The 57,671-nt window shown below is 63.0% G+C and carries 46 protein-coding genes (2 of these 46 only partly in view); 27 read left to right on the forward strand and 19 right to left on the reverse strand.

The annotated features are described in order from the left end of the window. The 5 genes from FS777_RS13130 to FS777_RS13150 form a co-directional block, all read left to right on the forward strand. A protein-coding gene (locus tag FS777_RS13130) for a carboxymuconolactone decarboxylase family protein (protein ID WP_023535132.1) crosses the window boundary here: on the forward strand, positions 1–528 show its 3' portion. Its footprint begins 36 nt before the window's first position; only the last 528 of its 564 coding nucleotides appear in the window; its start codon lies beyond the left edge, outside the window; the stop codon is at positions 526–528. Positions 529–627: 99 nt separating this feature from the next. Continuing rightward, on the forward strand, positions 628–1,692 hold the full coding sequence (locus FS777_RS13135) for an acyl-CoA dehydrogenase family protein (RefSeq protein ID WP_058638356.1): 1,065 nt from the start codon (positions 628–630) through the stop codon (positions 1,690–1,692). Then, positions 1,689–2,510 carry an ABC transporter ATP-binding protein gene (locus FS777_RS13140; protein ID WP_145255898.1) on the forward strand — a complete coding sequence of 274 codons (822 nt, stop codon included), beginning with the start codon at positions 1,689–1,691 and terminating at the stop codon, positions 2,508–2,510. The genes FS777_RS13135 and FS777_RS13140 overlap by 4 nt, the downstream gene beginning before the upstream one ends. Continuing rightward, positions 2,497–3,702, forward strand: coding sequence for an ABC transporter substrate-binding protein (locus FS777_RS13145; protein ID WP_058605889.1), 1,206 nt, complete (start codon positions 2,497–2,499; stop codon positions 3,700–3,702). The genes FS777_RS13140 and FS777_RS13145 overlap by 14 nt, the downstream gene beginning before the upstream one ends. Beyond that, positions 3,702–4,457 carry an ABC transporter permease gene (locus tag FS777_RS13150; protein WP_058638355.1) on the forward strand — a complete coding sequence of 252 codons (756 nt, stop codon included), beginning with the start codon at positions 3,702–3,704 and terminating at the stop codon, positions 4,455–4,457. The genes FS777_RS13145 and FS777_RS13150 overlap by 1 nt, the downstream gene beginning before the upstream one ends. A gap of 44 nt (positions 4,458–4,501) precedes the next feature. Here the strand turns inward: FS777_RS13150 and FS777_RS13155 are convergent, their stop codons facing one another. After that, positions 4,502–5,188, reverse strand: a complete 687-nt coding sequence (locus FS777_RS13155; protein WP_145255901.1) for a GNAT family N-acetyltransferase — start codon at positions 5,186–5,188, stop codon at positions 4,502–4,504. 61 nt (positions 5,189–5,249) lie between these two features. Next, the gene (argC, locus tag FS777_RS13160; RefSeq protein ID WP_145255904.1) at positions 5,250–6,209 is read right to left on the reverse strand and encodes an N-acetyl-gamma-glutamyl-phosphate reductase; all 960 of its coding nucleotides are present in this window, start codon (positions 6,207–6,209) and stop codon (positions 5,250–5,252) included. Between the two features lie 133 nt (positions 6,210–6,342). On the opposite strand from argC, the gene FS777_RS13165 reads away from it, so the two are divergent. Next, positions 6,343–7,224 (forward strand): LysR family transcriptional regulator, encoded by an 882-nt coding sequence (locus FS777_RS13165; protein WP_145255907.1) that lies wholly within the window; start codon positions 6,343–6,345, stop codon positions 7,222–7,224. Between the two features lie 179 nt (positions 7,225–7,403). Here the strand turns inward: FS777_RS13165 and FS777_RS13170 are convergent, their stop codons facing one another. Then, entirely contained in the window at positions 7,404–8,054 is a 651-nt protein-coding gene (locus FS777_RS13170; protein WP_058638351.1) for a TIGR04211 family SH3 domain-containing protein, read from the reverse strand. Between the two features lie 551 nt (positions 8,055–8,605). Further along, the gene (locus tag FS777_RS13175; protein ID WP_145255910.1) at positions 8,606–10,351 is read right to left on the reverse strand and encodes a BCCT family transporter; all 1,746 of its coding nucleotides are present in this window, start codon (positions 10,349–10,351) and stop codon (positions 8,606–8,608) included. Between the two features lie 311 nt (positions 10,352–10,662). Between FS777_RS13175 and FS777_RS13180 the strand changes: the two genes are divergently transcribed. Further along, the gene (locus tag FS777_RS13180; protein ID WP_058605375.1) at positions 10,663–10,980 is read left to right on the forward strand and encodes a hypothetical protein; all 318 of its coding nucleotides are present in this window, start codon (positions 10,663–10,665) and stop codon (positions 10,978–10,980) included. 68 nt (positions 10,981–11,048) lie between these two features. Then, the gene (locus tag FS777_RS13185) at positions 11,049–11,825 is read left to right on the forward strand and encodes an ABC transporter substrate-binding protein (RefSeq protein WP_145255913.1); all 777 of its coding nucleotides are present in this window, start codon (positions 11,049–11,051) and stop codon (positions 11,823–11,825) included. Positions 11,826–11,856: 31 nt separating this feature from the next. On the opposite strand, the gene FS777_RS13190 is transcribed toward FS777_RS13185, so the two are convergent. The 3 genes from FS777_RS13190 to FS777_RS13200 are packed head-to-tail and all read right to left on the reverse strand — an operon-like array spanning position 11,857 to position 15,916. Further along, positions 11,857–13,203, reverse strand: coding sequence for a cytochrome c (locus FS777_RS13190; protein ID WP_145255916.1), 1,347 nt, complete (start codon positions 13,201–13,203; stop codon positions 11,857–11,859). Positions 13,204–13,220: 17 nt separating this feature from the next. Beyond that, positions 13,221–15,461 carry a molybdopterin cofactor-binding domain-containing protein gene (locus tag FS777_RS13195; protein ID WP_145255920.1) on the reverse strand — a complete coding sequence of 747 codons (2,241 nt, stop codon included), beginning with the start codon at positions 15,459–15,461 and terminating at the stop codon, positions 13,221–13,223. Further along, a complete protein-coding gene (locus tag FS777_RS13200; protein ID WP_058638345.1) occupies positions 15,461–15,916 on the reverse strand; it encodes a (2Fe-2S)-binding protein in 456 nt (151 codons plus the stop codon). The genes FS777_RS13195 and FS777_RS13200 overlap by 1 nt, the downstream gene beginning before the upstream one ends. Before the next feature lie 261 nt (positions 15,917–16,177). Here FS777_RS13200 and FS777_RS13205 point away from each other — a divergent pair, with 261 nt between their 5' ends. From FS777_RS13205 to FS777_RS13220, 4 genes are all read left to right on the forward strand, one after another. Next, positions 16,178–18,364 (forward strand): OsmC domain/YcaO domain-containing protein, encoded by a 2,187-nt coding sequence (locus FS777_RS13205; RefSeq protein ID WP_145255924.1) that lies wholly within the window; start codon positions 16,178–16,180, stop codon positions 18,362–18,364. 194 nt (positions 18,365–18,558) lie between these two features. Continuing rightward, a complete protein-coding gene (locus FS777_RS13210; protein ID WP_058638343.1) occupies positions 18,559–18,987 on the forward strand; it encodes a DUF2231 domain-containing protein in 429 nt (142 codons plus the stop codon). Further along, complete coding sequence (locus FS777_RS13215) at positions 18,984–20,273, forward strand: sorbosone dehydrogenase family protein (RefSeq protein ID WP_078478523.1); 1,290 nt, start codon at positions 18,984–18,986, stop codon at positions 20,271–20,273. Before FS777_RS13210 ends, FS777_RS13215 begins: the two co-directional genes overlap by 4 nt. A gap of 189 nt (positions 20,274–20,462) precedes the next feature. Beyond that, on the forward strand, positions 20,463–20,996 hold the full coding sequence (locus FS777_RS13220; RefSeq protein ID WP_145255928.1) for a DMT family transporter: 534 nt from the start codon (positions 20,463–20,465) through the stop codon (positions 20,994–20,996). Here FS777_RS13220 and FS777_RS13225 read toward each other — a convergent pair. Further along, positions 20,981–21,889, reverse strand: coding sequence for a LysR family transcriptional regulator (locus FS777_RS13225; protein ID WP_145255931.1), 909 nt, complete (start codon positions 21,887–21,889; stop codon positions 20,981–20,983). The two genes, FS777_RS13220 and FS777_RS13225, sit on opposite strands and share 16 nt — an antisense overlap. A gap of 136 nt (positions 21,890–22,025) precedes the next feature. Here FS777_RS13225 and FS777_RS13230 point away from each other — a divergent pair, with 136 nt between their 5' ends. After that, positions 22,026–23,240 (forward strand): YeeE/YedE family protein, encoded by a 1,215-nt coding sequence (locus FS777_RS13230; protein ID WP_078478525.1) that lies wholly within the window; start codon positions 22,026–22,028, stop codon positions 23,238–23,240. A gap of 135 nt (positions 23,241–23,375) precedes the next feature. On the opposite strand, the gene FS777_RS13235 is transcribed toward FS777_RS13230, so the two are convergent. Then, entirely contained in the window at positions 23,376–23,705 is a 330-nt protein-coding gene (locus FS777_RS13235; protein WP_145255934.1) for a hypothetical protein, read from the reverse strand. A 74-nt stretch (positions 23,706–23,779) separates the two neighbouring features. Next, entirely contained in the window at positions 23,780–24,430 is a 651-nt protein-coding gene (locus FS777_RS13240) for a DUF998 domain-containing protein (RefSeq protein WP_058638338.1), read from the reverse strand. A 140-nt stretch (positions 24,431–24,570) separates the two neighbouring features. Between FS777_RS13240 and FS777_RS13245 the strand changes: the two genes are divergently transcribed. Continuing rightward, positions 24,571–25,320: a FadR/GntR family transcriptional regulator gene (locus FS777_RS13245; protein WP_058638384.1), complete on the forward strand. Its 750-nt coding sequence runs from the start codon at positions 24,571–24,573 to the stop codon at positions 25,318–25,320. Positions 25,321–25,365: 45 nt separating this feature from the next. Here the strand turns inward: FS777_RS13245 and FS777_RS13250 are convergent, their stop codons facing one another. The 5 genes from FS777_RS13250 to FS777_RS13270 form a co-directional block, all read right to left on the reverse strand. After that, the gene (locus tag FS777_RS13250) at positions 25,366–26,958 is read right to left on the reverse strand and encodes an aldehyde dehydrogenase (NADP(+)) (protein ID WP_078478528.1); all 1,593 of its coding nucleotides are present in this window, start codon (positions 26,956–26,958) and stop codon (positions 25,366–25,368) included. Between the two features lie 24 nt (positions 26,959–26,982). Further along, on the reverse strand, positions 26,983–28,536 hold the full coding sequence (gene garD / locus FS777_RS13255) for a galactarate dehydratase (protein WP_145255937.1): 1,554 nt from the start codon (positions 28,534–28,536) through the stop codon (positions 26,983–26,985). 76 nt (positions 28,537–28,612) lie between these two features. Beyond that, on the reverse strand, positions 28,613–29,977 hold the full coding sequence (locus FS777_RS13260) for an MFS transporter (RefSeq protein ID WP_058638335.1): 1,365 nt from the start codon (positions 29,975–29,977) through the stop codon (positions 28,613–28,615). 102 nt (positions 29,978–30,079) lie between these two features. Next, positions 30,080–30,991 (reverse strand): 5-dehydro-4-deoxyglucarate dehydratase, encoded by a 912-nt coding sequence (kdgD, locus tag FS777_RS13265; RefSeq protein WP_078478530.1) that lies wholly within the window; start codon positions 30,989–30,991, stop codon positions 30,080–30,082. A gap of 287 nt (positions 30,992–31,278) precedes the next feature. Continuing rightward, a complete protein-coding gene (locus FS777_RS13270) occupies positions 31,279–32,088 on the reverse strand; it encodes a gamma-glutamyl-gamma-aminobutyrate hydrolase family protein (RefSeq protein WP_058605392.1) in 810 nt (269 codons plus the stop codon). Between the two features lie 428 nt (positions 32,089–32,516). On the opposite strand from FS777_RS13270, the gene FS777_RS13275 reads away from it, so the two are divergent. From FS777_RS13275 to FS777_RS13315, 9 genes are all read left to right on the forward strand, one after another. Further along, complete coding sequence (locus FS777_RS13275) at positions 32,517–33,542, forward strand: Ldh family oxidoreductase (protein WP_078478531.1); 1,026 nt, start codon at positions 32,517–32,519, stop codon at positions 33,540–33,542. A 148-nt stretch (positions 33,543–33,690) separates the two neighbouring features. Continuing rightward, complete coding sequence (locus FS777_RS13280; RefSeq protein ID WP_078478532.1) at positions 33,691–34,887, forward strand: amino acid aminotransferase; 1,197 nt, start codon at positions 33,691–33,693, stop codon at positions 34,885–34,887. A gap of 313 nt (positions 34,888–35,200) precedes the next feature. Beyond that, positions 35,201–36,481 (forward strand): serine/threonine transporter, encoded by a 1,281-nt coding sequence (locus FS777_RS13285; RefSeq protein ID WP_078478533.1) that lies wholly within the window; start codon positions 35,201–35,203, stop codon positions 36,479–36,481. A gap of 153 nt (positions 36,482–36,634) precedes the next feature. Then, positions 36,635–37,135 carry a thiol peroxidase gene (gene tpx, locus FS777_RS13290; RefSeq protein WP_058638331.1) on the forward strand — a complete coding sequence of 167 codons (501 nt, stop codon included), beginning with the start codon at positions 36,635–36,637 and terminating at the stop codon, positions 37,133–37,135. 218 nt (positions 37,136–37,353) lie between these two features. Then, complete coding sequence (locus FS777_RS13295; protein ID WP_058638330.1) at positions 37,354–38,628, forward strand: MdtA/MuxA family multidrug efflux RND transporter periplasmic adaptor subunit; 1,275 nt, start codon at positions 37,354–37,356, stop codon at positions 38,626–38,628. Continuing rightward, entirely contained in the window at positions 38,625–41,720 is a 3,096-nt protein-coding gene (locus FS777_RS13300; RefSeq protein ID WP_145255940.1) for an MdtB/MuxB family multidrug efflux RND transporter permease subunit, read from the forward strand. Before FS777_RS13295 ends, FS777_RS13300 begins: the two co-directional genes overlap by 4 nt. A 31-nt stretch (positions 41,721–41,751) precedes the next feature. After that, positions 41,752–44,859, forward strand: a complete 3,108-nt coding sequence (locus FS777_RS13305; RefSeq protein WP_058605399.1) for an efflux RND transporter permease subunit — start codon at positions 41,752–41,754, stop codon at positions 44,857–44,859. Further along, positions 44,856–46,343: an efflux transporter outer membrane subunit gene (locus FS777_RS13310; protein ID WP_144964976.1), complete on the forward strand. Its 1,488-nt coding sequence runs from the start codon at positions 44,856–44,858 to the stop codon at positions 46,341–46,343. The genes FS777_RS13305 and FS777_RS13310 overlap by 4 nt, the downstream gene beginning before the upstream one ends. A gap of 145 nt (positions 46,344–46,488) precedes the next feature. Further along, positions 46,489–48,561, forward strand: a complete 2,073-nt coding sequence (locus FS777_RS13315; RefSeq protein WP_145255943.1) for a bifunctional diguanylate cyclase/phosphodiesterase — start codon at positions 46,489–46,491, stop codon at positions 48,559–48,561. Here the strand turns inward: FS777_RS13315 and FS777_RS13320 are convergent. Together FS777_RS13320 and FS777_RS13325 are read right to left on the reverse strand one after the other, a co-directional pair. After that, positions 48,558–48,818 carry a DUF1652 domain-containing protein gene (locus FS777_RS13320; protein ID WP_058638326.1) on the reverse strand — a complete coding sequence of 87 codons (261 nt, stop codon included), beginning with the start codon at positions 48,816–48,818 and terminating at the stop codon, positions 48,558–48,560. The two genes, FS777_RS13315 and FS777_RS13320, sit on opposite strands and share 4 nt — an antisense overlap. 306 nt (positions 48,819–49,124) lie before the next feature. Then, on the reverse strand, positions 49,125–49,772 hold the full coding sequence (locus tag FS777_RS13325) for a DUF1345 domain-containing protein (RefSeq protein WP_145255946.1): 648 nt from the start codon (positions 49,770–49,772) through the stop codon (positions 49,125–49,127). Between the two features lie 230 nt (positions 49,773–50,002). Between FS777_RS13325 and pgm the strand changes: the two genes are divergently transcribed. The 4 genes from pgm to FS777_RS13345 all read left to right on the forward strand — a co-directional run bounded on the left by pgm (position 50,003) and on the right by FS777_RS13345 (position 55,707). Further along, positions 50,003–51,640, forward strand: a complete 1,638-nt coding sequence (gene pgm, locus FS777_RS13330; RefSeq protein WP_145255949.1) for a phosphoglucomutase (alpha-D-glucose-1,6-bisphosphate-dependent) — start codon at positions 50,003–50,005, stop codon at positions 51,638–51,640. Positions 51,641–51,718: 78 nt separating this feature from the next. Next, positions 51,719–52,231, forward strand: a complete 513-nt coding sequence (locus tag FS777_RS13335; RefSeq protein ID WP_145255952.1) for a sigma-70 family RNA polymerase sigma factor — start codon at positions 51,719–51,721, stop codon at positions 52,229–52,231. Then, entirely contained in the window at positions 52,228–53,184 is a 957-nt protein-coding gene (locus FS777_RS13340) for a FecR domain-containing protein (protein ID WP_145255955.1), read from the forward strand. The genes FS777_RS13335 and FS777_RS13340 overlap by 4 nt, the downstream gene beginning before the upstream one ends. Positions 53,185–53,301: 117 nt before the next feature. Beyond that, positions 53,302–55,707, forward strand: a complete 2,406-nt coding sequence (locus FS777_RS13345) for a TonB-dependent receptor (RefSeq protein ID WP_145255958.1) — start codon at positions 53,302–53,304, stop codon at positions 55,705–55,707. A 64-nt stretch (positions 55,708–55,771) separates the two neighbouring features. On the opposite strand, the gene FS777_RS13350 is transcribed toward FS777_RS13345, so the two are convergent. Both FS777_RS13350 and FS777_RS13355 read right to left on the reverse strand, forming a co-directional pair. Further along, positions 55,772–56,623: a CAP domain-containing protein gene (locus tag FS777_RS13350; RefSeq protein WP_145255961.1), complete on the reverse strand. Its 852-nt coding sequence runs from the start codon at positions 56,621–56,623 to the stop codon at positions 55,772–55,774. 248 nt (positions 56,624–56,871) lie between these two features. Beyond that, positions 56,872–57,671: the 3' portion of an AEC family transporter gene (locus FS777_RS13355; protein ID WP_058638321.1), read on the reverse strand. It continues 118 nt past the right edge of the window; only the last 800 of its 918 coding nucleotides appear in the window; its start codon lies off the right edge, out of view; its stop codon occupies positions 56,872–56,874.

A 57,671-nucleotide genomic window follows, 5' to 3' on the forward strand; every position in this document is an offset into this window, starting at 1 on the left:
GCACCAGAGGCGGCCAAGCCGTTCCTCGAAAACGCCCAGAAGAACTCGGGCTTCATCCCCAACCTGCTGCGTGTCCTGGCCAACGCCCCAGCCGCGCTGGAAACCTATGTCACCGTTTCGGCGTTGAACGGCAAGTCGGAGCTGACCTTGGCCGAGCGCGAAGTGGTGCAGTTGATCGCCGCCACCCAGCACGGTTGCGACTTCTGCGTGGCGGGCCATACGGCAGTGGCCCTGAACAAAGCCAAGCTGCCCCACGAAGTGGTCGACGCCCTGCGCGCGCGCGGCGAGCTTCCCGACGCGCGATACGAAACCCTGGCGGCGTTTGCCCGCGAAGTCATCGCCACCCGCGGCGATGTGAGCCCGGCGACTTACCAGGCTTTTCGCGACGCTGGCTTCACCGAGGGCAATGCGCTGGAAGTGATTCTGGGGGTCAGCCTCGCAACCCTGTGCAACTTTGCTAATGTGTTCGCCCAGACGCCGCTCAACGATGAGCTGGGTAAGTATCGCTGGCAACAGCCGTCTGCTTAGGACGCAGGCAACCCGCCGCACTGCGGTCGGTACTGGAACGGCCATTGGCCGTGAACGGGTCGCCAGGCGCCCGCGGCGTTTCAAAAGGAGCAAGAAAACATGCAAGAGTGCGCATTTCGACAGTGGCTGGATGCCAATGCCGAAGCCATCGACCGTGGCCAGTGCGAGCCACAACAGGTGCTGTCCCAGATAGCGCAGTCGCAATTGTTGCGCGTTGGCATCGACCCTGCCCTGGGCGGTTCAGGTGGCCAGATCACCGACGCGGTGGAGGCCATCGCAACCATTGCCAGCCGTTCACTGGCCACGGCCTTCGTGTGCTGGGGGCAGCGGGCCTTCATCGAATACCTGCTGCAGAGCCCCAATACCGGGCTGCGCGAACGGCTGCTGCCTGCGCTGTTGAGCGGTGAGCTGGCCGGCGCCACGGGCTTGTCCAACGCCATGAAGTTTCTTTCGGGTATCGAGACGCTACAGGTGCGCGGTCGGCCCCAGGAGGATGGCTGGGATTTGGAAGGGCGGTTGCACTGGGTGACCAACCTGCGCAAGAGCGGCTTCGTTGTAGCCGCTGCCATCGAGGATGACGCCGGTGGCGCCCCCTTCGTGCTGGCCATTCCGTCCGATGCACAAGGTCTTGAGCGCTCTGACGACCTGCAACTGATGGGCTTGCAGTCGAGTAACACCGCTGCGCTGGCCTTCCACCAGGTGCAATTGTCGCGTGACTGGTTGCTGCACGACAACGCCCGCCAATTCCTGCCCCGTGTCCGGCCGGCTTTCCTGGGGCTGCAGTGCGGCATGGCCATCGGCCTGGCGCGCAGGGCGCTGGAAGAAGTCCAGGGTCACCTGCACGGGCGCGCTTCGTTCCTGGATGAAGCCAGGCAGGTACTCAGTGCTCGCCTGGAGAACACCGTGAGTGAGCTCAAGCAAGGGCTGCTCGATGAGCGCTTCAGGGAGCAGCCGGCAGCGCTGTTCAAATTGCGCATCACCCTGGCCGAGTGCGCCGCCGATGCCGTGCAGCTTGAGCTACAGGCCAGCGGCGGCAAAGCTTACCTGTGCGAATATGGCGAAGGCTTCGCGCGGCGCTGGCGTGAGTCAGCCTTCGTGCCCATCGTCACGCCCAGCCTGGTGCAACTGCGCGCTGAACTTCATCGCCAGGCAGCATCGGCATGACCCACGTTGTGCTACAAGCCAAGGACATCAGCCTGGGCTACCCCCGTGCCGAGGGCTGGCAGCAGGTACTGGCCCGGTTCGACCTGCAACTGGCCCCAGGCGAGGTGGTGAGCATCCTGGGCCCCAGCGGTGTCGGCAAGTCCAGCCTGCTGCGCGTGCTTGCGGGCCTTCAGCAACCCCAAGGCGGGCACGTAATGTTGCACGGCCAGCCGCTGCAGGGCCCGCATCCGCGCCTGGCGGTGGCCTTTCAGGACCCAAGCCTGCTGCCTTGGCTGAGCCTGGAGAAGAATGTCGCCTTCGGCCTGGACTTCGCCCGCCAGCCAACGCTTGCCGCAGACGAGCGTCGGGCACGCGTCGACCATGCCATTGCTGCCGTAGGCCTGGACCATGCACGCAACCAGTATCCGGCCCAGCTCTCCGGCGGCATGGCCCAGCGCACGGCATTGGCCCGTTGCCTGGCGCGCCAGCCAGAAGTGCTGCTGCTCGACGAGCCGTTCGGCGCGCTGGACGAGGTGACCCGCGCCGACATGCAGCAACTGCTGCTGCAATTGATCGCCACGCACAACACCGCGGCGGTCCTGATTACACATGACATCGACGAAGCCCTGCTGTTGTCCGACCGCGTATTGCTACTGGGCGACCACCCAGCGCACACGCTCGGGCAATGGCTCGTCGACCTGCCGCAACCCCGGACGCAGCAGGTCGAGGCATTGGGCGCCTTGCGCATCGAGATTCTCAAAACCCTTCGGCGGGCAAGCCGCACAGTCGAACCCCAACCCACCCCCTTGTCCTCGGAGGCTGTCCATGTGCATGGATGACTGCTGCGCCGCTTCTTCGCGTCGCGATTTTCTCAAGATGAGCGCACTGCTGACCGCAGCGGGCGCATTGCCGCTGCTGTCCAGCTTACAGGCACGCGCCGCCGCCGAACCCGATGCGCCTGTGCGCATCGGTTATCTCCCCATCACCGATGCCACCCCGCTGCTGGTGGCGCACAACAATGGCCTGTTCGAGGCCGAAGGCATCAAAGCCGAACGGCCGGTCTTGCTGCGCAGTTGGGCACAGGTGATCGAAGCGTTCATTTCCGGGCAGGTCAACGTCATCCATCTGTTGTCCCCGATGACGGTATGGGCGCGTTACGCAAGCAAGGTGCCGGCCAAAGTGGTGGCCTGGAACCATGTGGGCGGCTCGGGGCTGACGGTGGCGCCAGATATTACCGACATGAAACAGCTCGGTGGCAAGACCGTGGCCATTCCGTTCTGGTATTCGATTCATAACGTTGTGCTGCAACAGATGCTCGCGGACAGTGGCCTGACCGCCGTGTCCAAACCCGCCACAGCAGCGCTTGCCGCCAACGAAGTGAACCTGCTGGTGCTGCCTCCCTCGGACATGCCCCCGGCCCTGGCCAGCAAGCGCATCGCCGGCTACATCGTCGCCGAACCGTTCAACGCCTTGGCCGAAAACCTCAAGGTCGGGCGCGTGCAGCGCTTCACCGGGGACGTCTGGCGCAACCACGCCTGCTGCGTGGTGTTCATGCATGAACACGACCTGAACAACCGGCCGGACTGGTCGCAGAAGGTGGTCAACGCCATCGTCAAGGCCCAGCAATGGACCCGCGAGCACCGGGCCGAGGCGGCTGCTTTGCTGTCCAAGGCAGGCCCTAACAAGTACACCCCACACGACCCCGCGGTGTTGACCAAGGTGCTGGCACCTGCTGCCAGCGACCGTGCCGACTACATCGCCACCGGTGCCATACAACACCAGCAGTGGGATGAGAAACGCATCGACTTCCAGCCTTATCCGTACCCCAGCTACACCCAGGAGCTCGTCACGCGGCTCAAGCGCACCTTGATCGAAGGCAACAACGCGTTTCTCGCCGACCTGGACCCGGCACACGTGGCCGGTGACCTGGTAGACGACCGTTTTGTGCGCAATGCCATCGCCAGCGTCGGGGGGCCTTCGGTCTTCGGTATTGCCGACACCTTCGAGCGCAGCGAGGAGTTCGCGGTCTGATGCGCAAGCATGTGGTGCATGCCAGCCTGGGGCTGGCCGGGTTGCTGGGGTTGCTGCTGGTCTGGTGGGCAGGGGTGGCAGCCTTCGGCCAGCCCGATGGCCTGTCGGCACGCTTCTCGCCCTCGGCCACCTTTACCAGCCTGATCGAGCTGCTTGGGCAAGGCGAGGTGTACGGACATATCTGGGTCAGCCTCAAACGCATCCTGATCGGTTTGCTGCTGGCGCTGCTGATCGGTGTGCCCCTTGGGCTGCTGGTGGGCAGCTACCGGCACCTGGAGGCGGCGACTACCCCTGCGTTCCAGTTCCTGCGCATGATCTCGCCGCTGTCGTGGATGCCGGTCGTGGTGATGCTGATGGGGGTGGGCGATCAGCCCATCTACTTCCTGCTGGCGTTCGCTGCGCTGTGGCCGATCCTGCTCAATACCGCTGCCGGGGTGCGGCAACTGGACCCGCGCTGGCTGCAGCTCAGCCGAAGCCTGAGCGCCACCCGTTGGGAAACCCTGTGCAAGGTGATTGTCCCCGGCGTGATCGGGCACGTGCTCACAGGGGTACGGCTGGCCATTGGCATTTTGTGGATCGTGCTGGTGCCCTGCGAGATGCTCGGGGTGAGCGCAGGCTTGGGATACTTCATTCTCGATACACGCGACCGCCTGGCCTATTCCGAGCTGATGGCCATGGTGCTGCTGATCGGGGTGCTGGGCTTTGCCCTGGATGCGCTGGCCCGCGGCCTGCATCGCCGTTGGGTGCATGCCTGAGTGCGGACGAACTGCGCCTTGTCACGGGTGCAGGAGCAGGGGAGTCAATGTACCGTCAGCCGTTGCTGCACGCAGGCCTGGGCCTGAAGGGCTAGCTCATCCAGATGCTCGTCCCGACGCTGTTCGGCCTCAATCATGGCGTTTTCGCCGTGCTGGTTCAGCAGATAGGTGTGGATTTGCATGACTTCGGTCGTCTGGTAGATAGGCGCGATGTCCAAGCGCCCGATCAGGGCATCACCGCCTTGACCGGTACTGCTCATCAGTACCTGTGGGCCGTTGGCCGAGACCGCTTGCATGCCCATGACTTCGAACCACGGCACCTGGTGGGCAAAGGCATTCAGTTCAATGTAGCGGTACTGAGCCTGCAGGTCGGCCAGCAAGGCGCGCGCGATCCCCTGGCGGCGGTGCGTGGGCGCTACAGCGAGAAATGCCAGGGCACAGGCCTGGTCGTCGTTGTCGGCTGGCAATGCCAGAGCAAAGCCCAGTAACTGGTCCGGGGCATCGGCATCGAGTGCCAGAGTCAGGGCAACGCGCAGCCCGCGGGTACCATCGAGTGCTTGCAGATACTGGTGCACCTCCATGCCTACACCGTACTGGTACAAGGGGTACAACGGGTTATCAGGCGTAATGGCGACACTGCTCAGCTCACCCACTTCGTGGATGACCAGTTCACGGATCTGGTTCTGGAACGACTCGGGTGGCACGCTGGACAGGCGGCTCAGGATGTACATCGGCAAACAGGCTCCGGCGAATGGAATACAGCCCGCAACATGAGTGCGCGGGCTGTACAGTCTACCCGTTTTTGCCGTTATCGCCGTGGGCGCGCATGGCGTCGATCATCAAGTCCAGGTTCTGCACGGCAGCCCCGGCAGCCCCTTTGCCCAGGTTATCGAAGACGGCGGTCAACAGCACTTGGCCTTGCGAGGGGTTGGCGTACAGGCCCAGGCGCAGATCATCGGTCCCGTTGAGCGCCTGCGGATCGAGGCGCTCGGCTGTGCCCTGGGTTTGCAGCGGCATCACCTTCACGTGGCGGGCGCCTTGGTAGTGCTGCTCCAGACACGCCTGCAACTGCTGCGCGCTGACCTGGCTGGGCAGCAAGCGCAGGTGCAGGGCGATGCTGAGGACGATGCCCTGGCGGTAGGCGCCGTAGGCGGGCATGAACATGGGGCGGGCAGATAGACCGGCGTGGGCCTGAATCTCGGGCACATGCTTGTGCGCCAGGTCCAGCCCGTACATGAGCAAGGCCGAGGCGGCGCTACCGTCCTGCTGCTCGTGCCGCTGCACCGCTGCGCGCCCGCCGCCGGAATAGCCCGAGATGGCATGGATGGCCAGCGGGTAGTCGGCAGGTATCAAGCCTGCCGCGATCAGGGGGCCGAGCAATGCGATCGCGCCCGTCGGGTAGCAGCCAGGGTTACTGACCCGGGTACTTTGGCCGATATGCGCAGCCTGGTCCCGATTCAATTCGGCGAAACCGTAGGTCCAACCTGGCGCGGTGCGGTGGGCGGAGCTGGCATCGATCACCCGTACACCGGGGTTGTGGATCGCGCTCACCGCTTCGCGTGCAGCGTCATCGGGCAGGCAAAGTATGGCGATGTCGGCACGGTTGATGGCCTCGCTGCGGTACCTGAGGTCCTTGCGCTGCGCGTCGGCAAGTGTCAGCAGGCGCAGGTCCGTGCGAGCGTGCAGGCGGGCATGGATTTGCAGCCCGGTAGTGCCTTGATCGCCATCGATGAAAACAAGAGGTAGATGCATGTTCACGTGTCCAGGCGGGTAGGTCGGACACCAGAGTCGCTCAAGCTGGGCATAAAGAAAATTTACATTTCATGACGGGCACGTTCAGTTATTCTGAATCTTCCGACGTTTACCTCAAGGAAGCCGTAGCCCTGTGCGTGAAATCAGCCTTGACCGCCTGCGTACGCTGGTGGTGATCAGCCAGCTTGGGTCTTTTGCGGCGGCAGCCCGTCAGCTCAATCTGGCACCCCCCACCATTAGCCTGCACGTGGCCGAGCTGGAGTCGCGGGTGGGCGCCACGCTGCTGACCCGCACACGCGGCCAAGTTCGGCCGACAGCCATCGGCGAAACTCTGCTGGTGCGCGCCAGACGCCTGCTTGCCGATGCCGAAATGGCTCTGGATGAGGTGCGCAATCAAGTGCAAGGCCTGACAGGCCGCGTGCGGCTGGGCGCATCGACCGGGGCCATCGCGCACCTGCTGCCCGAGGCGCTGAAGCACCTTCGCAGTGAACACCCTGGCATCGACGTGCAGGTGCAAGTGCTCACTTCACAAGCGTCCCTGGTGCAGCTGCGTGAAGGGCTGCTGGACATTGGCCTGGTGGCGCTACCACAAGTGGCGGGCAAGGGCCTGGCGGTCACCGCTTGGCGCCGAGACCCCATCCTGGCCTACATGCCGGCTGACTGGCAGCCGCCGGCAGCTGTCACCCCCCAGTGGCTGGCCGAGCGGCCTTTGATTCTCAATGACAGCAGCACGCAGTTGTCGCGGGTCTGCACCGAATGGTTCGCAGCGGCCGGGCTGCACCCACAGCCGCGCATCGAGTTGAACTACAACGACGCGGTCAAGCGCCTGGTTGGCGCCGGGTACGGTGCTACGTTGCTGCCGCAGGAAGGTGAAGCGATGGAGGCGGACCCGCGTCTGGTCTGTCGACCCTTGCGGCCTGGGTTGTGGCGGCAGTTGGGGATCGCCTGCCGGGACGCCAGGCAGGAGAGGGCTACTACCTTTGTGCTCCAGGCACTAGAGCGGCTTGGTCAGTAGTATGGGAAGGCGCAGTAGCGGTGAATGCTGGGGATGACGGGTTGAGCATCTACCGGAGCAGGGCTGCGCAGCAGCCCCGGATCTATAGCTCGCCCCGGCCAGGCCGACGAGCCGGCAAGTCCGTTTCGAAACTTAAGAATCTGCCGGTCTGTGCAAGACAGGCAATCCTCAACACAGTCCTAGAACCAGCGATCGTTCTTTTTCCGCCCACGGGTCAAGGCCGGCAGGATGAGACCCACCAACAAACCGGCCCCTGCGATGCTGCCGCCATACACCATGTAGCGCATCATCACCTGCTTGTTCTCGTCACCCAGGCGCGCCTGAGCGTCGCGAAGGTTCGATTGGCTCTGGTCCAGCTGCTCGTTCAAGTCCTTGTTGCGCGCCTGGAGTTCATCGACCAGTTGCTTGCGCGAATCCAGGGTTTCCTGCATACCCTGCACCCGGTTTTTCCAGCTGTCATCGATGGTCTTCAATTGCCCTGTCAGCTCGGCCACCTGAGCATCGAGCTGAGGCAGGCGCTCATTCTGACCGGGCACTGATTGCAGGTCACTGGAAAGGATCCACACCACATCACCGTTTTGTCCACGAACCTGACTGTAGTTGCCCTGTGTACCGATTAGCGTCAGTGGCTGCCCGGACTTTAGCGTACCGACGATACGGTGGCCGTCGGTCGGGCCACTGCGTACGTAGGTGCTGAGGCTGTCACTGACCCAGCGTGCATCGCTGGCTGGCGCCTCGGCGTGCGCGGGCGTGACAAGCGCCAGCGCGCTGGCAAGCAGACCGCCGCGCAGGGCAGTGAGGGCAAAGGCAGTTGGGCGGGAGTCGGGCATTTTGGGGTCTTCGCTGAAACTGGACAAATGTAGGCCGGTGGATGGGCCGCGAACCGGTCGGGTAGTGAACCGTCAGCGAAAGACCGTTTTTTTGTAAGCTGGTTCACCGCTAGCATCGCGAAAAGTCTTCAACATGTTGCGCAAATGGATGAGCTGCGCAGCAGTGTGCATCAGGTCAATCTGGATGATCGTCCGACACGCCGACCGTCAATTCGTCAGGCAGGGGCAGTAAGGGCGAGGCCTGCAGGGCCCACCAGGCATTTTTTCTGTACACCGGTGCGAATTGGTAAACCTGCCCGCGGCAGGGCGGTGTACCAGGGTCTAGCAGGTGCCGCCCCTGAAGTAGAAAGCTGACGCCGTTGGCTCCCACAATGCAGCCAAACGCCTGGTCGCTATCGAACCAGGCGACTCTACCTTGCAGAAGGCCATTCATGGGCGCTGCGCTCATTCGGCTGGGAGGCGCTGACGATATTGCGTCGGTGGCTGGCAATACGAAACTGGCACTTTTACCAGTTTCGCGGGTAGGTATCAGAGCGACCGAACTGCTGACCTCATGATTCGGTCAGCTCCTTGGTTGCAACCGCTTTCACCGAGGCTTTCTTCTCCTGAACGACGATGTAGAACTCTTCGCCATGCTTGACGGCGCCATACAACACGGCCTTTTCGATCAGCTCGGTACCGCGAAGATGGCGCAGCATCATGGGGTCCTTGCGCAGGTCGCGATAAAGCGCCAGGCATAGCAGCACCATGACCAGTACGAAGGGCAGGGCCACTACGATGGTCAGGTTCTGCAGCCCGGTCAGGGCTTTGTCTGGCGCGCTGGGGTCACCGATGGCCAGCATGATGGCTGCGACCGTGCCGGTGAGCGCTCCCCAGAAAATCACCGTGCGCCGCGAAGGGGAAGTGGTGCCATGTTCGGTCAGCGTCCCCATGACCAGTGACGCCGCGTCGGCACCGGAGACGAAGAAGATACCGACCAGGATCATCACCAGGACCGACGTGGCAGAGGCCAACGGGTAACTGGCGAGCAATTGGTACAGCGCATGGTTGCTGTTGACCGCACCATCCGCCAGTACGAAGGCGCCTTCGCGCAAGGCATCGATGGCCGCCCCGCCGAAGATGGTGAACCACACCAGGCTGACCAGGCTCGGCACCAGCAACACCCCGGTGACGAACTGGCGAATGGTGCGCCCCCGGCTGATACGGGCGATGAACATGCCAACGAAAGGCGTCCAGGAAATCCACCACGCCCAATAGAACACCGTCCAGCCAGCCAGCCAGGCGTTCATGGGTTCGCCGCCGCTTGCATTGGTCCGCGCCATCATTTCCGGCAGCATCTTGATGTAGATGCCGATCGATGTCGGCAGCAGGTTCAGCATCAGCAAGGTAGGTCCGACCAGGAACACGAACACGGCGAGCATCAGTGCGAGCACCATGTTGGTATTGGACAGCCACTGGATACCCTTGCCGATGCCCGACACGGCCGAGGTGACGAAGGCAATGGTCAGCACGGTGATCAGTGCGATGTAGAACAGCTTGCCGGGGTGCTCGATCCAGCCGTTGTATTCGAGGCCGCCTGCAATTTGCAGCGCACCAAGCCCCAGCGAGGCGGCCGAGCCGAACAGCGTGGCAAAGATTGCCATCATGTCGATCAGACGGCCGAGCGGGCCATTGGCATGCTTGCCGATTAAGGGCCTGAAGGCTGCGGATATCAGTTGGGAGCGGCCGCGCCTGAAGGTGCCGTAAGCGATGGCGAGCCCGACGATGGCATACATCGCCCAAGGGTGCAGCGTCCAGTGAAACAGGGTGGTGGCCATGGCCACCTGCATCGCTTCGCTCGACTGGCCAGTGGTCGAGCCCGGCGGCGGGGAAACGTAGTGCGACAACGGCTCGGCCACGCCGAAGAACATCAGGCCGATGCCCATGCCGGCACTGAACATCATCGCCACCCACGACACCGTTCGAAACTCAGGTAGTTCTCCATCCCGGCCCAGCGGTACGCGACCATATCGACTGGCAGCCAGCCACAGCACGAACACGACGAACACAGTGGAGGTCAGTACGAAGAACCAGCCGAAGTTGAGAATGACCCACGACTGCGCACTGGACGCGCTACTGGCCAAATTGACTTGGTTGAGGAAACCCCACAGCACGAACGCGATGGCCAACAGGCTGGTCAAGCCGAATACGACCCAGTCGAGCTTGCCCTCCAGGCGCCGGTCCTGTCGGGCTTCGTCGGTTTTGGAGGGGTCGGTAACGCCAAGATCGGGTGTCTCTGCGGAGTGTTCCTTTGCCATGAAGTGGGAGCCCTGTGTGGCGTGCCTGCTGAAACAGGCTTGTTGTTGTAGAAGCGAGCGCGTGGTGGCGTTCTCGGCAGGGTGGTTTGCCGGGCGATTATCCTGCGCGTCAAATCCCGCTGCCTGTCCCGGTTGCGCCGTGGGGCTTCCATTGCGCGACCTGCTGGTCACTTTTAGTTCTTGGGCGGATGACCCTTTCTGTGCCGTGTTCTGTTAACCTGATCGACATCACCCGGGCCTGCTTGTCCGAGTAGCGTGGACACGCTGCTGCTCGTGGCCTGCGCCGCATCAGGAAACGGAGATTCGTCAACATGGCCACTGATCGTGTGAGCCTGATTCATTTCGATAAATTGAGCATGAGCCCCGCTGCGGCCGATCGCTTCCAGCAGGCCCTCGACGCCCTGGAAACGCTGAAACTGCAGGATCGTTATGTCTACCTCATCGCGCCTTATCTGGGTGATATCGCCGACGCCTCCGATGCTGAACAATTGGCCACTGCCGTCGAGCAAGGCCTGCGCGTGGTCGACGAGCTGCTGAGCGGCAAGTCGGTCACCAAGGCCAAGGCCGACGAGGTGCGCGAGGTTTTCCAGCGGGCAGGGGCGCGCGCGCGGCTGGAACTGACCGCCTGAAGCAGCTTATTGTCTAGGGCCCAGCACAGGGATCGAGGTATCACAGCGTCGTCTGCCGGAGGTCTCGCATGATCAAGGGTTGGGTTGGCCTGTTGTGCCTTGGGCTATTGCCACTGCTGGCAATGGCTGCCGAGCCGTGTAAACGGCTTACCGCCACTGGAAACCCGGAATATCCCCCCTACCTTTGGCGTGACCCCCTGGACCCGCACCATCTGATTGGGGCCAGTGCGGATCTGATCACGCGCCTGGCCAACAGCCTTGGCCTGGAAATCGACGTCCTCTATGTAGGCCCTTGGTCCAGGGCCCAGGAAGAGGTTCGTACCGGCAGGGTCGACCTGATGGCCGGCTACTTCATCACCGACGCCCGCCAGCAGCAGATGGACTTCATCCTGCCGGCATTCCTCTACACACCGAGCGTGATCTGGGCCCGTCAGGGGCATGGCTTCGTCTACGGGCAATGGTCGGACCTGCAGGGGCTCAAGGGTGGAACGCTGGTCAATAACAGTCACGGCCAGCCGTTCGATGCTTACGCCAAGCAGCACCTGACGCTCGAAGCGGTGCCCAGCGCCAGGCAAGCTTTCGAAAAGCTGATGCACGGGCGCAGTGACTATGTGATCTATGAGCAGTACCCAGGCCTAGCCCTGGCGCGCACCTTGGGCATCGACCAGCAGGTGCTGGTGCTGCAGCCGCCTGTCTCCAGCGAAGGCCTGTACCTGGCCCTGTCCAAGGCTTCGCCGTGCAATCAGCCGGCGCTGCGCGAAGCCCTGAGCCGGGCGATGCAGCAGCTCAACGCGCAGGAGGTACCGCAGCAGCTGCTCAAACTCAACCTGGAGCGCAGCCGCTAAGGCCTTCCGGTACTCGAATGCGCGGCATGGGTCAGCGCATCTGCAGGATGATCGGACTAGGGCTGGCAGGATCGGTATCTTTGCGCAGCTTGGCCACTGCCGCGGCTTCGACGGCGTTGCCGTGGTTACCCCAGGCACTTCGGATATAGCTCAGCACCTCTGCTGTTTCCTGATCGCTCAGTTGTGCACGCATGGCGGGCATGCGGTAGGCATCGGGCCTGCCATCGGCCACGGCCCGCTGCGACCCGTTCAGGGTGATGTTGATGGCTGAAGCAGCCTCCTTTGCAAGCAACGAAGTGGCGCCGGCCAAGGGCGGCATCCACTCACCCTGGCCCTTGCCGTCCATGCCGTGGCAGGTAGCACAGCGCGCCATGTACGTGCGTACGCCTGGGCGCGCCAGCTGGGCGAGCGTCGGCTCAGGCTGGTACTGCCAGGGTTTGCCATCTCGGGATGGATCGCCGGGCAGTGCCTTGAGGTAGTGGGCGATGGCCTGTAGATCGCCATCGGTCATGAACTGCGTGGAGTTGTTGAATGCCTCGGTCATCGAGCCGAAGACCACGGCATGTCGATTGCGACCGGTCTTGAGAAACTGCACCACCTCAGCTTCGTTCCAGCGGCCAAGGCCGGTGTTAGGGTCATTGCGCAAACTGGGCGCGTACCAGCCGTCGAGCAAGGCGCCTGCGAGATACGGGGCGCCTGACTCGTCGAAGGCTTTTTCATTGAAAGCCAGGCCTCGGGGGGTATGGCAGCTGCCGCAGTGCCCAGGCCCCTGCACGATGTAGGCGCCGCGATTCCACAGTGCATTCTGGTCGTCCTTCGCCACGTAAGGGCTCGCAGGTGCGAACGCGCCGTTCCACAGGGCGATGGGCCAGCGTAGGTTCAATGGCCAAGGTATGTCGCCAGGCGTGTTCGGCTGTCGTGCAGGCTGAACACTGCGCATGAAGAAGGCGTAAAGCGCACGTATGTCGTCGTCGCTGAGCTTGGCGTAGGAGGGGTACGGCATGGCGGGATAGAGGCGGCGCCCGCCAGGCGCCACACCGTGGCGCACGGCCCGGTCGAAGTCGGCCAGCGAGTAGGCGCCGATGCCTGTCTCCGGGTCGGGTGTGATGTTGGTGGCGTGGATCGTGCCAAGCGGGGTAGCCATCTCGAGCCCCCCGGCCATCGGCGGTTCGCCAGGCAGGCTGTGGCAGGCGACGCAATCGCCCAGCCTTGCGACGTATTCCCCGCGACTGATCAATGCCGGGTCGTCGGTGGCGCGTGCCTGCTCATCAGAGAACGGCGAGGCAGGTTCACGGGTGACGTACCAACCGGCCAGGCCGGCGGCGACCGCGCAGGGCAGCAACAGCCAGCCAAGGGTTCTAGCAGTACGAGGGTGCATGGCGGCGTCCTTGTCGGTCAGTTGAAGGTATGACGGCTCATGGGCAGGCTGCGAACCCGTTGTCCGGTCAGTTGGGCCACGGCATTGGCCACCGCCGGTGCTACCGCGGGCAACGGTGGCTCGCCGATACCGCCCATCTTCGCGCCACTCTCAACGATGCGTACATGTACCCGAGCCATGCGCGCAGGCGGCAGGATCGGGTACAGGTCATAGTTGCGCGCACGCGGCATGCCATCGACGTACACCGCTTCCTCGACCAGCGTCTGCGACAACCCCAAGGCCACCGCGCCATTGACCTGGTGCTCGATAATGGCCGGATTGACGATGCTACCCGGATCGATCGCCTGCCAGATGTCGTGGACCTTCACTTGGCCGTCTTCGATGGAGACCTCGGCGATCACGGCCGCTTCGGACCCGAAAGGGGACGCCATCGCCAAGCCTCGGGCCCGCCGCGTGCCATCCTCGGCAGTGAAAGGCCCTCGTTTCCAGCCCCCTGAAAGCTCGACGACCGCTTGCAACAACTGGGTCAGGCGCGGGTTGTCTCGCAGCAGGTGCCGACGAAGGGCCAGAGGGTCCTGGCCTCCTTTGTCCGCCAGCTCGTCCAGGAAAGACTCATAGAAGAAGTCATTGAGCGAGTTGCCCACCGACCGCCAATAACCGAGCATGGCCGGGCCTTTGACGTACACCTGTGCGATGCGCTTGTTGGCTATGGCATAGGCCTTGCCCGATAGCCCTTCCAGTGCCGTGGGGTCGACCTTGTCACCTTGCTTGCCGGCCAGGGCTTCGGTGGGGCCTTCCGTGGCGCTGACCGCCTCCAGGACTACCGGCAAGCCTTCGGCATCGAGCCCGGCGCGGAACTTGACCGCGGCGACAGGGCGTAGCACATCGCGAAGGAACTCTTCCTCGCGGCTCCAGATCAGCTTGACGGGCTGGCCTACCGCCTTGGCCAGGGCGATGGCCTGCGGGTAAGGGTTGGCGGACTCATACAGGAAGTGTCGACCGAAGAAGCCGCCAAGCAGCGGCGAGTGCAGCGTAATCTGGTCGGGTGACAGCCCGGTACGCTTGGCGATGTCATCGCGGAACATGTCGGGCGCCTGGTTGGGCAGCCAGACCTCCAGTGTGCCGTCGGGGTTGAAGCGGGCCAGGGCAGAAGGGGGCTCGAGCTGGGCATGGTTCAGGTACTGGTTGTGGTAGCTGGCCTCGACGGTGGTCACGGCGTTGTCCAGCGCGCTTGCCACGTCTCCGGCCGTTTCTTCATCACGGGTTGGACCCGTGGCACTGGCCAGGTGCTGGAGCCAGCCGTCGCTGGAAAAATCCGCCGGCATGGCCCGCACGGTGGAATCTGCGGCTGGCTCCAGCCACTGTACTTGCAGTGCCTCGACCGCACGCTTGGCGTGCCACCAACGCGGTGCAACCACCGCTACAGCACCGGGCAGGCGATGCACCGAGTGCACGCCCTTCATGGCAGCCACCTGTGCCTCATTGCGCACCTGGCCCACCGTCATGCCCAGGCGAGGGGCATGCTGCACGGCGGCATGAAGCATATTAGGCACGCTGAGGTCGATGCAGTACATGGCCTTGCCGGTGGACTTGTCGTATGCATCCAGGCGCCGAACTGGCTTGCCAATCCAGCGAAAGTGGGCAGGATCACGAAGCTTGACGGTGGCGGGGTCGGGGACCGGCAGGTCCATGGCGCGTTCGGCCAGTTCGCCGTACGCAAGCGTGCGCCCTGACGTGGTATGTACTACGGTACCCGGCGTCGTGGTGAGCTCGCCCACCGCGACACCCAGTTGCTGCGCAGCGGCCTGCAGCAACATCGCCCGCGCCAGTGCGCCCAGGCGGCGCATGGTGGGGTAGCTCATGCGTACGGACATGCTGCCGCCGGTGATGCGCATGCCGTTTTCCATCACCACATAGGCTTGGCCAGGTGGGGCGCTGTCCACGATGAAGTGAGCAGGATCCACATCCAGCTCCTCGCCAACAATCTGCGCCATGGCGGTGAACGGTCCTTGGCCGCCTTCCATGAACGGACTGAGCAGACGGACCGTGCCATCCGGTCGGATTTCCAGGAACGCCGGTACGTGGGTGCCTCGCTGCACATCGGCAGCAGCTTGCACACGCGCAACGCCCGTCGGCAGGCCGAAGCCCAGGACCAATGCGCCTGCAGCCGTGCCGACGAGGAAGCGGCGACGCGAGAGATTGACGGTTTCGCCAACTTGCAATCTATGCAGTTCAGCAACGGGATCAGGCGTGCTCATCAGGCTTTGGCTCCCTGCGCCAGGTCATGCATGGCTGCATGAATAGCGTTGTAGGTGCCGCAGCGGCACAGGTTGATCATGGCTGCATCGATCTGCTCGGCGCTGGGTGCCGGGGTATGCTTGAGCAGCGCGGTCGCTGCCATTACCTGACCGGATTGGCAGTACCCGCATTGCGCGACCTGGTGTTCCACCCAAGCCGCTACCACCCGCTTGCCCACAGGGTCCGCCTCGATCGCCTCAATGGTCGACACGTGTCGGCCAACCACGCCGGACACCGGGGTCACGCAGGCGCGCACCACAACGCCGTCCACCAGCACCGAGCAAGCCCCGCACTGGGCCAGGCCGCAGCCATACTTGGTACCGGTCATGCCCAGATCGTCGCGGATCACCCACAAAAGGGGCGTGTCGGCGTCTGCATCGACCTGGTGGGTCGTGCCGTTGATGAGTAGTTCCATGGTTCACCTGCCAGTCATCGGTTAGCGCTGTTCTTGTCATGATCGTGGGGTGCGTCGCCCCGTGTAGAAACGCTAGCACAGCGCTGAACCGGTGCCTGCGCCAGGCTGTGCAGATACAGAGGATCAGGCAAGGATTTCCCCGGAATGCGCAAGCGCGAGGCCGCCATTGACGCGCATGCCGGTCGGGGAGGATTTCCGCTGTGAAAAACCGGATAATGCCGACCATTGTGTTTTGCACGCTTAAAATCACGGTAAACCCGCATGGAAATCAAGGTCAATTTTCTCGACAATCTCCGTCTCGAAGCCAAGTTCGATGACTTCACGGTGATCGCCGATCAACCGATCCGCTACAAGGGCGATGGCTCGGCCCCTGGGCCATTCGACTATTTCCTGGCGTCCTCGGCGCTGTGCGCGGCTTACTTCGTCAAGCTCTACTGCCAGACACGCGGCATTCCCACCGAAAACATACGCCTGTCGCAGAACAACATCGTCGACCCCGAGAACCGCTACAACCAGGTGTTCAAGATCCAGGTGGAGCTGCCGGAAGACATCACCGACAAGGACCGCCAGGGCATCTTGCGTTCGATCGAGCGCTGCACGGTCAAGAAGGTGGTGCAGACCGGTCCGCAATTCGTGATCGAGGTGGTCGACAACCTCGATGCCGATGCCCAGGGTTTGCTCATGCCGGTGGCCGAAACCAGCACCCGTATCCCTGGCAAGGACCTGCCACTGGAACAGACGATTGCCAACATGTCCGGCATCCTGGCCGACCTCGGCATGAAGATCGAAATTGCTTCGTGGCGCAATATCGTGCCCAACGTCTGGTCGTTGCATGTGCGCGATGCGCAGTCGCCCATGTGCTTCACCAATGGCAAGGGCGCTACCAAAGAAGCGGCGCTGGCGTCTGCCCTGGGCGAATTCATCGAGCGGCTGAACTGCAATTTCTTCTACAACGATCAGTTCTGGGGAGAGGAGCTGGCCAATGCGGCGTTCGTGCACTACCCGGACGAACAGTGGTTCAAGCCCGGCCCTCGGGATGCCCTGCCTGACGAAATCCTCGACGCGCATTGCCTGGCCATCTATAACCCCGATGGCGAACTGCGCGGCTCGCACCTGTACGACACCAACTCGGGCAACACCGCCCGGGGCATCTGTTCGCTGCCGTTCGTGCGCCAATCAGACCAGCAGGTGGTGTACTTCCCGTCGAACCTGATCGAGAACCTGTTCCTGAGCAACGGCATGAGCGCGGGCAACACGCTGGCCGAAGCGCAGGTGCAGTGCTTGTCCGAAATCTTCGAGCGTGCGGTCAAGCGTGAAATCCTCGAAGGCGAGCTGTGCCTGCCGGACGTTCCCGCCGAGGTGCTGGCCCGCTATCCGTCCATCGTCGCGGGTATCCAGGGGCTGGAGGAGCAGGGCTTCCCAGTACTGGTCAAGGACGCCTCGCTGGGTGGCGAATTCCCGGTGATGTGCGTCACCCTGATGAACCCGCGCACCGGTGGTGTGTTCGCTTCGTTCGGTGCGCACCCAAGCCTTGAGGTGGCCTTGGAGCGCAGCTTGACCGAACTGCTGCAGGGCCGCAGCTTCGAAGGTTTGAACGACCTGCCACAGCCCACCTTCGAAAGCCACGCCCTGACCGAGCCGAACAATTTCGTCGAGCATTTCATCGACTCCAGCGGTGTTGTGTCGTGGCGCTTCTTCAGCGCCAAGGCTGACTTCGAGTTCGTCGATTGGGATTTCACTGCCCAGGGCGAAGGTGCCAATGCGCAGGAGGCAGCCACCTTGTTCGGCATCCTCGAAGACCTTGGCAAAGAGGTCTACATGGCCGTGTACGACAACCTCGGGGCAATCGCCTGCCGAATCCTGGTGCCAGGCTATTCGGAAATCTACCCGGTCGAGGACCTGATCTGGGACAACACCAACCGGGCGCTTTCTTTCCGCGCCGACATCCTCAACCTGCACCGCCTGGACAATCGCTCGCTCAAGCTGCTGCTCAAACGCCTGGACAATTGCGATGTCGATGACTACACCACCATCACCACGCTGATTGGCGTTGAATTCGACGACAACACGGTATGGGGGCAACTGACCATCCTTGAGCTCAAGCTGCTCATCTGCCTAGCCGTGCAGCGCTTCGAGGAGGCCAAAGAGCTGGTCGAGGCGTTTCTTCAGTTCAACGACAACACCGTGGAACGGGGGCTGTTCTACCAGGCGCTTAATGTGGCATTGGAAGTGCAATTGGACGATGAACTGGACATGGCCGACTACGAAGTCAATTTCCGCCGCATGTTCGGCAGCCCGCGCATGGATGCGGTGCTGGGCTCGATCGAGGGAAGCGTGCGCTTCCACGGCCTGACCCCGACCAGCATGAAGCTCGAAGGGCTGGATCGCCACCTGCGTCTGATCGACAGCTACAAGAAGCTGCACGCCGCTCGGGCGCGACTGGCCTGACGTCTGGCAGGCATGCGGGCCTGGATAGGCCGCGTATGCCACGAAGGGCAGCGGTTCGGGGTTTTTTGCAGGATATTTCAGCTATGTATGGCTGAACTATCGGCTCGTCAAGGTGCTCATTTGCTAGGCGCACCCTGCGTATCCCCGCGGGCCGTCTCTCGTCGGCCCCGGTCACTGAACGAAAAGGAGGCACCGTGACCGTTTCCGACCCTACCCTGTACCGCTGCAGACCCGGCCCGCTGCATGCATTATTGTTGGCGGGCACCGTGCCACTGTTCCTGGGGGCAATGATTAGTGACATTGCCTACTACAACAGCTACCAGATCCAATGGAGCAACTTTGCCGCCTGGCTGATCGCAGGCGGGTTGGTGTTCTGCGGGCTGGCCCTGCTGTTCGCCCTGGCCAACCTGATCAGCGCTCGACACAAGACCGGGCGGCCAACCCTTTACTTCTTGCTCTTGCTGGTGACGTGGGTGCTGGGGTTGGTCAACGCCTTCGAGCATGCCAAGGACGCCTGGGCTGTGATGCCGTCCGGGCTGGTACTGTCGGTGATCGTGACCGTGCTCGCTGTGGTGACGGCATGGCTTGGCTTGAGCAACCTGCGTTCGGGAGGTGAAGCATGAGAGCGCTGCACGCTGTGAGCTTGTTGTCCCTTTCGCTGTTGCTGGCGGCTTGCGGCGGTGAGGGTGACCCCACCCAGGCCCGTGGGCCTGACCCGAAGCTGCCCGAGCCCCAGCGCGGTCTGCTGCCCAGCATGAAGATCGCCGAGCCGGTGGCCTGGGGGCAGCAAAAGCCGACCGTGCCCGACGGTTTCAGCATCACGGCCATCGCGACCGACTTGAAGATCCCGCGTCAGAGCCTGGTGCTTCCCAATGGCGACATCCTGGTGGCCGAAGGGCGGGGCGGCAGCGCTGCCAAACTCAAGCCCAAGGATGTGATCGCCAGCCAGATCAAGGCCAAGGGCAATACCCAGGTCAAGGGCGGCAACCGCCTGACCCTGTTGCGCGATGCCGATGGTGATGGCAAGTATGAGCTGCAGACCGTCTTTGCCGAGAACCTGAATGCGCCTTATGGCCTGGCATTTGCCGATGGCAAGTTGTACGTGGCCAATCAGGATGCGCTGGTGCGCTTCGACTACCGCGACGGCCAGACAAAGGCCGACGGCCCGCCGGTCAAGCTCACCGACCTGCCGGCCGAGGTCAACCACCACTGGACCAAAGCCCTGACCATCAGCCCGGACGGCCGCTTCCTCTATGTCGGCATCGGTTCGAACAGCAACATCACCGAGCGCGGCCTTGAGGTCGAGATCGACCGTGCGATGGTATGGGAAGTCGATGCCCAGACGGGCGCACATCGGCCCTACGCCACCGGGCTGCGCAACCCCACTGCACTGGCTATCCAGCCGGGTACCGGGCAGCTCTGGACAGTGGTCAACGAGCGCGACGAACTGGGCCCAGACCTGGTCCCCGACTACCTGACGTCCGTGCGTGAGGGCGGCTTTTACGGCTGGCCCTACAGCTACTGGGGGCAGAACGTCGACGACCGAGTGCGGCCGCAGAATCCTGACAAAGTAGCTGCGGCGATCAAGCCCGACTACAGCCTGGGGTCGCATGTCGCGGCGCTGGGTGTCGACTTCTCAACGGCCGCCATGGGCCAAGGCTTTGCCGAGGGGGTGTTCGTGGGCGAGCACGGCAGCTGGAACAGGCCGAACCCGGTTGGCTACAAGGTCATCTTCGTGCCGTTCAGCAACGGCAAGCCGGCAGGCGAGCCCATCGATTTCGCCACCGGCTTTCGAGGTGAAGATGGCAAGACGCGTGGGCGTCCAGTGGGTGTGACAGTCGATCCGCGTGGGGCATTGATCATTGCGGACGATCTGGCCAACACCGTCTGGCGGGTGACGCGCAACTGATGCAATCGGCTGCAGGGGCGGGACTGTCCGCCCCTATGGCTTACTCTCTAGGATCACGGCGATTACGCCTTGGCGTAGCCACGCAGATTCGCTATTCGCCACACGAATAGTTTCCATCTCAGCTTTCGATTTCCATGCGAGGCGTCAATAGCCTCATGCTGAACCCCGTCCTGTTTAGCGAGAACGGTAATGTTCAGTAAATCCCTGATGATAGTGCTGTTACCCATTGTTTTGGCATTGATTGCAGGCGCGGTTCTGCCGTTTCAAGCGGCGGGCAATGCCGCTGCGGGCAGGGCCCTTGGCCACTGGCTGTGGGGCGCCTTCGCATCGCTTGCCGTCAGCGCCGTGGTTGTCATTGCAGCGCTGCTGGTGTTGCGGGTACCTGCGCCTGACATCGGCAAGGCCATGCAAGGCCCATGGTGGCTCTGGATCGGCGGTGTGCTGGGCGCCCTGTATGTGGCAGGGGCGGCGGCGCTGACGCCCAAGCTTGGCGCGGCAGGCTTTCTGGTGCTGGTGGTGGCAGGGCAGATCGTTACGGCGGTGGTTGCTGATCATTTTGCCATCATGAACCTGCCTGGCAGGCCCTTGGGGCTGGCGCGAATTTTCGGGCTTGTGATGATCCTGGCCGGCGTGTGGTTGGTGCAGGGTCAGTGGGCCACCAGTACCCCCAGCAAAAGCGAGCCCGCGGTGGAGCGCTCAAGCCACGATCATACCTCTGGCTGACAGCATGCCAGCACCGTCTCGCGCAGCCAGCGATGCCCTGCATCACCCTGCTTGCGGCTGTGCCAGGCTTGCCGGTAATCGATGCTGTCCAAAGGCAGCGGAGGGACGAACTCACACAGCCCCCCATGGGCAGGCAGCGGGGCGAGGGCCCGTCGCGCTACGGTCAGAATCAGGTCGGTATCTTTCACTACTTCTACGGCTGCGCTCCAGTGCGGCAGCGCCAGGGCAATGTGCCGGCGCTGACCTTGGGAGGCCAGTGCACGGTCAATCTCATCGAAGGCGTCGGGGCGCGTAGCCACCAGCACATGGGGGCGCGCCAACCACTGGCTCAAGCTCAATTCGCCCCTGGCCGGCAGCGTCTGATGGTCAGCCACGCTTACGAAGCGATCGGCAAACAGTGACTGGGCGGTGATGCCTTGAGGTAATTCCGGAAAGACCCCCAGCGCCAGGTCCAGTTCTCCATCGAGCAACTGAGCCACCATTGCCTCGCGACTGGCCTGGCTGACCGCCAGGTCGATGCCCGGGGCAACGCGCCGCACATGGCGCAGTAGAGGTGGCAGGATGATCCGTGCTGCATAGTCCGACAGCGAGAGACGGAAGCGTCGCCGGGCCTGCGTAGCATCGAATTGCGGCGTGCTCAGCAGCCCCTCCAGATTGGCCAATGCGTCCTCCAGCGGTTGGGCCAACGCCTGAGCCCGCGCGGTGAGCGTCATCGTGCCACCCTGACGTACCAGCAGAGGATCATCGAAATGATCGCGCAACTGCGCCAGCGCATGGCTGACGGCCGGCTGGCTGCGGTGCAGGCGAATGGCGGCGCGTGTTACATGCCGCTCGGTAAGCAGGGCGTGCAGGGCCAGCAGCAGGTTCAGGTCGATTCGGCGCAATTGATCCATGGTTCGGGCGTCTGATCCATAAGGGGGCAGGGGCCAAGCCTAACAAATGCGCGCCTGCACTGCTGGCGGCACTACACGACCTCACCGGTGGTTGCCGTTATACTGCGCACCTGTTCGATTTTTTCCGAGTATTTCGATGGGTCTTTCCGCTACCGTTTCACCTGAACCGCGCCGTCTGGGCGCACCCCTTGTCGCGTTGGGTCTACTGATAGCTGGCGCTTGGTTCCTGGATGTCAATGCAGGCTTCAGGCAGGTCCTGCTTCTGCTGCTGGGGGCTGCGCTGGGCCTGACGTTGTATCACGCGGCCTTCGGCTTCACCTCTGCCTGGCGCGTGTTCATCAATGAGCGGCGCGGCGCCGGCTTGCGTGCGCAGATGGTCATGCTGGCGCTGGCCGTACTGCTGTTCTTCCCGGCGCTTGCAGCCGGCAACCTGTTCGGCACACCCGTGACGGGCCTTGTGGCACCGGCCGGGGTGTCCGTCGTGTTCGGGGCTTTCATCTTCGGCATCGGCATGCAACTGGGGGGCGGCTGCGCGTCGGGCACCTTGTTCACCGTTGGCGGCGGCAATGCCCGCATGCTGGTAACCCTGCTGTTCTTCATCATCGGTTCCGTGACCGCCACGCACCACGCCGACTGGTGGTTTGCCTTGCCATCCTTGCCTGCGACCTCAATCGTGCAGGCATGGGGCCTGGTACCTGCCTTGCTGGTGAGCCTGGGCGTGTTCGGCCTGATCGCCTGGGTCACTGTGCACCTGGAAAAGCGCCGCCACGGCAGGCTTGAACAGCCCGAGCAGCATGACCGGGCAGGTCTGCAACGCTTTGTGCGAGGCCCCTGGCCGTTGCTCTGGGGCGCCGTCGCGTTGGCCGTGCTCAACTATGCCACCCTGGCCTTGGCTGGACGGCCCTGGGGCATCACCTCAGCCTTCGCCTTATGGGGCGCCAAGGTGCTGGACAGCCTGGGTGTTCAGGTGAGCAGCTGGGTGTTCTGGCAGGCACCGGCAAATGCCAAAGCATTGGCTTCGCCGGTCTGGCAGGATGTGACCACCGTCATGGACCTGGGCATCGTGGTGGGGGCGTTGCTTGCAGCAGGCCTTGCCGGGCGTTTTGCGCCAAGCCTGAAGATCCCGCTGCCGTCATTGATTGCCGCCGTCATCGGCGGCCTGTTGCTGGGCTACGGCTCGCGCCTGGCCTACGGCTGCAATATCGGCGCTTATTTCAGCGGTATCGCTTCAGGGAGCCTGCACGGCTGGCTATGGCTGATCGCCGCCTACCTGGGCAACGTGATCGGGGTGCGGCTGCGCCCTGCGTTCTTTGCAGGGGAGCGTCGCGCGACGACCTTGACCGGCTGTTAAGGCGAAGGGCTGGCCCGTTGATACCCGACTGGGCCATTCAACGCAAGGTTCGAAATGGCTGAACCAAGCATGGCGGGAAGGGTAGTTGCTAATATTTTTTATCAACTATGTTTAGTAACTAGTTGATATGTATAGCTATCTGCGTGCCAGCGCATGTTGCACACATTGCTCCTGGTAGGTTTTGCTGATGGCAGCAGGTGAGAGCCTCGAGCGACTGTTATAGGTCTGCTCGGTAATGCCGAAGGCGGTCATGCGCATCCACGGCTTGGCGAACTTGCGTGCCTGCAGCTTCTTGCGTGCGGTATACAGCGTGACCCCAGACAGCTTGGCCTGCTGAGCCTGGGCTGCAATCTGCGCGCCCCACTTGCAGGCTTGGCGATCGTTCTGAGTCAAAGGTCGGGCGTTGGCGCCGATACCTGCCGTAGCCAGCAGGCAGCCCGTCGTGATTGCTAGAATTACTCGCATGTTCCTGTCCTAAGCTTCTGAAGGAGAAGGAAGTTTGCCTCCTCCTTCCAAAGCCGGGGGCCAGCAGTTTGCCTTCAGGCCAGCGCAGCTTTGGCGCCTGTGCTGGCATGTTCGCGCAGGCTGTACCAGGCAATAGCCGCTACCCACAGCACGCCCACCCCATAATTGAGGCGCTGGTAAAGCCCGAACAATTCGCCGCTCTGCATGGCCTGGCCCATGAACCCGACTGTGACAAGTGCCCCAAGGGTACAGGCCAGCGAGAAGACCGCCAGGGCGCGCGAGTGCGCGATGCGGGCGCCAAGCCAGATCCACAGGGCACTGGCGAGGGTCAAGGACAAGAACATCAACAGCCCGGACAGGTTGTGCAACTGCTGCGACGTGGAAGGCTGTTCAGGCGCGCAGCCCTGGTCGCAGGCGAACCATCCCGTGCCCAAGCTGCCAACGGCGTGCAGCAACAACAGCACTGCACTGACCATGGCCAGCCGGGAGCCGCGCCAGCGCCGGGCAATGCCCCAGGCGAACAAGGCGAACAATAATGCTAATGGGAAATTGTTCACCAGCGGGGAAAGATGATGGGTTGGGGCACCGACGGCGCCAAGCTGGCTCATGGCCAATTGCAGATGATCGTAGCCGGGGTAGGCCATGGCGGTCAGTGTGACGCCCAGAGCTAGCCACAATGGAATGAGCAAGCCACAGTTGAGCAGTGATCGGTCGAGCAATTTCATGCAGGCATCCTTCCGTGGAAAGCCCGGACCTTAACAAACGGTGTGGTGATAGTGCCAGCACCGATAGCGTTGCAGCCGTATGTGATCGTACAACTGCCTGCGCTATCATGGCGGCTGTCTTTCAAGGTGAAGCCCAGGGCATGTCAGATCTACAACCACCGCCACGGGCCAGGCGCAAGCCGCGCAGCCTGGCCCAGGAACTTGTCACAGTGCTGACCGAACGCATCCGCAGTGGTCAACTCAAGCGCGGTGACAAGCTGCCGACCGAATCGCAGATCATGGCTGAGGAAGGGGTCAGCCGCACGGTCGTGCGTGAGGCGATCTCGCGCTTGCAAGCCGCCGGGCAGGTGGAGACCCGTCACGGTATCGGTACCTTCGTGCTGGACGCTCCGCCGGTCGGGGGGCTGCGCATCGACCCGGCCACGGTGGTGACGCTGCGCGAAGTACTTGCGGTACTGGAGCTGCGCATCGCCCTCGAAATCGAATCGGCCAGCCTGGCGGCTCAGCGACGCAGCGATGAAGAGCTGGCCGGGATGCGTGCAGCCCTCGATGAGCTAAATGAACAAGCAGCCCATGCTACCGACGCAGTGTCCGCGGACTTTCAATTCCACCTGCGCATTGCCCAGGCCAGCGGTAATCACTATTTCGCCGACATCATCAACCACCTGGGCACCAGCATCATCCCTCGAACCCGCCTCAACTCTGCTCGCCTGGCCCACGACGACCAGCCCCACTACATGAGCCGGTTGATGCATGAGCACGAAGCGATCTATGAGGCGATTGCTCGCCAGGACAGTGAAGGGGCGAAGATGGCCATGCGCATGCACCTGAGCAACAGTCGGGAGCGGCTGCGCCAAGCCCATGAGCGGGCGCAGGTGAGCGGGGCGTGACCTAACCGCCCCAGCCTCCGGGTGTCCCTCATCCCGGCTAACGACTCAAGATCTACCTTGGAGCGCTTCTTCACTCCACTGGCCATTGACCAACCGGCGCAACCCCAGCGGATTGCTGTCGCGCAGCGGCTCGGGCAGCAGCGCCTGGGGGTAGTTCTGGTAGCACACCGGCCGCAGGAATCGGTCGATGGCCAACGTGCCGACAGACGTGCCCCGAGCGTCCGAGGTGGCGGGGTACGGGCCGCCGTGGACCATGGCATCGCATACTTCCACACCTGTTGGATAGCCGTTGACCAGGATGCGGCCGACCTTTTCCTCAAGCAGCGGTACCAACCAGGCGAACGCAGCAAAGTCTTCCGGCTCGCCGATCAGCGTCGCGGTCAGTTGGCCTCTCAGGCCCTGCAGGGCGCTGCGCAGTTGTTCCTCGTCGCGCGCTTGCACCGCTACTGTCGTCGGACCGAAGACTTCTTCCTGCAAAAGCGGGTCGGACGCCACTAGCAGGCGGGCCTCGGCTTTGAACAGTTGTGCACGTGCCTGGGGGCCTGTCTGCGGCTGGCCGGCCAGGTGCACGATGCCGTCATGGGCGTGAAGGTGATCCAGCCCACTGACATAGCTTCGCAGGCCACCTGCATTGAGCATGGTCTGGCCGGCCTGTTGGTCCAGATGGGTGCCCAAGTCTTCGAGGAATTGGCTGAAAGCGGACGATTGCAGGCCTATCACCAACCCCGGGTTGGTGCAGAACTGCCCAGCCCCCATGCAAACGGAGCCTGCCAGTTCACGCGCAATGGCTTCGCCGCGCTTGGCCAGCGCCCCGGGCAGGACAATCACCGGGTTGATGCTCGACATTTCGGCAAACACCGGGATCGGCTGGGGGCGCTCGGCGGCCATGCGGCACAGGGCATCGCCACCTTTGAGCGAGCCGGTGAAGCCCACTGCCTGGATGGCCGGATGCTTGACCAATGGCTCACCCACGCCTGCCCCGAACACCATGTTGAACACACCTTTGGGCATGCCGGTACGGGCGACCGCGCGTTCGATGGCACAACCGACCAGGTCGGCGGTGGCCATATGGCCGCTGTGCGCCTTGAATACCACCGGGCAACCGGCAGCCAGTGCAGCAGCGGTGTCACCACCGGCGGTAGAGAAGGCCAGGGGGAAGTTGCTAGCGCCGAACACCGCTACAGGACCAACGCCGATGCGCATCTGTCGCAGGTCCACCCGCGGCAGCGGCTTACGGTCTGGTTGGGCCAGGTCGATGCGCGCACCCAGATAGTCGCCTCGGCGCAGCACCTGAGCAAACAGGCGCATCTGACCACTGGTCCTGCCGCGCTCACCCTGGATCCGAGCTGTCGGTAAGGCGGTTTCACGGCACACGATCGCCACGAAGGCATCGTCGAGCGCATCGAGCTCCGCGGCAATGGCGTCCAGAAACTCGGCGCGGCGTGCCGGTGGCAATTGGCGAAACCCTGCGAAGGCGGCCTGTGCGGCCTCGGCCGCCTCGGTCACCTCGCCCTCGGTGGCTTGTGCGAAGCTATAGGGCAGGGGCTCGCCAGTGGTGGCATCCAGGCTTTGCAGGCGCTGCGTGCCGGCTGCGCTGCGCTGGCTGGCGATGAAGTTGTGGCCAAGAATCTCTGGCATCTGGAACTCCTCAAGGACAAGGGATCAGGTAATGGGTGCGGGATTGAACAGGGTGATGTCGTTATGCAGGCGGTGTTGCTCGGCCCAGGTGTGATTGCGCCCGCTGGCCACGTCCAGGTAGAAGTGGAATAGCTCCCAGCCCAGCTCCTCGATGGTGCTGCGGCCCGTGGCGATGCGCCCGGCGTCAATGTCGATGAGGTCCGGCCAGCGCTGCGCCAGCTCGGTGCGGGTGCACACCTTCACTACCGGCGCCATCGCCAGGCCATAGGGCGTACCGCGGCCGGTAGTGAACACATGCAGGTTCATCCCGGCGGCCAGCTGCAGGGTGCCGCAGACGAAGTCGCTGGCAGGGGTGGCACAGAAGATAAGCCCCTTGCCGCTCACCCGTTCCCCTGGCCCGAGCACACCTTGAATGGCGCCGCTGCCTGACTTGACGATCGAGCCCAGTGCTTTCTCGACAATGTTCGACAAGCCGCCTTTCTTGTTGCCTGGCGTGGTATTGGCGCTGCGATCGGCAGCGCCCTGGTGCAGGTAGCGGTCGTACCAGTCCATTTCGCGTACCAGCGCATCGGCCACCTGCCGGTCCTGGGCGCGGGAGGTAAGCATGTAGATGGCGTCGCGCACCTCGGTCACTTCTGAGAACAGCACCGTTGCACCGGCCCGCACGAGCAGGTCTGCCGCGTAGCCAAGTGCCGGGTTGGCGGTGATGCCCGAGAAGGCATCGCTGCCGCCGCACTGCATGCCCAGGATCAACTCACTGGCCGGCACGGTCTCGCGCCTGCGCTTGTCGAGTTTCTTCAGGCGGGTTTCGGCCAGGGCCATGATCTGCTCGATCATCTCAGTGAAGCCCAGGCTTGCGTCCTGCAGGCGATACAGCCAGGGCTCGCTGAGGTCGACCGAGGGGTCGTCGTCGTGCATCACCTGGCTGGCCTGCAGTTTTTCACAACCCAGGCTGATGACCAGCGCTTCGCCACCCAGGTTGGGGTTGCGCGCCAGGTTGCGCACGGTGCGGATGGGGATATAGGCATCGCGGGCATTGATGGCCACGCCGCAGCCGTAGCTGTGGGTGAGGGCGACCACATCGTCCACATTCCGATAGCGCGGCAGCAGCTCGTGGCGGATGCGCTTGACGGCATGCTCCAGCACCCCAGTGACGCATTGCACGGTGGTGGTGATACCCAGGATATTACGAGTGCCAACCGTGCCGTCGGCATTGCGATAGCCTTCGAAGGTATGGCCCTGCAGCGGCGGTTGTGGCTGGGGAACTGCATCGCAGCATGGCAGATTGTCCAGCTCAGGCGGGGCGGGCATGGCCAGCTGCCCCTCCTGCACCCAACTGCCCTGGCGCAGGTCCTCAAGGGCATAACCGATCACCTGGCCATAGCGTCGAACCGCTTGGCCCTTGGGGATAGGCACGGTGGCCACCTTGTGGCTCTGCGGCACGTCTTCTACCAGGGTCAGCCCGTCGACGAACCGGGCCCCTTCGCCCAGGCCGCCGTCATTGACCACCACCACGACATTGTCGTCCTCGTGCAGGCGGATGTAGCGCGGCGATTCGGAATGTTCGATCAGCTGCATGTTCGGGCCCTATTGTTCAGGTTCTCAGGCTTTTGTACGTGCGTGCGCACGGGCTAGTCCGTGCGCACGTGCTCAATCAGTGACGCGGGCTGGCAAGCTGGGCATCCGGCACTGACGCCGGCTTGGACTCAGGCGACTCTTCGCGCAGCTCGATTCGCTTGATGGGGCCGACGATCACCAGGTAGCTCAGTACTGCCACCAGCGCGTTGGCGCCCACATAGACCAGCGCCCACTTGAACGAGCCGGTGGCGCTGATGATGTAGCCAATCACGATAGGCGTTGTGATCGAGGCGATGTTGCCGAAGGTATTGAACAGCCCGCCGGACAGGCCGGCGATCTGCTTGGGGGAGGTGTCGGCCACCACTGCCCAGCCCAACGCACCTATGCCTTTGCCGAAGAAAGCGAGGGTCATGAAGCCCACCACCATCCATTCGGCATCGACGTAGTTGCAGAACACCATGGTGGTGGACAACATCAGGCCGCACACGATGGGCAGTTTGCGCGAGAAGGTCAGCGAATGGCCGCGGCGCAGCAGCCAGTCCGAGATCACGCCGCCCAGTACCCCACCGATGAAGCCACAGATGGCTGGCAGCGAAGCGATGAACCCTGCTTTGAGGATGGTCATGCCCCGTTCCTGAACCAGGTACACCGGGAACCAGGTCAGGAAGAAGTAGGTGATGGCGTTGATGCAGTACTGGCCAAGGTACACACCCAGGAGCATGCGGCTGGTCAGCAATTGCTTGATGTAGCCCCACTTGGGCCCGTCGTTGCCGCGCTTGTGGTCCATGTCCACCAAGCCGCCGTTCTGCTCGATGTGTTCAAGCTCGGCGGGGCTGATACGCGGGTGCTGGCGGGGGTTGTAGATGGTCTTGAGCCATATGATCGAGAAAAGGATGCCCAGCACGCCCATGACCACGAACACATGCTCCCAGCCGAAGCTGAACACGATCCAGCCCATCAGCGGTGCGAACAGGGCAGTGGCAAAATACTGCGCCGAGTTGAAGATCGCCGAGGCCGTGCCGCGCTCCTGGGTCGGAAACCAGGCGGCGACGATGCGGGCGTTGCCGGGGAACGACGGCGCTTCGGCAAAACCGACCAGAAAACGCAGGGTAAACAGAGTGACCACTGCCCAGGCCACCGGCAGGCCGCCGACGAAGCCTTGCAGCAAGGTGAACAGTGACCAGGTGAAGATGCTGAATGCATAGACGTTTTTTGAGCCGAAGCGATCGAGCAACCATCCGCCGGGGATCTGTCCGGCCACATAGGCCCAGCCGAAGGCCGAGAATATGTAGCCCAGGGTGACGGCGTCGATGCCCAGGTCTTTTTGCAGGCTCGACCCTGCAATGGCGATGGTTGCGCGGTCGGCGTAGTTGATCGTGGTCACCACGAACAGCATGAACAGGATCAGGTAGCGCACATGCGTTTTCTTCGTCGCTTGCATGCTGGTAGTACTCCCACTAGTTATTGTTGTGCGGGGTCTTCGATTTATGCCGGAGTAAGACGAGCCCACTCCGGACGCGGCGCTGGCAGGCGCCGCGAGGGTTTACTGCGGCCCCATCTTGTCCATCAGGGCCGCAAGCATTTCGTACTCATCGGGGCTCAGGTCGGTCAGTGGGGCACGAACCGGGCCTGCATCATGGCCGGCAATGCGGGCACCCGCCTTGACGATGCTGACGGCGTAACCGGCCTTGCGGTTACGAATGTCCAGGTAGGGCAGGAAGAAGTCGTCGATCAGCTTGGCCACGGTGGCATGATCGTCCCGGGCAATGGCGTGGTAGAAGTCCATGGCGGTCTTGGGGATGAAGTTGAATACCGCCGATGAATACACCGGCACGCCCAGCGCTTTGTACGCCGCAGCGTAAACTTCGGCAGTCGGTAGCCCGCCCAGGTAGCTGAAACGCTCACCCAGCCGGCGGCGGATCGACACCATCAGTTCAATGTCACCCAAGCCGTCCTTGTAGCCGATCAGGTTCGGGCACCGCTCGGCCAATTGTTCGAGCAAGGTGGCGTTGAGGCGACAGACGTTGCGGTTATAGACCACCACCCCGATGTTGACCGACTGGCACACGGCCTCTACATGGGCGGCGACGCCATCCTGGCTGGCTTCGGTGAGGTAGTGCGGCAGCAACAGCAACCCCTTGGCACCCAGGCGCTCGGCTTGCTGCGCATACTCGATGGCCTGGCGGGTTGCACCACCAACGCCCGCCAGGATAGGTACCGACGTGGCGCAGGTGTCCACCGCTGTCTTGATGACCTGGCTGTATTCGCTGGCAGCCAGGGAGAAGAATTCGCCCGTACCCCCGGCGGCGAACAGCGCACTTGCGCCGTATGGGGCCAACCATTCCAGGCGTTTGATGTAGCCGGCCTGATTGAAATCGCCCTGCGCATCGAAGTCGGTGACAGGAAACGACAGCAAGCCGTGGGAGAGGATGGATTTCAGTTCTTGTGGGTTCATTGTTATAGGCATCCAGACGCTTGGGTGGGAGTGATGCGGTGTATGTGAGGTAAGTTATCGTACAACCTCTTTCAAGACCAGTCCCTTAGGGAGGTTTTTTTGGTCGGGCTGATTTAAGGGTGGCGTCGATGACTCGCCATGGCGGGGTGATAGCGTGCGGCAGGGGCCGTGGACAGCGGGTTCTGCTGTCAGGTCATCGTATCTCTAGGGTTAGGCAGTTGCATCCACAAACGACTGGGGCGGCCTTGCGCCGCCCCATGCTTTACTGCTCGCATGCGTGCGAGTGATCAGGCAGCCTGTTGAGGCTTGCCCTGTACCTTGCGCACGTGCGCTCTACACGCATCGCCAAACGCCTGGAAGATCTTGATCGAATCAGGATTCTTGGCAGCTTGCCACTCTGGGTGCCATTGCACGGCAAAGAGAAAGGGCGAAAGGCTCGGGGCATGAATGGCCTCGACGAGCCCGTCTTCGGCGTGGGCAATAGCTTCGATGCCCTTGCCCAGGTTGCGCAGCCCTTGGCCGTGCAGGGAGTTGACGCGAATCTCATCCGTGCCAAGGGTGTCGCGCAGCCAGCTACCGGGCTTGATCTTCACGCTGTGGGCCTGCGCGTACTGCACCTCGACAGGGTCTTCCGGGTTTTCGCGGTGATCATTGAAGCCAGGCTCGGCGTAGACCTTCTGATAGATGTCCCCGCCCAGCGCCACGTTGATTTCCTGCATGCCCCGGCACACGCCGAAGATGGGCAGGCCGCGCTTGATTGCGGCCTTGACCAGCGGAATGTCGAACAGGTCGCGGTTCTTGTCCTGGCCCTTGCCCGGGGTCTCGTTCTCCTGGCCATACAGCGCTGGGTCGATGTTGCTGCCCGCACCCGTCAAGTACACGCCGTCGGCCATGTCCAGGTAGGTCTCCAGTGCCTCGGTGCCACAGCAGGTGGGCACCAGGACCGGGACGCAATCGGCGAAGTCGACCAGCGGGGTGATGTATTTGTGGGTCATGACTTGGTAGTCATGGCCTTTGCGCTCTTGGGTACCCATGGTCATCAGAACGATGGGTTTGCGCAGGGAAGGTTGCTTGTTGCCAATGTTGCTGTTGGACATATGTCACCTTGGGACAGGTTGAACCTGTCGTTGTTGTGCAGGTGCAAGGCGCGCGGCGCTGGTGCAACCTGGGGCCCCGAGCACTGCCGACTCGTCGGCGTCGACGATGTCGGTCGGGACTTGGTGTTAGATTGCCAGAGCCGTTTGATATGTCAAACGGCTGCAGCCGGTCTCTAAGCCCGGATTGCGGGGTCGACCGGGCTATAAGTCAGCGCCGGCGTGGGTTTGGCTGGGGCGAGGGTCAATAATACTTAACGACGCAGTCGACTCATTGCAGCGGCGCAATGATCCACGGGTTTCATGTGCTAGCCGTTGAGGTTGTGAGGTTGATCTGACCGGATCGCGTGGCCCTGCCAGCATGCGTGGGTTAGTCTGCTGAGCTGTTGCGGTGCAGCTCAACCCTCCATGATCAGAAGAAGGATAGTTTGATGGCCATTCCCACCCGCGAGCCCGTCGTGCATGTTCCCTTTGCTGAGCTCAAAGCCTTGCTTGAGTCGATCTTCGAACGACATGGCTGCACACCGGCAGTGGCTCGGGTTCTGGCCGCCAACTGTGCCAGCGCCGAGCGTGATGGCGCCCATAGCCATGGCGTGTTCCGCATGCCCGGCTACGTCTCGACCTTGGCCAGCGGTTGGGTGGACGGCAAGGCTACGCCCGAGATCAGTGATCTGGCGGCCGGCTACATTAGCGTCGATGCGCGGGGTGGTTTTGCGCAGCCTGCACTGGCGGCTGCCCGGGACTTGATGGTAGCCAAGGCGCGTGCTGCTGGGATCGCAGTGCTGGCCATCTACAATTCCCACCATTTCGCCGCATTGTGGCCGGACGTGGAACCGTTCGCCGAACAGGGCCTGGTTGCCCTGAGCGTGGTCAACAGCATGACCTGCGTCGTACCTCACGGTGCACGCAAGCCGGTATTCGGGACCAACCCGATCGCCTTCGCTGCGCCCTGCGAAGGGCATCCGCCCATCGTATTCGACATGGCGACCAGCGCGATGGCCCATGGCGATGTGCAGCTGGCAGCCCGCGCCGGGGAGGCAGTGGCCCTGGGGGTAGGCGTGGACGGGCAGGGCCAGGTGACTCAGGACCCGGCCAAGATCCTGGACGGCGGTGCCCTGCTTCCGTTCGGCGGGCACAAGGGCTCAGCCCTGTCGATGATGGTAGAGCTGCTGGCAGCTGCACTCACCGGCGGGCATTTTTCGTGGGAGTTCGACTGGTCCGGCCATCCCGGGGCCAAGACGCCGTGGACGGGGCAGTTGCTGATCGTCATCGACCCGCAGGTTGCACAAGGTCAACGGTTCGCCCAGCGCAGTCGCCTGCTGCTGGAGCAAATGGAGGCGGCCGGTGTCAGCCGCATGCCAGGTGCGCGGCGGCACTTGGAGCGTGAGCGGGCGCAGCGCGAAGGGGTGGCGATCACCGCCAGTGCCCTGCAGGCGTTGCGCGATCTGCTCACCTGATCGCGGCCGGGCAGGGTAGGCGGACCCGCGCCCGATCATGCAGTGTTGCATATCCCCCTTGCACGATAGTTGGTGCCCATTCCCAGCCAGTACGGGTATGCTCTTGGCTGCCTTTTTGACTCGCCCTGATCCCAAGGAGCTGCACGCTGTGTTCAAACATGTCGAAGCCTACGCCGGCGACCCGATCCTCTCGTTGATGGAAACCTTCAAGGCCGATCCGCGCGCCGACAAAGTCAACCTGAGCATCGGCCTTTACTACGACGAAGCCGGAGTAGTGCCGCAGCTCGCTGCAGTGGATGCAGTGGAAAAGCGCATCGCAGGTCAGGATCACGATGCTTCGCTGTACCTGCCGATGGAAGGCCTTGCCAGCTACCGCCAGGCCATTCAGGCCCTGCTGTTCGGTGCCGACCATCCGGCGGTTGCTGGCGGTCGCGTGGCGACGGTGCAGACCGTCGGTGGTTCCGGGGCCCTGAAGGTCGGTGCCGACTTCCTCAAGCGTTATTTCCCGCAGGCGCAAGTCTGGGTCAGCAACCCTACCTGGGACAACCATCGCGCCATCTTCGAGGGTGCAGGTTTCACCGTTAACACCTACCCGTACTTCGACCAGGCCACCCGTGGCGTGGACTTCGAGGGCATGCTTGCCACGTTGCACACTTTGCCTGCCAACAGTGTGGTGCTGCTGCACCCCTGCTGCCACAACCCGACGGGTGCCGACCTGGATCAGGGCCAGTGGCAGCAAGTGGTAGAGGTGGTCAAGGCCCGCCAGTTGATCGCCTTCCTGGACATCGCCTACCAAGGGTTTGCCCAGGGTCTGGTCGAAGACGTGTTCGCCATCCGCGAGATGGCCAGCGCAGGCGTGCCATGCCTGGTCAGCAACTCGTTCTCCAAGATCTTCTCCCTATATGGGGAGCGTGTGGGCGGCCTGTCGGTGGTTTGCGACGATGCAGCCACGGCGCAGAGCGTGCTCGGCCAGCTGAAGGCCACCGTGCGCCGCAATTATTCCAGCCCGCCCAACTTCGGCGCCCAACTGGTCGCAGGCGTGCTCAACGATCCCGCCCTCAATGCCCAGTGGGCTGCGGAAGTAGAGGTGATGCGCACCCGCATCCTGGACATGCGCCAGGCGCTGGTCGATGCGCTGGGTGTGCTGCTGCCGGGGCGTGATTTCCAGTTCCTGCTGCGTCAGCGGGGCATGTTCAGTTACACCGGCTTTAGCGTGGAGCAGGTGCGCCGTTTGCGCGATGAGTTTGGCGTTTACCTGATCGACAGTGGCCGCGTGTGCATGTCAGGCCTGCGGCCGGCGAACCTGCAGCGGGTTGCCGAGGCCTTCGCGGCTGTACATCAGTAAGCACCCCAGGCTTGACGTTTTGCAGCAACCCTCGCCGAGGCCGCCCTGTGGCTTCGGCGATTGCCTTTCCATTTCCGCATTCCGTGCTCACGGACGCCTGTGCCAGCCAGGGCCTTCTCCACGCGGAGCGTGCTGGGCCGCCCGGCTGCACCTACCGCTTGTACAGACAAGTGCAACCGCCCCTCCGAAAAAGGCTTCGCAAGTGCAACCTTTCCGTGCACAATCGCGCCCCTCTTTTTCCGGTTGAGTAGGGCGCAGCCAACGCTTCGTCATTCTCAGCCTGTTGCAGTCTTGCGAGTGGAGCGTCACCCGGATGAATGAGCAGGCCTCAAGCGTAGAACAGCGTTACGAACAAACGACCGCCGCCAGCCTCGGCAAATGGGCCCGGCAGGACACCACCTGGATGCTCGGCCTATTTGGCACCGCCATTGGCGCAGGTACGCTTTTCCTGCCGATCAATGCCGGCCTTGGCGGGTTCTGGCCGTTGCTGGTGCTGGCGGTGCTGGCCTTCCCGATGACGTACTACGCCCACCGCGGGCTGACCCGGTTCGTGCTTTCGGGGCGCGAAGGGGCAGACATCACCGACGTGGTAGAACAACACTTCGGCATCAAGGCTGGCGCCTTGATCACAGTCCTGTACTTCTTTGCCATCTTCCCCATCCTGCTCATTTACAGTGTGGCCCTGACCAATACCGTCAGCAGCTTCATGGAGCACCAGCTGCACATCGCGCCTCCACCCCGTGCGCTGCTGTCATTTGTGCTGATCCTGGGCCTGCTCGCGATCGTACGCTGCGGCGAACAGGCCACGGTCAAGGTCATGAGCCTGTTGGTCTATCCGTTCATCGTGGCCCTGGCGCTGCTGGGCCTGTACCTGATCCCGCACTGGACCGGTGGTATTCTTGACAGCGCCCACACGGTGCCCAGCGGTTCGGCCTTCCTGCATACGGTATGGCTGGCCATCCCGGTGATGGTGTTCTCGTTTAACCATTCCCCTATCATCTCGGCCTTCGCGGTCGACCAGAAACGCCGCTATGGCGATCATGCAGACGCGCGCAGCGGCCAGATCCTGGCACGTGCGCACCTGCTAATGGTGGCCATGGTGCTGTTTTTCGTCTTCAGCTGCGTGCTGACCCTCGATAGCGCGCAACTGGCCGAAGCCAAGGCGCAGAACCTGTCGATCCTGTCGTACCTGGCCAACCATTTCAGCAACCCGACCATCGCCTTTGCCGCGCCCTTGATCGCCTTCGTCGCTATCGCCAAGTCATTCCTGGGCCATTACATCGGCGCCAGCGAAGGCCTCAAGGGCATCATCGGCAAGACTGGCGCGCGCCCGGGTGCCAAGGCCCTGGACCGCGTGGTGGCGGCGCTGATGCTGGTGGTGTGCTGGATCGTTGCCACGCTCAACCCCAGCATCCTGGGCATGATCGAGTCCCTCGGCGGCCCGATCATCGCAGTGTTGCTGTTCCTGATGCCCATGTATGCCATTCGCCGCGTGCCTGCCATGCGCAAGTACAGCGGGGCGCTGTCGAACGTGTTCGTCACCGTGATCGGCCTGGTCGCCCTGACTTCGGTCGTCTACGGCCTCTTGGCCTAAGCCTGCAGCAGCAGGCCCGCCCCGGTGCCCGGCAAGTGCGCCAGGGCGGGCCGTTGCCACACCGGCAACAAATTCACCTTGCCCCATAGGCACATGCTGGCCGTCATGGTTAACTCGTGATCCTTTTCCCAACCCAAGATCGAGGATTTCGTCATGGCTCAAGTGACTCTCAAAGGCAACCCCGTCCAGGTCAATGGCTCGCTGCCACAGGTTGGCGCCCAGGCGCCGGCGTTTTCCCTGGTAGGCGAGGGGCTGGCCGACAAGTCGCTCAAGGACTTCGCTGGCAAGCGCAAGGTGCTGAACATCTTCCCAAGTGTCGATACGCCTACCTGCGCCACGTCCGTGCGCAAGTTCAATGCCCAGGCCAATGACCTGGCCAACACTGTCGTACTGTGCGTTTCCGCCGACCTGCCATTTGCCCAGGCTCGCTTCTGCGGCGCCGAAGGCCTGGAAAACGTCAAGAACCTGTCCACCATGCGTGGCCGTGAGTTCCTTGAGCAGTATGGTGTGGCCATCGCCGACGGCCCCTTGGCTGGGCTGGCTGCCCGCGCCGTCGTGGTACTGGACGAGCACGACAAGGTGCTGCACAGCGAGCTGGTAGCTGAAATCGCCGACGAGCCCGACTACGAGGCAGCCCTTGCCGCATTGAAGTGACGGCGCCGGGCAGGGATCGAACCTTCCGCCTGCCCATCGCTCCAAGCTATACCCTGTAACGGCCCGGAACGCTTTTCCGGGCCGTTTTCGTTTAAAGTTCAGGGTCTTGGCAACGTCAGGCAAAGGTAAACCTCTGGTAAAGGCGCTTTGCTTGGCCGTCGACAGTGCTTATCGTTCACCCTCCTGAATCGTCAATCCGAACAAGGTTCGTTCAACCCATGCAAGCGCCAAAATCCCGTTCTCCCCGTCGCTGGCTCGTCACGCTGCTGATCGTGTTGCTGGTCGCAGTGCTGGCCTGGTGGCTATGGCCTGCCACGCCAGCCACCGACCAGGCTGCTGGAGGGCCGGGCGGCAAAAGCGGGCGGCCCGGTTTCGGCGGGTCTACTGACCCGGTCCCGGTGAGGGTGGAACCTGCACGGGTGGGCGATTTCCCGCTTTACTACAAGGCGCTTGGCACGGTGACCGCGACCAATACCGTGAATGTGCGCAGCCGTGTAGGCGGTGAGCTGGTCAAGATTCACTTCAAGGAAGGGCAGCAGGTAAAGGCCGGTGACTTGCTTGCCGAAATCGACCCGCGTGCCTACCGCATCGCCCTGCAACAGGCCGAGGGCACCCTGGCCCAGAACCAGGCGCAACTGAAGAATGCCCAGGTCGACGTCGCTCGCTACAAAGGGCTGTATGCCGAGGACAGTATCGCCAAGCAAACCCTGGACACCGCTCAGGCACAGGTGGCCCAGTTCCAGGGGCTGGTCAAGACCAACCAGGCACAGGTCAACGATGCGCGCCTGAACCTTGAATTCACCCAGATTCGCGCGCCGATCAGCGGCCGCGTCGGCCTGCGCCAGCTCGACCTGGGCAACCTGGTGGCCGCCAACGACACCACAGCGCTGGTGGTGATCACCCAGACCGAGCCGATCAACGTGGCGTTCACGCTGCCGGAAACCGAACTGGGTACCGTTCTTGAACGCTATCGCACCGGCGCCAGCCTGCCTGTGGAGGCGTGGGATCGGAGCGACAGCAAGCTGCAGGCCACCGGCGTGCTGGGCAGCATCGACAACCAGATCGACACTGCCACTGGCACCCTCAAGTTCAAGGGCCGCTTCGAGAACAAGGACCTGGCCCTGTTCCCCAACCAGTTCGTCAACGTGCGCCTGCTTGCCGATACGCTCAAGCAGGTGGTGCTGGCGCCAGCCGCCGCCATTCAGTTCGGTAACGACGGGACGTTCGCCTATGTGATCAACGGCGAAAATACCGTCAACGTGCGCAAGCTGAAGGTCGGCCCCAGCGACGGTGAAAACAGCGTGATCCTCGACGGCCTGGCGGCCGGTGATCGCCTGGTGCTCGAAGGCACCGACCGCCTGCGTGAAGGCACCAAGGTGGAAGTGGTCGATGACAGCGCCCAGGTGCCCACCACGCCAGGCCAGCATTTGCAGGGCCAGGAAAGCAATGCGCCGGGCCAGGCTGATAGCACCGCAGGCAAGGCGGGCGCATGAACCTCTCGCGCCTGTTCATCCTGCGGCCAGTCGCAACGACCTTGACCATGCTGGCCTTGGTGCTGGCCGGTTTGATCGCCTACCGCATGCTGCCTGTCGCCGCGCTGCCGCAGGTCGATTACCCCACGATTCGCGTCATGACCCTGTACCCCGGGGCAAGCCCCCAGGTGATGACCAGTGCCGTCACCGCGCCACTTGAACGTCAGTTCGGCCAGATGCCCGGCCTTGAACAGATGGCCTCGACCAGTTCAGGGGGCGCGTCGGTCCTGACCCTGCGCTTCAACCTGGACATGAACATGGACGTGGCCGAGCAGCAAGTGCAGGCCGCGATCAACGCCGCCAGCAACCTGCTGCCCAGCGACCTTCCGGCCCCCCCGGTCTATAACAAGGTCAACCCGGCCGATACGCCAGTGCTGACGCTGGCCATCTCCAGCAAGACCATGCCGCTGCCCAAGCTCAACGATCTGGTCGACACCCGCGTGGCCCAGAAGCTGGCCCAGACCAGCGGGGTGGGCATGGTCAGCATCGCAGGGGGCCAGCGCCAGGCTGTGCGCATCAAGGTCAACGTGGATGCACTGGCGGCCAACGGGCTCAACCTGGAGGATGTCCGCACACTGATCGGGGCCTCCAACGTCAACCAGCCCAAGGGCAATTTCGATGGCCCTACACGCGTCTCGATGCTCGACGCTAATGACCAACTGCGCTCGCCCGAGGAATACGCCAACCTCATCCTGGCCTACAACAACGGCGCCCCGCTGCGTTTGAAGGATGTGGCGCAGATCGTCGACGGCGCGGAAAACGAACGGCTGGCGGCCTGGGCCAACCAGAATCACGCCGTGCTTCTGAATATTCAGCGTCAGCCAGGTGCCAACGTCATCGAGGTGGTGGACCGCATCAAGGACATGCTGCCCTCGATCACCGACAACCTGCCCGCCGGCCTGGACGTGTCCGTGCTCACCGACCGTACCCAGACCATCCGCGCCGCCGTGCGCGACGTTCAGCATGAACTGCTGATCGCCATCGCCCTGGTGGTAATGGTCACCTTCCTGTTCCTGCGGCGGGTCAGCGCTACGATCATTCCTTCGATCGCCGTGCCGCTGTCATTGGTCGGCACCTTCGCCGTCATGTACCTGGCAGGGTTTTCCATCAACAACCTCACCCTGATGGCGCTGACCATCGCCACCGGTTTTGTGGTGGACGATGCGATCGTGATGCTGGAGAACATTTCACGGCATATCGAGGAAGGCGAAACGCCGCTGCAGGCGGCGCTCAAAGGCGCCAGGCAGATTGGCTTTACCTTGATTTCGCTGACCTTCTCGCTGATCGCCGTACTGATCCCGCTGTTGTTCATGGCCGATGTAGTAGGGCGCCTGTTCCGGGAGTTCGCCATCACCCTGGCGGTGGCCATCCTGATTTCCCTGGTGGTCTCGCTGACCCTGACGCCGATGATGTGTGCCCGCCTGCTCAAGCGCGAACCCACCCCAGATGAGCAAGGCCGTTTCTACCGGGCCAGCGGTGCCTGGATCGACTGGTTGATCAAACACTACGCCAGCGCCCTGCAATGGGTACTCAAGCGCCAGCCCCTGACCCTGCTGGTGGCGGTGGCAAGCCTGGCGTTGACGGTGCTGCTGTACATGGTGGTGCCCAAGGGGTTCTTCCCGGTCCAGGACACGGGCGTCATTCAGGGCATCTCCGAAGCACCCCAGTCCACCTCGTTCGCGGCCATGAGCGACCGGCAGCAGGCCCTGAGCCGCGTCATCCTGCAGGACCCTGCCGTGCAGAGCCTCTCGTCCTACATTGGCGTGGACGGCGACAACGCCACCCTCAACAGCGGCCGTATGCTCATCAACCTCAAGCCACATGGGGAGCGCGATGTCACTGCAAGCGATGTCGTCAAGCGCTTGCAACCCCAGCTCGACAAGCTGGTGGGCATCCGCCTGTTCATGCAGCCGGTGCAGGATTTGAGTATCGAGGACCGGGTCAGCCGCACGCAGTACCAGTTCACATTGTCATCGCCCGATGCCGAACTGCTGGGGCAGTGGAGTGGCAAACTGGTCCAGGCCCTGAACCTGCGCCCCGAGCTTGCCGATGTGGCCAGTGACCTGCAGGAGAATGGCTTGCAGGTGTACCTGGTGATCGACCGGGACATGGCCAGCCGGCTGGGCATCAGCGTGTCGCAGATCACCAACGCGCTCTACGATGCCTTCGGCCAGAGGCAGATTTCGACTATCTACACCCAGGCCAGCCAATACCGGGTGGTGCTGCAGTCGCGAGACGCGGCCGTGATCGGTCCCCAGGCACTGGAGTCGATCCACGTCAAGGCCAGTGATGGCGGGCAGGTGCGTCTGTCGGCGCTGGCGCGCATCGAGCAGCGCCAGGCGCAGCTGGCCATTTCTCACATCGGTCAGTTCCCGGCGGTCACCTTGTCATTCAACCTGGGGCAGGGCGCCTCGCTGGGCAAAGCCGTGCAGGTGATCGAGCAGGTTCAGCAGGACATCGGCATGCCGTTGGGCATCCAGACCCGGTTCCAGGGCGCGGCGCAGGCGTTCCAGGCATCTCTGTCGAGCACCTTGCTGCTGATTCTCGCGGCGGTGGTGACCATGTACATCGTGCTGGGTGTGCTCTATGAGAGCTACATCCACCCGGTGACCATCCTCTCGACGCTGCCTTCGGCTGCCGTGGGCGCCTTGCTGGCGCTGTTGATCAGTGGCAACGACCTGGGCATGATCGCCATCATCGGCATCATCCTGCTGATCGGTATCGTCAAGAAAAACGCCATCATGATGATCGACTTCGCGCTCGAAGCCGAACGTCACCAGGGCATGAGCCCGCGCGATGCCATCTACCAGGCCGCGCTGCTGCGGTTCCGGCCAATCCTCATGACCACGCTGGCGGCCCTGTTCGGAGCCGTGCCGTTGATGTTGGCCACCGGGTCCGGCGCCGAACTGCGCCAACCCCTGGGCCTGGTGATGGTGGGTGGGCTGCTCGTGAGCCAGGTGCTGACGCTATTCACCACGCCGGTCATCTACCTGTACTTCGACCGGCTGGGGCGTCGTTTCGGCAAGCGCGACCTGGCGCAGGAACCGGTATGAATACGCGCAGCGCTTCAGTAGGGGCGGCCCGATGAACCTGTCTGCGCCATTCATCCGCAGGCCCGTGGCAACCATGCTGTTGAGCCTGGCGATCATGCTGCTGGGCGCGGTCAGCTTCGGTCTGTTGCCGGTCTCGCCGCTGCCGCAGATGGATTTCCCGGTGATCGTGGTGTCGGCCAACCTGCCGGGTGCGAGCCCCGAAGTCATGGCCTCGACCGTGGCAACGCCGCTTGAGCGCAAGCTGGGCAGCATTGCCGGGGTTACCACATTGACCAGCAGTTCCAACCAGGGCTCAACGCGGGTCATCATTGGCTTTGAACTTGGCCGAGACATCGACGGCGCTGCGCGCGAGGTGCAGGCTGCAATCAATGCCACCCGCAATCTGCTGCCCAGCGGCATGCGCAGCATGCCGACCTACAAGAAGATCAATCCGTCCCAGGCGCCGGTCATGGTCCTGTCGCTGACCTCCAGTGTGCTGCAGAAAGGGCAGCTGTACGATTTGGCCGATACCATCCTGTCCCAAAGCCTGGCCCAGGTGCCGGGCGTGGGCGAGGTGCAGATCGGTGGCAGTTCGCTGCCGGCCGTGCGCATTTCGGTCGAGCCACAGTTGCTGAACCAGTACGGCCTGGCGCTGGACGAGGTGCGTACCGCGGTGGCCAATGCCAACCAGCGCCGGCCCATGGGTTTTGTCGAGGATGCCGAGCGCAATTGGCAGGTGCGGGCCAACGACCAGTTGGAAAGCGCCAAGGATTACGGGCCGCTCGTGATTCGCCAGGAGAACGGCACGGTTCTTCGGCTATCGGATGTGGCAACCATCACCGATGGCGTCGAAAACCGCTACAACAGTGGCTTTTTCAATGACCAGAGCGCGGTATTGCTGGTCGTGAACCGGCAGGCAGGTGCCAACATCATTGCCACTGTGGAGCAGATCAAGTCGCAGTTGCCTGCCCTGCAATCGCTACTTCCGGCGAGCGTCGAGCTGAACGTGGCCATGGACCGTTCGCCGGTGATCAAGGCCACACTCAAGGAGGCGGAGCATACCTTGCTGATCGCCGTGGTGCTGGTAATCCTGGTGGTCTACCTGTTCCTCGGCAGCCTGCGTGCTTCACTGATTCCCAGCCTGGCGGTGCCGGTGTCGCTGGTTGGCACCTTCGCGGTCATGTACCTGTGCGGCTTCTCGCTCAACAACTTGTCGCTGATGGCGCTGATCCTGGCGACCGGCCTTGTGGTGGACGATGCCATTGTCGTGCTGGAGAACATCTCCCGGCATATCGAGGACGGGCAGCCACCGATGAAGGCGGCCTTCCTGGGCGCCAAGGAGGTCGGCTTCACCCTCCTGTCGATGAACGTGTCACTGGTGGCCGTGTTCGTGTCGATCCTGTTCATGGGCGGCATCGTGCGCAGCTTGTTCCAGGAATTTTCCATCACCCTGGCGGCCGCCATCATGGTTTCGTTGCTGGTGTCGCTAACCCTTACCCCCATGCTGTGTGCCCGTTGGCTGACTGCGCACCAGGCCGAACAGACTCGCCTGCAACGGTGGAGCGATGCCGTGCACCGGCGCATGGTTGCCGGCTATGACCGCAGCCTGGGCTGGGCGCTGCGGCATCGGCGCCTGACCCTGATCAGCCTGCTGGTGACCATTGCGGTCAACGTGGCGCTGTACGTCGTGGTGCCCAAGACACTGATGCCCCAGCAGGATACCGGCCAGCTCATGGGTTTCATCCGCGGTGATGACGGCCTGTCGTTCAGCGTCATGCAGCCCAAGATGGAAACCTACCGGCGCGCCTTGCTGGCAGACCCTGCCGTACAGAGTGTTGCAGGCTTCATCGGCGGCAACAGCGGTACCAACAACGCCATGGTGCTGGTCAGGCTCAAGCCCATCAGCGAACGCAAGCTCGATGCCCAGAAGGTGATCGAACGCCTGCGTAAGGAAATGCCCAAGGTGCCTGGCGGGCGGCTGTTCCTGATGGCCGATCAGGACTTGCAACTGGGCGGTGGCGGGCGTGATCAATCGTCCTCGCAGTACCTGTATACCTTGCAGAGCGGCGACCTGGCAGCCTTGCGCCAGTGGTTCCCCAAGGTCGTCGCGGCCATGCGCGCCTTGCCCGAGCTGACCGCCATCGACGCACGCGACGGGGCGGGCACCCAGCAGGTGACGCTGGTGGTGGACCGCGACCAGGCCAAGCGCCTGGGCATCGACATGCAGATGGTCACCACCGTGCTGAACAATGCCTACAGCCAGCGGCAGATCTCCACCATCTATGACAGCCTCAACCAATATCAGGTAGTGCTGGAGATCAACCCGAAATACGCCTGGGACCCCAGTACCCTGGAGCAGGTGCAGGTGATTACCGCCGAGGGCGCACGGGTGCCGCTGTCGACCATCGCGCACTATGAGAACAGCCTGGCCAACGACCGGGTCAGCCACGAAGACCAGTTCGCCTCCGAGGACATCGCCTTCGACGTCGCCGAAGGCTACAGCACCGACCAGGCGCTGGCGGCAGTCGAGCGTGCCGTGGCCAAGCTCGGCCTTCCGGAAGGGGTGATCGCCAAGCTTGGCGGCACCGCCGATGCCTTCACCAAGACCGCACAGGGGCAGCCCTTCATGATTCTAGGCGCACTGGTGCTTGTGTACCTGGTACTCGGGATTCTGTACGAGAGCTACATCCACCCCCTGACCATCTTGTCCACGCTGCCCTCGGCCGGCGTCGGTGCCTTGTTGGCGCTGTATGTGACCGGTGGCGAATTCAGCCTGATCTCCCTGCTGGGGCTGTTCCTGTTGATCGGGGTGGTAAAGAAAAATGCCATCTTAATGATCGACCTGGCCCTGCAACTTGAACGTCACCAGGGGCTGTCGCCTGAGGAATCCATTCGCCGCGCATGCCTGCTGCGCCTGCGCCCAATCCTGATGACGACGCTGGCGGCCATTCTCGGCGCCTTGCCGCTGCTGCTGAGCCAGGCAGAAGGGGCGGAGATGCGTCAGCCGCTGGGGCTGACCATCATCGGCGGCCTGGTCTTCAGCCAGGTCCTGACCCTCTACACGACGCCTGTGGTCTATCTGTATCTGGACCGCTTGCGTCACCGCTACAACCGTTGGCGCGGTGTGCGCACCGACGCGGCCTTGGAAAACCCGCTATGACTTTTGCCCAGACTCCGCTTCATCGTGCCCTGCAAGTGCTCAGCCGTGTTCGCGGCTCGCGTTTGCTGGGGGCAGCCTTGGGGGCCGCCTTGCTCAGCGCCTGTACATTGGCCCCGGACTATCACCGTCCGGAAATGACCGGCACGGCGCAATTCAAGCATGCCGAAGGCTGGACGCAGGCAACGCCTTCTGACGCCATCGCCCGTGGTGCCTGGTGGGAGATCTATGGCGACGCGCAACTCAACGCACTGGTCGATGAGCTCAATCGCAACAACCAGAGTGTGGCGCAAGCCGAGGCGCAGTATCGCCAGGCCCAGGCGCTGGTGCGCAGCAGCCGCGCCGGACTGTTTCCAAGTCTCGACCTGAGCGTGGCCAAGAACAGGTCGGCCCAGGGCACTGGCAGTTCCAGCTCAAGCCTGTCCAATAACAGCAGCGGCATTCGGGACACTTACAACGCCCAGTTGGGAGTCAGCTGGGAAATCGACTTGTGGGGTAAGTTGCGCGAGACGCTCAATGCCAACCAGGCCAGTGCTCAGGCCAGCCTGGCCGACCTTGCCGCCATGCGCTTGAGCCAGCAGTCGGAGCTGGTGCAGAACTACCTGCAACTGCGCGTCATCGACGAGCAGAAGCGCCTGCTGCAAGCCACGGTGGCCGCCTACGAGCGCTCGCTGCGGATGAATCAGAACCAATACCGCGCAGGTATCGCCGGCCCCGACGCGGTGGCCCAGGCGCGCACCCAGCTCAAGAGCACCGAGGCTGACCTGATCGACCTGATCTGGCAGCGCGCCCAGTTCGAGAACGCTATTGCCGTGCTGCTGGGCAAGACGCCTGCGCAATTTGCCCTGGCCGACAGCCAGGCGATTCCTGCATTGCCGCAAATTCCGGTGGCGCTGCCATCGCAACTGCTCGAGCGGCGGCCCGACATCGCCGCTGCCGAGCGCAATGTGATGGCTGCCAACGCCAATATCGGCGTATCGCGCGCGGCCTATTTTCCGGATTTCAGCCTGAGCCTGAACGGCGGTTACTCAAGCAGCAGCTTCAACAACTGGATCGAGTTGCCCAACCGCTACTGGTCGGTCGGCCCACAGCTTGCGCTCACCCTGTTCGATGCAGGCAGGCGCAGCGCCGAGGTGGACCGTACCGTAGCCGTATACGATCAGACGGTCGCCCAGTACCGCCAGACCGTGCTGGATGGTTTCAAGGAGGTGGAGAACCTGCTGGTGCAACTGAAGGTGTACGGGGACGAAGCCGTGGTGCGCCAGGAGGCCCTGGAGGCCGCCCGCGAGTCGCTGCGGCTTACGGAAAATCAATACAAAGCCGGCTTGATCGGCTATCTGGATGTGGTCAATGTTCAGGCCACCGCGCTGAGCAACGAGCGCAGTGTGCTCAACCTGTTGCAGGGACGCTTGGTCGCCAGTGTCCAATTGGTGGCAGCGCTGGGCGGTGGCTGGGATGCACGAGGGGCATTCGCCGATCAGGATTGATGCGTAACCTTTGACCCATGTCGTCGCACAGACCTGCTGTCGACATGGCCATTTGCTATGCCGAAACACCGTGCGTTTTACCCAAGCTTGAGTACAATGGTCGGCCTTTCGTGCCTACCTCTGCCGGCTCCTGGTACTCCGCAAAATGCTGACCGCTAGCTACTCCTCTTCGCTGGTGTTGATTTCCTTGTGCGTGGCCATCCTGGCGTCCTACACGGCCCTGGACCTTGCTGGACGTATTGCCACCGCCAGGGGGTATGCCGCCTCGCTGTGGATGATCGGCGGGGCGCTGGCCATGGGAACCGGCATCTGGTCGATGCATTTTGTCGGCATGCTCGCCTTGCAGCTGCCAATCGAGCTGGGCTATGACCTGACGTTGACCGCATGCTCGCTGCTGATCGCGGTGCTGTCCTCGGGCTTCGCCCTCTGGCTGGTCAGCCAGCCCAGCTTGCCCGCCCTGCAGCTTGCCCTCGGCGCGCTCATCATGGGAGCCGGTATCGCCAGCATGCATTACACCGGCATGGCAGCGCTGCGCATGACACCCGGCATCGACTACGACCCGAGCCTGTTTCTGGCTTCGCTGCTGATCGCGGTGGGCGCTTCGGCGGCGGCGTTGTGGATCGCGTTCCGGCTGCGCAGACAGACCCCCTACGTGCGTCAAATCCGTGGGCTGGCAGCGGTGCTCATGGGGATCGCCATCGTCGGCATGCACTACACCGGTATGGCGGCCGCTGGTTTTCCCCAGGGCAGTTTCTGCGGTGCGCTGCCCGATGGCCTTGAGGGGGATGGCCTGGTATCGCTTGTCCTGATCACGACCTTTGCGGTGCTGCTGGTGGCTTTGCTGACCTCCGTGCTGGACGCGCGCCTCGAGGCCCGCACGGCGGCGCTGGCCAGGTCGCTGACCCTGGCCAACCAGGAGCTGACTCAGCTGGCATTGCACGACACGCTCACAGGCCTGCCCAATCGCAGCCTGCTGGCTGACCGCATCGAACTGGCCATCGCCAAGGTAGCCGAGCAGGGCGGTTGCTTTGCGCTGATGTTCATTGATCTGGACGGGTTCAAGCCGGTCAACGATGCCTTTGGCCATCATGCCGGAGACCTGCTGCTCAAAGCTGTGGCGACGCGATTGCGCGGGCACCTGCACAGCCAGGACACACTGGCGCGCATCGGCGGGGATGAGTTTGTGCTGTTGGTCGAGTTACAAGACCCGAGCGACGCCATGAACGTTGCCATCAAACAGGTAAACCTGGTTTCGCGGCCTTTCAAGGTGGCTGAGCATGACCTGCAGCTTTCGGCCAGCCTGGGTATCGTCCTGTACCCCGGCAACGGTCAGGACCAGCACGAACTGCTGCGCAACGCCGACGCTGCCATGTATCACGCCAAGCGGGTAGGCAAGAATGGCTACAGCTTTTTCGACGCCTCGATGAACAGCAATGCCCGGCAGCAGTTGCAGTTGGTGCAGGATTTGCGCCTGGCAGTGGCGGCGGGGCAATTTCGTCTGCATTACCAACCCAAGTTCGACGCCAAACAGTGTCAACCGATCGGCGCCGAGGCGCTGCTGCGTTGGGAGCATCCGCAGCACGGGCTCTTGGGCCCTGACCGTTTCATCAGCCTTGCGGAAAAGACCGGCCTGATCATTTCCATCGGTGACTGGGTATTGGACGAAGCATGTCGCCAGATGCGCCTGTGGCTGGATGAAGGTATCGAGGGTTGGCGGATCGCGGTCAACCTGTCGGCCATCCAGTTTTGCCACGCGGGGCTGCTCGATAGCGTGTCGCGCGCTCTGGAACGCCATGCAGTGCCCGCCAACTGCCTGACATTGGAGATCACCGAAACCACGGCGATGTCGGACGTGGAGGTGAGCCTGACTGTCCTTCAGCAGCTCTCGGACATGGGCGTAGACCTGTCAATTGACGACTTTGGTACAGGTTATTCCAGCCTGATGTACCTCAAGCGCTTGCCGGCCAACGAGCTGAAAATCGATCGAGGCTTTGTACGCGAGCTGGAGGATGAGGGTGAGGATGCGGCCATCGTGTCGGCCATCGTAGCATTGGGCCGCGCACTGGGGCTGCGAATCGTTGCAGAAGGGGTCGAGACCTCCGGTCAGCAAGCCTTCCTGACGCGGCTGGGCTGCGATGCGCTTCAGGGCTACCTGCTCGGCCGACCCGTGCCGGCCGAGCAGTTGCTGGAGTCGAGCCCTGGCCCGGCCATGGGTTAACTGGCGTTGCGCAGCAGGGGCGCGGGCTGGAAGGCTTCGAGTTCGGCTTCGACCGCTTCGATGATGCGCTCGACATCGCTGGCAGCCATGATGGCCATGCAGGGGATGCCCGCTATGGCCAGCAAGGTTTCGCCCGTGCTTCTGTCGAACAGCCGCGCTACCATGCTGCGCGGCGCATCCATGTTGGCTTCGAAGCCCAGAGGATGGAAGTGCCAGCGCATGACCTGGCAGGCGTTGGGGAAGGTCATCTTGTTCATCCGAGCCTCCTTGTACGTGACTGAAAGCTGGTGAAGGGCGGCCGCGTACTGTGGCTGCCGGGAAAGTAACCATAGCACCTGGTTGACGGCATTCTCACTTGCAAATGTGACAAATGTTGCAGGGCATGATCTGCAATACAGCGCAGAGGACTTTCAGAAGCAGGTCAAGGCGCATCTTCACATTTTGCCCCCCTGGCGAGCGCACCGAGCGCCCTGATCCAGGCCCGGCGTGGGTACGCGAGACGGGCTCTTGGAACCTATAGGGCCGAGTACGGCTTGAATTCGTGAAATCCGACCGGCGGACGGTCACCCAAGCAATCCAGCCGCAATATTGATGGTGAAACCGAGGATGGCGGTGTTGAACACGAACCCCACGAGCGAGTGGGCCAGTACCACCCGCCGCATCACTCTACCGGCTACGCCTACGTCGGATGTCTGAACGGCCACGCTGATGGTGAACGACACGTAGTGAAAGTCCCAGTAGTCCGGCTGGGTTTCTCTATCGGCGAAGCGTAAAGGCGGCGCCGTGGCCGTCTCTGCATAGAACAGCCGCGCATAGTGCAGGCTGAAGATGCAGCCGATCAGCAGCCAGGAGCCTGCGACGGTGAACCCGGTGTACAAGTAGTGAGCCGTCAATGCGCTGCCATGCAGCCCGCGGCTGGACACCAGCTGCAGTGTCACGGCAACCAGGCTGGCGATTGCCGCGATGCAGACGGTAAGCAGCACCAGGCCTGCGTTCTCGTCTTCGCTGTGGGCCACCCTGCGAACCTTTGCAGGGCTTGCGGTGCAGCTGAGCCAGAGTACCAGCATCAGGTACAACCAAACGCCAATGTTCCAACCCGCCAGCAGGCGTTGCACAGGGTCAGTGACAGGGACCAGCCAGGCGCCCAGCAACCCTACGCCTGTGGCCAAGCTCAATCTAGGATGGGTGCGCGTTAGACGATGGAAAGCCATGGTGCCTCACAGCAGGGGGTGTGCTCGACAAGGTTTCTGACCGCCTGGCGTGTGCCAAGATCCGCATGGGCAGGGCCTCGATACGCTCCCTGGGCAGCGCTGGCGGTAGGCGTCGAATTGCCCTTGAGCGATACCCACGGTTTCTTTCGTGCACTGCATCGCGCGCACTTGCAACTCTCAGTACACTGCACGCTCTAACCCCCACATTTCGCTGAACTCGAGGTTAATGCATGACGCTCAGTCCTTTGGCAGGCAAGCCGGCTCCAGCCAGCGTGCTGGTCGATATTCCCCGCCTACTCACGGCCTACTACACCGGTCGGCCGGATGCTGGCGTGGCGAGCCAGCGTGTCGCTTTCGGCACATCGGGGCACCGGGGTACTTCGCTCGAGTTGAGCTTCAACGAACACCATGTGCTGGCCATCACCCAGGCCATCTGCCTGTACCGCCAGGAAAAGGGCATCGATGGCCCGCTGTTCGTCGGTGCTGATACCCATGCGCTGTCGGCGCCTGCCGCGGCGAGTGCATTGGAAGTGCTGGCTGCCAACGGTGTACAGGTGATGTTGTCCAAGGACGACGAATACACCCCGACACCGGCGGTGTCCCACGCCATCCTCTGCTACAACCGTGGGCGCCAGGACGGCCTGGCCGACGGCGTGGTGATCACGCCCTCGCACAACCCGCCGCAAAGTGGTGGCTTCAAGTACAACCCGCCCAACGGCGGCCCGGCCGACAGCGACGTCACCAAGTGGATCGAAGCCAAGGCCAACGAATTGCTGGCAGCCGGGCTGGCAGGGGTCAAGCGTATCGACCACGCCCAGGCGCTGCAGGCCCCTACCACCCATCGTCACGACTACATCAGCCACTATGTGGCAGACCTGGAAAACGTCATCGACTTCGAGGTCATCCGTGCAGCCAAGCTGCGCTTGGGCGTGGACCCGCTGGGTGGGGCAGGGGTGCGCTACTGGTCGGCCATTGCCCAGCACTATCAACTGGACCTGGAAGTGGTGAACACCGAGGTCGACCCGACGTTCCGCTTCATGAGCGTCGACTGGGATGGCCAGATTCGCATGGACCCTTCGTCACCCTACGCCATGCAGGGCTTGATCGGCCTGCGCGAGCGCTTCGACGTGGCCTTTGCCTGCGACCCGGACCACGATCGCCATGGCATCGTCACGCCCGACGGCTTGCTGCAACCTAACAATTACCTGGCCGTTGCCATCGACTACCTGTACCGCAACCGTCCACAGTGGCGCACCGACGCGGCCGTCGGCAAGACGGTTGTGTCCAGCGGCCTGATCGATCGCGTGACCGAGCGGTTGGGCCGCGAGCTGTACGAAGTACCCGTGGGCTTCAAGTTCTTCGCCCAGGGTCTATTCGAGGGCTCGCTGGGCTTTGGTGGCGAAGAAAGTGCGGGTGCCTCGTTCCTGCGCCGCGACGGCTCGGTATGGGCAACCGACAAGGATGGCCTCATCCCGGCCTTGCTGGCTGCGGAGATGACCGCCCGGACGGGACGCAACCCGAGCCAGGCGTACGCCGAGCTGACCCAGGCGCTGGGCAAGCCGTTCGCCACCCGCGTCGAGGCCAAGGCCGATGCCCGCCAGAAAGGGTTGTTGAGCAAGCTTGCGGCTGAGCAGGTGACCTCTACCGAGCTTGCTGGAGAGCCGATCCTGCAGATCCTGAGCCACGCGCCGGGTAATGGGCAGGCGATCGGTGGTCTTAAGGTCATCACCGCCAATGGCTGGTTCGCGGCCCGCCCGTCTGGCACCGAGGACATCTACAAGATCTACGCGGAAAGTTTTGTCGACGAAGCCCACTTGCAACGATTGGTTCAGGAAGCCCAGGTGCTGGTGGATTCGGCCATTGCGTAAGCGGTGATAAAGGGCTTGGCCCTGCGATGAGATGTAAATTAGAATTAATCCTATTTACATCATCGCAGGGACTTGTCCATGTTCGAAGCCGCGCCGCCGCCCACGCAAAGCTTCCCTGACCTTTACCGGGAGCACCGTGGCTGGCTCGAAGGCTGGCTACGACGGCGCATGGGCAATGCCTGGGATGCGGCCGACCTGAGTCAGGATACCTTCCTTCGCGTGATGGCCAGCGCCCAGCCGTTGACCGACATCCGCGAGCCACGCGCCTACCTGCTGACGGTCGGCAAGCGACTTCTAAGCAACCTTCACCAACGCCGCAGCCTCGAGAAAGCCTACCTTGAGGCCCTGGTGCACCTGCCCGAACAGCACGCGCCTTCGCCCGAACAGCGCTGGTTGTTGCTCGAAACGCTGCAAGCGCTCGATCAATTGCTGGACGGTTTGAAGCCGGTCGTGCGCAAGGCTTTTCTGCTAAGCCAGCTCGAAGGGCTGAGCTACGCCGAAATCGCCAGCCGGCTTGGTGTTTGTGAGCGTTCGGTCAAGCGCTATATGGTGCAGGCCTACGAGCACTGCCTGTTGGCCGAACTTCAGTGAGCCCGCCTGTGCACCAACGGGAGGCGTTGCGCGAGGCCGCCCAGTGGCTGGCGCTCATCGATTCAGGCGATACCCGCGAGGCGGACTTGACCGGGCTTGAGCAGTGGCGGGGGCAAAGCGCTGTGCATGAGGCTGCCTGGCAGCAGGCGCTGCGCTTGCGTGAGCGCTTTACCGGGTTGCCTGCCAGTTTGGCCATGGCCACCCTTGACCGTCCCGATCACGGCCGACGTGCCGCGCTTGTTCAAATGCTCGGTTTGGCAGCGCTGGTGCCTACGGCTTGGTGGTTGAGCCGCGAATTGCCCCTTGAGGCCTGGGCTGCTGATCTGCGTACGGGTGTGGGTGAACGGCGGCTCATGACGCTGCGGGATGGCACTAAGGTGCAGTTGAACACCGACAGCGCTGTCGACGTGGACGCTGCCAATCATAGACTGTGGTTGCGACGCGGCGAAGTTTCAGTCGACACGCCTGGCCTTCAACCCCTGACCATCCAGGTGCCTTCAGGTCAGGTGACAGTGGGTGGTGCAACCCTTGGCCCGGGGCAGGTGTGCATCCGCCTGGTCGAACCAGGGTGTCAGGTTGCAGTTGTCCAGGGCCGGGCAGACGTTCAGCCGCTGAAAGGAGATCGCCTGCGCCTCACCGCCGGCCAGCAAGCTGCCGTTCTGGCGTCAGGTCTGCGAAATGTCGGTCCTCTTCAAGCTTGGCGACTGGGGTGGCGAGATGGCGTGTTGCGCCTGGACGATCAACGTCTAGGCGACCTGCTGGTGGAGTTGAGCCGCTATCGCCCAGGCGTGCTGCGCTGGGATCCGGCGCTGGACAGGCTCAGGGTGACCGGCACCTTCCGCCTGGATGACACCGACCGGGTATTGGCGCTGCTCGCCGCGAGCCTGCCGGTGCAGGTGGTGGCCCGTACCCGCTATTGGATCACGCTGGTGCCGCGAACAACGACTGCCTGAGGCTCGAACCCGAGCGCTGCGTTGCGGCGCATTGCACGTGATATCAACGCGATGCTGTCCCCTTTTTCGTGCTCGCCTGTCATTACCCGTAGAACACCATAAAGGGGAGCCTCATCGATGCCTGCAGTAAAGTCCATTCACCTGCGCCCATGGGTGCGCGCAGCTCGCCCATTGTTCGCCATGAGCCTGCTACTGGGCATTCCCGCCTGGGCCGACGAGCCAGTCCGGCGCACGTACCAAGTGCCAGCGGCGAGCCTAGGGGCGGCCTTGACCCGCTTCGCCGATCAAGCAGGGGTCAGCTTGTCGCTGGACCCGGCGCTGGTCAAGGGCCTGCGTAGTGAAGGGCTGGCCGGCCAGTACAGCGTCGATGAAGGCTTCAGGCAATTACTACGCGGCAGCGGTCTGCAATGGGTACCTGTGGGCCACGATGCCTTCACGCTCATGCCGTCGCCGCAGCAAGGGGGCGCGCTGGAAATAGCCCCTACCAGCATCGTCGGCGGCCCACCGACGACCGACGAGGCGCTCCCTTATGCAGGCGGTCAGGTCGCTCGCCAGGGCGCACAAGGCTTGCTGGGTGCGCGCGATTTCATGCAAACGCCGTTCAGCATCACCAGCTACACCAGCGATCTGGTGAAGAACCAACAGGCGCGCACCCTGAGCGAACTGGTCGCCAGTGACCCTTCGGTTCGTGCCACCAACCCGGCCGGTGGGCGTTTCGAGCAGTTCACCATTCGCGGTTTCAGCTTGTATAACAGTGATGTGTCCTACAACGGCCTCTATGGCTTGCTGCCTACCTACTCGATCGATATGGAGATGGCCGAACGGGTCGACATTATCAAGGGCCCTAGCCAACTGATCAACGGCATCGCACCACGGGGCAGCGTCGGCGGCGGCATCAACATCCAACCCAAACGCGCTGGTGACACGCCGATCACCGAGTTCACCGGCAGCTACGCCTCGGCGGGCCAGGTAGGCGGGGCCGTTGACGTAGGGCGAAGGTTCGGCGACCAGCAGCAGTTCGGCATGCGTCTGAATGCGGTGAAACAGTCCGGCGATACCGAGTGGGACCACCAGCAAGTGGACCGCGAAATGGCCGTGCTGGGGCTGGATTTTCGCGGCGAACGCCTGCGGCTTTCGGCCGACCTCGGGCATACCGAGCGTGATACAGATGCCCCCCAGGAACGTGTGCTGGTTGGGCCCCGCGCCCAGGTACCGCGTGCTGGCGGTGTGCACCGCAACTACGCCCAGGCGTGGAGCAAGGCGCGCACCAACGATACCTTCGGGGCAGTGCACGCCGAATATGATCTCAGCGATTCTGTGCTGGCCTATGGCGCAGTGGGTGCCAGGGAGAGCCGGCACGATTTCCTGCGCCATAACGTTTCTCTGATTAACAATGCTGGCGACTTCACCATCCAGCCCCGCGATTTCAGCAGGGATGAATCGGTGCGCACCGCCTTGGCGGGCTTGAGAACCTGGTTACACACTGGGCCGGTCAGCCACGAGGTCAACCTGGCTGCAACGTATTACTACATGGACTTCACCAATGGGGGGGCTCGTTACGCTTCCTCACCCGGCAACCTCTACCATCCTACGGCTACGCCGACGCCAGGTACCCCAACGCGGCTCGATTCGAAGGATTACACCGAGAACCGGTTCTCCGGGTTGGCGTTGTCCGACACCCTCGGCTTTTTCGATGACCGATTGCTGTTGACCCTAGGGCTGCGCTGGCAGCGGGTGCAGGTGGACGATTGGAGTGATGGGGTCAAAGGCGATACGGCGTATGACGAGAAGAAGGTCTCGCCCTCCGGTGGCGTGCTGTACAAGGTCACGGACGAGCTGTCGGTGTATGCCAACTACATGGAGGGCTTGAGCCAAGGCAAGATCGCACCGTCCACGTCGATCAACGAGGACCAGATATTCCCACCTTTCACCAGCCGCCAGGTGGAAGTGGGTGCCAAGTATGACCTGGGCAAAGTGGCGTTTACGGCCAGCGCCTTCAGAATCCGTCAGCCTGCCTATGAAACCAACCCCGGCTCCCGGGTCTTCGGCCCCAATGGCAAGCGCAACAACCGCGGTGTGGAGCTGAACGTGTTCGGTGAACCCACCACAGGGGTGCGTGTGCTGGGCGGGGTGATGTACATCGACAGCGAGCTGACCAATACCGTCGCAGGTGCCTACGATGGCAACCGTGCGCCTGCAACGCCCGCGTACAACGTCAACCTGGGTGCCGAATGGGATGTGCCGGGGGTGCAGGGGCTGACCCTGACGGCACGTGGCACGCACTCGAGCTCCCAGTACCTGGACCAGAACAACAGCAAGAAAATCGACGGCTGGGAGCGCTATGACGTGGGGGCACGGTATGCGTTCAAGCTGGACGACACGCAGGTGACCCTGCGCGCCAGCGTCGAAAACGTACTCGATGATCGTTACTGGAGCTCAGCAGGCGCGCCGGATGACGCCGAGCCGGGGCTGACCTTGTCGACACCACGCACCTACCTGCTGTCCGCCACGCTGGGTTTCTGATCCGGCCTGCAAGAAGCCCGGGGCCAAGACTGCGGGTGTTGGCTGTCGCTGGTGAAAGCTGGCGCTACTGCGGCGAGCCGAACAGGGCCGTCCAGTAGATGCCGGCATCGCTCTTCGGGTCTACGGCATAGGCTGCGCCGAGCTCCCGGAAGTCGGCGCTCATCAGGATTGCGCAGTGGCCTGGGCTGTCCAGCCAGCCTTGAACCACCTTGTGCGGCGTGTCGCGCCCGGCGGCGATGTTCTCGCCAATCTGCTGGTACAGATAACCGGCAAGCTCAGCCCGGTCGCCTGGGGTGCGGCCCTCTTTGTCGATGTGATCGAAGAAATTCTGGTTGGCCATGGCCCGTGTGTGGCTGGCCGCCACCCCGGCCAGCACCGTGTTCCAGCCAAGTGCAGGGGCGGCGGCGTAGGGCTGGCCGCCGCACTGGCGGGGTTGCTGACGCGCGGCGTTGATTTCCTGGAGCATCTTTTGCCCTTCCGCTTGCCAGTCGCCCAAGCGGCCAGAGAGCAGGGGGCGAGCCAGCACAACGCGCCAGTCCCGCCCTTCCTGGCTGACGCCGATGTCGACGAACTGAGGGTCGAGCACCACCTGGCAGAAGCTTTCTTCGATGGCGTGCATGGCTGCGCGTGCATCACGGGGACCAGAGAGGCTGATCGCCTGCACATTGACCATCGGGTAACCGGCGCGGGTCATGGCCTGCTGAAGGTCACGGGTGCCTTCAGGAGACAGCGCCAGGCGAGTGTCGCTGTTAAGCGGCGGTAGTTCCAGCGAAGCTTGCTCGCCGCAGGGCTGCGCCTGGCTGCGGTATGCGTTGATCGACGCGATCAGCTGTGCTTCTTCGCCCGTGACAGCCAGCGCCTGGGACGAAACGATCAGCCCAAGCGTGAAGGCAGCGACAGATGACAGGACGCGCATATGGTTCTCCCTGAGGCTGGCAGCGGCGAGTAGGCGCTGCCTATCCTACACAAGCCCGATGGTTTTGACCCGAGCTGTGCAACGCATTGAAAACGCCTGCAATCATTGTCGGTCGTAAGGGAGAGTAGACCGCAGCCCGGGCAAAAAGTGCGGTAATGTCCAGGCCAAACGTTGGTAGTAAGCGCGTGGCGGGCCTGGGCCCGACTTGCACCCAGCATGACGTGGGCCATGCTGGGTTTGCGCGGGGGTTAGCCCAGTAACAATGAAAGGACCAAAGGAAGCGTGGCCGCCGCCACCACCGTCTGTACCGCGATGATGGTCGCCATGAGGGGCGCGTTGCCGCCCATTTGCCTGGCCATGACGTAGGAAGACGATGCCGTTGGCAGCGCCTGGAAAATCACCGCCACTACAGCGGCCTGGCCATTGAGACCGAGCAGGCGGCACAAGCCCCATGTCGTCGCTGGCATTACCAGAAACTTGAACACAGAAGCCGCTATCAATGGCTGGGCCTGATCACCGATACGTGCACCACCCAGTGCCGCACCAACGCACAGCAACCCCAGCGGCAACGCGGCATGGCCCAGCGCGCCGAGGGTAGGTTCGATACCAGCTGGCAACCCAAGCCCCGTCACCCGCAACAGCATGCCCCCCGCACACCCTAGAATCAGCGGGTTGGCCAGGATTGCCCGCAGTACCGCCAGCGGCGAGCTGTGCCGGGCGCTGAAGCGCGCGAAGACCAGCACGCAGAGCAGATTGACCAGTGGCACGATGGCTGCATTGGCCACTGCTGCCAAGGCGATACCCGCACTGCCATAGATGCCCGCGGCCAGGGTCGCGCCGATGTAGTTGTTGAACCGGATGCCACCCTGAAACAGCGAGGTGAAGTCGGCGCCGTCGTGCTGGCGAACGCCTTGATAAAGCACCAGCAGCAATGCCCCGGACAGGGTCGAGAGCATCAGCACCGCGACCATGCCCAGCACCGGCACCCCGTCCAGGTTGGCAGTGGCCAGGCCATGGAGGAACAACGAGGGCAGCAGCACGTAGTAGC

This window comes from Pseudomonas sp. DE0157 (assembly GCF_007678615.1).
Taxonomy (GTDB): Bacteria; Pseudomonadota; Gammaproteobacteria; order Pseudomonadales; family Pseudomonadaceae; genus Aquipseudomonas; species Aquipseudomonas parafulva_B.

Coding starts and splice junctions, on each gene's coding strand:
- FS777_RS13135 (WP_058638356.1), top strand. CDS start 628: ATGCAAGAGTGCGCATTTCGACAGTGGCTGGATGCCAATGCCGAAGCC.
- FS777_RS13140 (WP_145255898.1), top strand. CDS start 1,689: ATGACCCACGTTGTGCTACAAGCCAAGGACATCAGCCTGGGCTACCCC.
- FS777_RS13145 (WP_058605889.1), top strand. CDS start 2,497: ATGTGCATGGATGACTGCTGCGCCGCTTCTTCGCGTCGCGATTTTCTC.
- FS777_RS13150 (WP_058638355.1), top strand. CDS start 3,702: ATGCGCAAGCATGTGGTGCATGCCAGCCTGGGGCTGGCCGGGTTGCTG.
- FS777_RS13155 (WP_145255901.1), bottom strand. CDS start 5,188: ATGTACATCCTGAGCCGCCTGTCCAGCGTGCCACCCGAGTCGTTCCAG.
- argC (WP_145255904.1), bottom strand. CDS start 6,209: ATGCATCTACCTCTTGTTTTCATCGATGGCGATCAAGGCACTACCGGG.
- FS777_RS13170 (WP_058638351.1), bottom strand. CDS start 8,054: ATGCCCGACTCCCGCCCAACTGCCTTTGCCCTCACTGCCCTGCGCGGC.
- FS777_RS13175 (WP_145255910.1), bottom strand. CDS start 10,351: ATGGCAAAGGAACACTCCGCAGAGACACCCGATCTTGGCGTTACCGAC.
- FS777_RS13180 (WP_058605375.1), top strand. CDS start 10,663: ATGGCCACTGATCGTGTGAGCCTGATTCATTTCGATAAATTGAGCATG.
- FS777_RS13185 (WP_145255913.1), top strand. CDS start 11,049: ATGATCAAGGGTTGGGTTGGCCTGTTGTGCCTTGGGCTATTGCCACTG.
- FS777_RS13190 (WP_145255916.1), bottom strand. CDS start 13,203: ATGCACCCTCGTACTGCTAGAACCCTTGGCTGGCTGTTGCTGCCCTGC.
- FS777_RS13195 (WP_145255920.1), bottom strand. CDS start 15,461: ATGAGCACGCCTGATCCCGTTGCTGAACTGCATAGATTGCAAGTTGGC.
- FS777_RS13200 (WP_058638345.1), bottom strand. CDS start 15,916: ATGGAACTACTCATCAACGGCACGACCCACCAGGTCGATGCAGACGCC.
- FS777_RS13205 (WP_145255924.1), top strand. CDS start 16,178: ATGGAAATCAAGGTCAATTTTCTCGACAATCTCCGTCTCGAAGCCAAG.
- FS777_RS13215 (WP_078478523.1), top strand. CDS start 18,984: ATGAGAGCGCTGCACGCTGTGAGCTTGTTGTCCCTTTCGCTGTTGCTG.
- FS777_RS13220 (WP_145255928.1), top strand. CDS start 20,463: ATGTTCAGTAAATCCCTGATGATAGTGCTGTTACCCATTGTTTTGGCA.
- FS777_RS13225 (WP_145255931.1), bottom strand. CDS start 21,889: ATGGATCAATTGCGCCGAATCGACCTGAACCTGCTGCTGGCCCTGCAC.
- FS777_RS13230 (WP_078478525.1), top strand. CDS start 22,026: ATGGGTCTTTCCGCTACCGTTTCACCTGAACCGCGCCGTCTGGGCGCA.
- FS777_RS13235 (WP_145255934.1), bottom strand. CDS start 23,705: ATGCGAGTAATTCTAGCAATCACGACGGGCTGCCTGCTGGCTACGGCA.
- FS777_RS13240 (WP_058638338.1), bottom strand. CDS start 24,430: ATGAAATTGCTCGACCGATCACTGCTCAACTGTGGCTTGCTCATTCCA.
- FS777_RS13245 (WP_058638384.1), top strand. CDS start 24,571: ATGTCAGATCTACAACCACCGCCACGGGCCAGGCGCAAGCCGCGCAGC.
- FS777_RS13250 (WP_078478528.1), bottom strand. CDS start 26,958: ATGCCAGAGATTCTTGGCCACAACTTCATCGCCAGCCAGCGCAGCGCA.
- garD (WP_145255937.1), bottom strand. CDS start 28,536: ATGCAGCTGATCGAACATTCCGAATCGCCGCGCTACATCCGCCTGCAC.
- FS777_RS13260 (WP_058638335.1), bottom strand. CDS start 29,977: ATGCAAGCGACGAAGAAAACGCATGTGCGCTACCTGATCCTGTTCATG.
- kdgD (WP_078478530.1), bottom strand. CDS start 30,991: ATGAACCCACAAGAACTGAAATCCATCCTCTCCCACGGCTTGCTGTCG.
- FS777_RS13270 (WP_058605392.1), bottom strand. CDS start 32,088: ATGTCCAACAGCAACATTGGCAACAAGCAACCTTCCCTGCGCAAACCC.
- FS777_RS13275 (WP_078478531.1), top strand. CDS start 32,517: ATGGCCATTCCCACCCGCGAGCCCGTCGTGCATGTTCCCTTTGCTGAG.
- FS777_RS13285 (WP_078478533.1), top strand. CDS start 35,201: ATGAATGAGCAGGCCTCAAGCGTAGAACAGCGTTACGAACAAACGACC.
- tpx (WP_058638331.1), top strand. CDS start 36,635: ATGGCTCAAGTGACTCTCAAAGGCAACCCCGTCCAGGTCAATGGCTCG.
- FS777_RS13295 (WP_058638330.1), top strand. CDS start 37,354: ATGCAAGCGCCAAAATCCCGTTCTCCCCGTCGCTGGCTCGTCACGCTG.
- FS777_RS13300 (WP_145255940.1), top strand. CDS start 38,625: ATGAACCTCTCGCGCCTGTTCATCCTGCGGCCAGTCGCAACGACCTTG.
- FS777_RS13305 (WP_058605399.1), top strand. CDS start 41,752: ATGAACCTGTCTGCGCCATTCATCCGCAGGCCCGTGGCAACCATGCTG.
- FS777_RS13310 (WP_144964976.1), top strand. CDS start 44,856: ATGACTTTTGCCCAGACTCCGCTTCATCGTGCCCTGCAAGTGCTCAGC.
- FS777_RS13315 (WP_145255943.1), top strand. CDS start 46,489: ATGCTGACCGCTAGCTACTCCTCTTCGCTGGTGTTGATTTCCTTGTGC.
- FS777_RS13320 (WP_058638326.1), bottom strand. CDS start 48,818: ATGAACAAGATGACCTTCCCCAACGCCTGCCAGGTCATGCGCTGGCAC.
- FS777_RS13325 (WP_145255946.1), bottom strand. CDS start 49,772: ATGGCTTTCCATCGTCTAACGCGCACCCATCCTAGATTGAGCTTGGCC.
- pgm (WP_145255949.1), top strand. CDS start 50,003: ATGACGCTCAGTCCTTTGGCAGGCAAGCCGGCTCCAGCCAGCGTGCTG.
- FS777_RS13335 (WP_145255952.1), top strand. CDS start 51,719: ATGTTCGAAGCCGCGCCGCCGCCCACGCAAAGCTTCCCTGACCTTTAC.
- FS777_RS13345 (WP_145255958.1), top strand. CDS start 53,302: ATGCCTGCAGTAAAGTCCATTCACCTGCGCCCATGGGTGCGCGCAGCT.
- FS777_RS13350 (WP_145255961.1), bottom strand. CDS start 56,623: ATGCGCGTCCTGTCATCTGTCGCTGCCTTCACGCTTGGGCTGATCGTT.